Raw genomic sequence first — 57,671 nt, 5'->3', positions numbered from 1 at the left:
AGCCGATAACCCACTGCAGCCATGCAGAGCGATCATCTGTGCGGACAACGATGCCAAGACCAAGGGCAACCCGGGCAAGGCCAAGGCGGAGCAAGCAGCCGCTGCTATCGGCGCCCAAGTAGCCATTCCGCCAGAGGCCGGCGACTGGAACGACTATCACCAGGCTCATGGGCTGGATGCGACCAAGGCGGCGATCATAGGGGATCATCCAACCAAGACAACCGACAAACCCAAGGAAGCCAGCCAGAAGGAACCCGGACAGGTAGAGCTGGCCGCAGCGGAGCTAACTGGGGCAGCCAATGAGAAAATGAAAAAGCCCATCGTGCCGATCGAGAAGATGAGCGCAAGCCAACGTGCCAGCCTGCTGATCGAACGCCTGGGTGATGTGGCTATCAACATCGAGGCTGAGCGGGTGTACCGTTACGATGGCAGGCTGTGGGGGCCGCTGGCAGATATCGAGCTGCGCCGTGAAATGGCGGTCATTTTCACAGACCATGATGTGCCGTTCAGTGACTCCGCGGTATCGAAAGCGGTGGCCACCATGAAGCTGATGATCTCGCCGCTCGGCAATACCCCTGATGATCTGATCGGGTTTGCCAACGGGGTATACGACATGGCAACTCACCAGTTCAGGCCGCATGCAGCAGCTGATGGGCTACTCAACCATAACGGCATTGAATATGGGGCTCATCAACCAGGTGAGAACATCGAGCAACACGCCCCCAACTTCACCAAGTGGCTGACCCATGCAGCAGATAGTGATATCGCCAAGATGGAGCGGATCAAGGCGGCCTTGTTCATGGTGCTGGCCAATCGCTATGACTGGCAGTTATTCCTTGAGGTAACAGGGGAAGGTGGTAGCGGCAAGAGTGTGTTTGCCAACATTGCGACCCTACTGGCTGGCGGACTCCGGAACACAGGATCCGGCAACATGATCGCGCTCGATAACGCCAGGGGCCGCGCCCAGTTCGTAGACAAGCGCCTGATTGTGCTCCCTGACCAACCCAAGTACATCGGCGATGGCAGTGGTATCAAGGCGATTACTGGCGGTGACCTCGTTGAGGTGGATGGCAAATACGAGAAGCAATTTGCCACCGTGATCAGGGCTGTCGTTCTGGCGACCAATAATGAGCCCATGGTCATCACTGAACGCAATGGTGGTGTGGCACGTAGACGGGTCATCTTCACCTTTGACAGAGTGGTATCGGAGGAGGACAAAGATCCGCTGCTCGGCGACAAGATCGCGGCAGAACTGCCCATCGTCATCCGCCATCTGCTGGAGAGGTTCGCAGAACCAGAGCAGGCCCGGCGTTTGCTGCTGGAACAACGTAACTCAAGCGATGCTCTCACCATCAAGCGAGCAACGGATCCTGTCATCGACCTGTGCTCAACGTTGGCGTTTATGGATGAGCCGATGGGCCTGTTCATGGGGGGGAACTCGAGCATCAAGCAGGAGCCGAAACGCTACCTCTATCACCTCTATCTGGCCTACATGGAATACCACGGACTGGGGCGACCGCTATCAGTCCAGAAGTTTAGCCAGGCGGCAAAGAGCGCTGCTAGAGAGCTGGGAAGGGAGTACCGCACTCGCAAGATCAAGGGGTACACCCAAACCAACGCAGGGTTGACCGAGGCGGCGGAAGTCTTCATGCCACAGCCGCTCTTCGTTGAGAACTAATAAGGCCAGCCAGAAGGAATACCAGGGTCGCACGATGCGGCCCTTTTTTTCATCCCAACCCCATTGGATATGAGACTTTTTCAAATCCTTCTCCCCCTCTCTACCAAACACACAAAAACCCTTGATATATAAGGATTAAAGACAGGTAGATAATAACTTTTTACTGTCTACCCACTGTCTACCTTGTCTACCTCCTTAATGTAATTTTTTTGTTTCTGGTCTGATGAGTTCCAGCAGTACAAAAATTCCATAGGGGGAGAGTGGGAGGCTATTGGGTAGTGAGTGGGGTGAGAATGAAAAATCAATCCCACCCCTCTCAAAGCCTTTCAGCATAAGGGATTGAGCCATTGGGTAGAGAGGTAGACAGTAGTGCCCATAAAAGTTTTTCACCGCAGTTTTGAGCGGGCGAATGGCTCGAATTGATGCGCAGATGTAACAAATCCACCGGATCACCCTTTGGGGGAGAGAACCGCCCATCTGGCTGGCCGCCCTGAACGGATAACTACTGGGGAGGCGAAGGCACAAGCCAAAATCTGGCACTGAAATTATTCAGCACTCCATTGTGCTGATCGGTAACAACTTGGAATGTTTCCGGGATCGCTGCACCATCCCCCCCATCTTTCAGATATTGCTGCACTGACTGAAGTGCAAGCCTCTTGAGATGCTCCCATTCGCTAAACAACTGATCCTGCCGTTTCTGCTCCAATTTGGCGGCACTCGGCTTCCTGACTGGCCGTGCCATGGAGTAATCAGGTTGCAATTTAGCTCGGTGGGAAAAGGCTATGCAGCCATATACCCATTCATCATCAAGCGTTTTGCGCCAGTGATAATTGACTCGGATGGTCATGCGCTCACTGAAATTATGTGGAGGGATGATCATGTCATCAATACGGAAGAACTGCTCATCATGCTCTTCCATTTCTACTCGGTGCTTCATCTGCTGAACTGCAGCAGCCAAGTCTCCCCCTGCACGGCGAGCACGAGATTCCATATCAGAGCGCTTTTTGGCGGCCTTCGCGTTACGGTACTCAGCAAGAGCCTGCTCATACATTCTGAGACGTGAGGCAACATATAAACCACAGCGTCCGACTCCGATATCTCTCAAGGCATCTGGCCGTTCATCATAAAGACTCTGCTCGATAAGCTTATCCAGCATCTCAGTGTCAATTTCTTTGATAGCATCCCGCTCGTAGCGAGGAAGGTTAAGCTCACTCATATCTATCCCTAGGTCACTGATTAAGCAGCCATAATATAACCACCACAGCAAGCTCTCAATGAGACTCTCAACACTACCTGGCTGTATCAACACGTGACCATGCCCAGCTATCTACAGAAGCGCATGCCCTTGACTCATGCCAGTAGACAGACCCACGGACGCGCACACGTCACGGAATCCGCGCTCTTCCGCTCCCGCCTGCGCGGTGCATCAATATAATTTTTTGCAGAAATGGATTCGTGCAATTTGGTACTGCCAACCCGCATGAATACTGGGTTCTGCGCATGTTTTGAAAACTGAAAAGAGTGAAAGGAATTTCACTACTTTGCAGTTTTAGCAAGAAAATTGGCCGGATAAAAAATTTATAACTCCATGTTTTTTCATGGTATTTCATATTTTCCGTGGGTTTTCATGATGTTCGCCGAACGAACACAGACAGTGATGAGAACCAGAAAACACCAACAAAAACAAAACCTTACTGGAATTTCCTTGTTTTTATATTTTTGCAATTTTGAAAAAAATAAATGACCGACATTTTCACCTAAAAATTAACAAACATATTTCAGGTTGACCTGAGATATTAAATTCGCAACCATTGCATTAATACTGACCATTAGTAAATGTCAGATGGTATAAACAAGTATATATAGGTAATAAATATATGGCCTGGATGGAAAAGTTAATGATGCAGGTGGCTTTGGTAGATAAAGTCACCGGGCCGTTACGGCAGATCGAAAATACTCTTGGTGGTGTTGGTAAAAGCGTCCAGCAAAGCTGGGGGCAAATGGCAGGTGGTGCTGGAGCCATGATTTCTGGGGCATTAGGTATCCAAGCAACCCTACAGCCAGCTATCGAAATGGACCGGGCACTTGGTGAAGTTGCATCCCTTGGCGTCACAGACAAGGTACTTAATCAACTCGGTATCACAGCTCTGAAGTTCGGTATGGATTACGGAAAATCTGCCACAGACCTTGTCAGGGCGTCCTATCAGATTCAGTCTGCAATGGCGAATCTTGAAGGATATGAGCTTTCCACATTTACGAAAGCATCAGGGGTTCTTGCCGCAGCAACTAAAGCGGACACAGCTACCATCACCGACTATCTGGGCACCATGTACGGCATTTTTGAGCAACAGGCCAATGCCATCGGGCGATCCAAATGGGTTGAAGATCTGGCGGGGAAAACCGCCACTGCAGTACAGATTTTCAAGACAACTGGTAAAGGTATGGCTGACGCTTTCGAGGCTATTGGGGCAGCCGGTAACATCGCGGGCGTCTCAATGGATGAGCAGTTCGCCGTGCTTGGTATGCTGCAATCAACGATGGGAGGCGGAGAGGCCGGTACCAAACTCAATGCTTTCTTGTCAGGGATTGGAAACGCACAAAAAGTTTTGGGGATGAATTTCCAAAACAGCGCCGGGCTAGTGATGCCGATACTGGATATCCTCGATCAGCTCAAGGTTCGTTATGGAGATACATTGACTATTGCTCAGAGCGATGAGCTTAAAAAGGCGTTTGGTTCTGACGAGGCGGTAGCAATGATCAAGCTGCTCATGACCAACACCAACGCCCTTGGCAAAAATATCAACGCATTGGCCAACACGCATGGCATGGGGAAAGCCGAACAGATGGCGGCTTCAATGACTGACCAATGGATGCGCCTAGAGGGCGTATGGTTTGCATTACGAGCAAGCGCATTTGGCAAACTAACGCCAGCAATAAACGATGTGATATCCCATGTCGTAGATGCAGGCGGCGTGTTGCTGAGATGGACAAATATCTTTCCAAACCTGACAAAAGTTGTTTCAGCTACAGCATTGGCATTTGCCGGATTTGCTGTCCTTGGTGGTGCCGTGACCATTGTATCTGCTTTAGGTGGGGCCATCGCAGCCATAGCATGGCCAGTCATGCTTGTTGGCAGTGCCATTGGAGCTCTAGTGATGTGGTGGGATCCTATTAAAGCGTTCGCCCAGGGACTTCTTTCAACGTTAGGTCCTGCCGTATCGGCAGTGTTTCAACCTTGGGCGGAGATACTTCCTGTCATTGGAAGTGGTATTTCCAGCGTCATCTCGACGATTGCAGGTTTCTTTGGTGCAACGAACGAGGCCGCCGGCGCCTTCAGCAACATGACTGAAATGGGCATGTCTGCTGGCACAGTCCTTGGCTCCATATTCAAGGTGCTGTATTCCCCGATCTGGGCTATTGGCAAAGCTATTAAATGGGTGTTGGAGATGTTCGACAAATTGCCTGGTGTAAACCTAGATGTCGGATCTATACCGGATCTGAGTATGCCTATGGTGGAGAACATAAATGCCCCACTTACCCGTTATCGCCAGGGTGGCCAAAACAGCATCCCATCAGGTGGTCTCGGCCAGCAGTTGATCCAGGCAACTGTTGCAGCAACAGCCTCTAACCAGAAGCCACCCAAGGCCATGCACATCGGGGAAGTTCATAACCACTTCCAAAACCCGATGACACCGGAACAGATGGCCGAGAACGCTTGGCTTGAAACTCCGTGATAGACCATGACGCCAGTCTCTTGTGACTGGCGCCATGCCACAATGTGACCCCATGCGTGACCCTAATTATCTGGTTTAAATTAATTTTCCTTATAAAACAATGCATTTAGACCATTAAGACGATTCACATCAAGAACATGCAGGGCGAAGAGCAGAAGGTGGAGTCCAACTCCGCCGCTCTGCCACCTCCCGCGGAAGATGGCAAGCAGCCAGCCTGATAGCGAACTGCACTGATCTGATGACAACAGCCGCTCACCCAGGTGAGCGGCTTTTTTATGTTCCCGTTGCCACGACCGTCCACTCAGGCAACCGCCGGAGAGTGATAAATGAGTTTACCCGCTGCGGTCTCTCACCTAATGTAGGCTGACGAACGGGAGAGCAGGGAGCCGCGTTTTCGCCCATGGATGACCAACAACTAGAGCACATTCTGTTTCGCTCCTTTGATGTGATCCCGCTCCCAATCCTGGTGTCCGAGTCGACAGCCAGCCAGGGTCATATGTCACCCGACCGGATCCCCCTGCGTCGCCATCTCTTCCTCAACAGGGCCTTTCGCGAACAGCTGGGCTATGAGCTGCAGGATCTGCCGGACATGGAGAGCTGGTTTCACCTCGCCTATCCCGATGAGAGCTATCGCAACTCGGTAATTCAGGCCTGGCATAACCAGATAGAGCAGAGCCTGCACCATGGACTGGAGGTCGCCGAGATGCCGGCGCTGATCCGATGCAAGAGTGGCCACTCTCGCTGGTTTATCGTCACCGCCCAGCTGGGGGCAGATGCCATCCCGGATAGCCATATCGTCACCTTTCGCGATATCCACGACCTGCAATGCATGGTAGAAGAGGTGAGCCGCCTCTCCTGCACCGATCCCCTCACCGAACTGACCAACCGGCGTGGCGCCCAGCAACAGCTGCAGGCTCTCTGGTTGCAGGGCCAGCCCCTCTCGGTGGTGTTGGGAGATATCGACCATTTCAAGCAGGTCAACGACCGCTACGGCCATCCTGCGGGCGATGCCGCACTCTGCGCCGTCGCCCATGCCATGGCGGGCCAGTTGTTGCCCGGGGAAAGCCTGGCCCGTTGGGGTGGAGAGGAGTTTCTGTTGATCCTGCCAGACTGCAGCATTGAGCAGGCGGCACAACGTGCCGAGCAACTGCGCCAGCATGTCAGTACCACCCGCTTGCCATGGCAAGGAGAACAGATCGCGCTAACCATCAGTCTGGGGTGTGCCGGCATGAAGGGTCAGGAGAGCATCGACTATCTGCTGATGATGGCAGACCGAGCCCTTTATCAGGCGAAGGAGCAGGGACGTAACCGGGTGGTCATGTCGGCACAATAGCCTGATAGCCAGAAAGGGAAGCTCGCACGCAACCATAAAAAAACCGAAGCACCAGGCTTCGGTTTTTTACTGCGGCAACTGGCATAGGCCAGCCGACCATTACCTCTTGATGCGGATAACCGGAGTCTCGCCCACAGTCACGGCACCAGTCATCTTCACCAGCTCTTTGATCTCGTCCATGTTGGAGATGACCACCGGAGTCAGGGTAGATTTGGCTTTTGCTTCCAGAACGGCCAGATCGAATTCGATGATGGTGTCACCGCGCTTGACCTGCTGGCCTTCCTGAGCGATACGCTTGAAGCCTTCGCCTTTCAGTTCAACGGTGTCGATACCGAAGTGAACGAACAGCTCGATACCAGAGTCGGACTCCAGAGAGAACGCATGGTTGGTCTCGAAGATTTTGCCGATGGTGCCGTCGCACGGAGCAACCATCTTGTTGCCAGCCGGCTTGATGGCGATGCCGTCACCCACGATCTTCTCGGCGAAGACAACGTCAGGCACATCTTCGATCGGCACGATTTCGCCAGACAGCGGAGCAAAGATTTCGATGCCGCCGGTATCAGCGCTATCGTCGGACACCAGTTTCTTCAGTTTGTCGAACAGACCCATAGTAAAAGCTCCTAAAGATGATTTGTCGCTGTTTGCAGCCGATCTTAGCAGACTGCCTTCTGCTTGATAAAGTTATCTACGCACGCTTCGATTTCAGCAGCGGTGGCAAAGCTCAATGCCTGGTCAGCCATTGCCTTCACATCTTCGAAGCTGGTGTTGCGGATAAGCTTCTTGATACGCGGTACAGAGATGGCGCTCATGGAGAACTCATCCAGACCCATACCCAGCAGCAGCAGGGTGGCGCGCTCGTCACCAGCCAATTCACCACACATACCGGTCCACTTGCCTTCGGCGTGGGAAGCATCGATAACCATCTTGATCAGGGTCAGGACGGAGGGTGACAGCGGGTTGTACATAGCGGAGATCATCTCGTTACCGCGATCGACAGCCAGGGTGTACTGGGTCAGGTCGTTGGTACCGATACTGAAGAAATCCACTTCCTTGGCCAGATGATGAGCCATCACGGCAGCGGCCGGGGTCTCGATCATGATACCCACTTCGATGGATTCATCAAAGGCTTTGCCTTCAGCACGCAGTTCGGCTTTCAGCGTCTCCACGGTAGCTTTCAGGCTACGGAACTCTTCGACAGAGATGATCATCGGGAACATGATGCGCAGTTTGCCGAAGGCAGACGCACGCAGAATGGCCCGCAGCTGAGCGTGCATGATGTCTTCGCGGTCGAAGAAAATACGCACGGCACGCCAGCCCAGGAAGGGGTTCATCTCTTTCGGGAAATTCATGTACGGCAGCTCTTTGTCGCCGCCAATGTCCATGGTACGCACGATGATCGGCTGATCCGGCATCGCTTCGGCCACTTCTTTGTAGGCTTTGAACTGCTCGTCTTCGGTCGGCAGCGCGTCACGGTCCATGAACAGGAACTCGGTACGGTACAGACCCACGCCTTCGGCGCCATTACGGATGGCACCTTCGGTATCCTTGACGGTACCGATGTTGGCGCACACTTCGACCTGGTGACCATCCAGCGTGATGGCAGGCAGATCTTTCAGCTTGGCCAGCTCATCTTTCTCGGCCTGGAACTGAGCCTGGAACTTCTTGGCTTCGGTCAGCTGTTCAGCGGTCGGATTGATGATGATCTGGTTGTTGATCGCATCCAGCACCAGCATGTCACCGTTCTTGACGCGCTCGGTGATGTCGTTGGTGCCTACCACGGCCGGCAGCTCCAGGGAGCGGGCCATGATGGAGGTGTGAGAGGTACGGCCACCGATGTCGGTGACGAAACCCAGCACATATTTCAGGTTGATTTGAGCGGTTTCAGACGGGGTCAGGTCTTTGGCGACCAGGATCACCTCTTCGTCGATGGTGCTCAGGTTGACAACGGCGATGCCCAGTACGTTCTTGACCAGACGGGTACCGATGTCACGGAAGTCGGTAGCGCGTTCGCGCAGATAAGGGTCATCCAGCTCGGCCATCATCTTGGCGTACTGTTCGATCACCTCATAGATGGCTTTGTCAGCGGAAGCCTTGTTCTCTTTGATGAAGGATTTGATATCCCCTTCCAGCTCCTCATCTTCGAGCAGCATGATGTGGCCTTCGAAGATGGCCTCTTTTTCCTCACCGAAGGTGCGACCGGCCATCTCTTTGATGGCTTCCAGCTGGGTAGCTGACTTGGTACGAGCTTCGAGGAAACGGTTGATCTCGGCATCAATCTGGTCAGCAGAGATTTTGCCCTGATTGATAACGATTTCATCTTCTTTAAGAAGAAGCGCCTTACCGAATGCGATACCGGGGGACGCAAGAATGCCAGATATCATAATCCTTCCTATTAAAACGACTGTGGGGGAGGAATCTAAAGCTGGATTACTCCAGCTCGTCCATCAGGGCAACCAGCTTCTCAACAGCTTGCTGAGCATCCGGGCCATCAGCCTGGATAGTTACGTTGGTACCCTTGGTCAGGCCCAGGGTCTGCAGCTTGAACAGGCTCTTGGCGCTGGCGGACTTGCCACCGGAGACCACAGTGATCTCGCTTTGGAATTCTTTGGCTTCTTTCACGAACTGAGCTGCCGGACGGGTGTGCAGGCCGTTTTCAGCAGTAATAACAACAGACTTCTCGTACATGGTTTCACCCCATATTATTGATATTTTTTGGTGGATTGGTCGTTTTTGAAGCAACCTGACCCACCGTGTCAGTATGGATATGTTGTAAAGTAACGAAAGCAGACCCGCAATGGTTTAATCCAGGTCAAGTTTCTGTGCAGTAATCGGCGCGCTGGTTGGCAATTTTCAGTTATTGGGCTACAAGCCGCATCAGGACTGGCCTGAAATTATTTTATAACGAAAAATAACACTTTGTTACTTTGTGATACCCAGCCAGCAAACACCGCGTGACGCCGCACAGGATATGAGATTTAGAGCGGAATGTCTGCTTTTTTTCTCACTCCGGAACTTGTTATTTTACCCCAAAAAATAAGGATCAAGTGACACTAACAGGGGTTGAGTCTAGCCCATAAAGAAGCGGCGCTCCTGGGAGCGCCGCTGTTTTGAAAGATTCCGATCAGTTACTGCTGCAGTTCCTGCTCGCTGAACACCCCGGCAAACAGGGCGCTGGAGAGGTAACGCTCCGCCGCACTCGGCAGGATGACCACAATGGTTTTGCCCGCAAATTCCGGCAGCTCGGCAAGACGGCTGGCTGCCACCACCGCAGCACCGGAACTGATACCGGCCAGGATCCCCTCCTCCTCCATCAGGCGACGGGCCATCTCGATGGCTTCATCGCTGGTCACCTTCTCCACCCGATCGATAAGGGAGAGGTCCAGGTTGCCCGGGATAAAGCCGGCGCCGATCCCCTGGATCTTGTGGGGGCCCGGTTTGATCTCTTCCCCGGCCAGCTTCTGGCTGATGACCGGCGACTCCGCCGGTTCGACCGCAACAGAGACCACCGCCTTGCCTTTCGTCTGCTTCAGATAGCGGGAGACACCGGTAATGGTGCCGCCGGTACCGACCCCGGCCACGAACACATCTACCTCGCCGTCAGTGGCATCCCAAATCTCGGGGCCGGTAGTCTTTTCGTGGATCTCCGGGTTGGCCGGGTTTTCAAACTGTTGCAGCAACACATACTTGCCCGGCTCGGATTCGAGGATCTCGTTGGCCTTGGCAATGGCCCCCTTCATGCCAAGCGGCCCTTCGGTCAGCACCAGATTGGCACCGAGCGCCTTGAGCAACTTGCGGCGCTCCAGGCTCATGGTAGCCGGCATGGTCAGGGTGATAGGATAGCCGCGAGCTGCCGCGACAAAGGCCAGAGCAATACCCGTGTTGCCGCTGGTGGGCTCGATGATCTCCTTACCCTTGGTCAGGATGCCGCGCTTCTCGGCATCCCAGATCAGGTTGGCACCGATCCGGCACTTGACGCTGAAGCTGGGGTTGCGGCTCTCGATCTTGGCCAGCACGCGACCTTTGGTAACACGGTTGAGACGAACCAGCGGGGTGTGACCGATAGTCTGGCTGTTGTCCTCAAAAATTTTGCTCATGGCGCTATCCCTGTGTTTGTTACGACGATGAAACAAGATTACCCTGTGGTTTCTGAATGAGAAGTGACTATTCGTTATAACCATATGGTATTACAACATATAGAGCTTATTCTCTCTGGCCCCTGACTCCAGGCGCCAATCGTCAAAGGAACCGACGTTATGGGATTTTCAGGAAGCAGCCAGTATCTCGCCTCCGATGCATTGAAGATGGCGGTCAATGCCGCCATCACCCTCGAAAAACCGCTGCTGATCAAAGGGGAGCCGGGCACCGGCAAGACGGTGCTGGCGGAAGCGGTCGCCGACCATCTCGGCACAGACCTGATTGCCTGGCATATCAAGTCCACCACCAAGGCCCAACAGGGACTCTACGAATATGATGCGGTGGCCCGGCTGCGGGACTCCCAGCTCGGCGACCCCAGAGTGGCCGATATCAGCCACTACATTCGTAAAGGCAAACTGTGGCAGGCCTTCAGCGCCGAGCAGCGACCTGTGCTGCTGATCGACGAGATCGACAAGGCCGACATCGAATTCCCCAACGATCTGCTGCTGGAGCTGGATCGGATGGAGTTCGACGTCTACGAGACAGGCGAGCGAGTCAAGGCACGCCAGCGGCCTGTGGTCATCATCACCTCCAACAATGAGAAAGAGCTGCCGGACGCCTTCCTGCGCCGCTGTTTCTTCCACTACATCCGCTTCCCCGACAAGGTCGAGATGCAGGCCATCGTCAAACTCCACTACCCCGACCTCAAGGAGAGCCTGCTTGGCGAGGCAATGGATCTCTTCTTCGAGCTGCGCGAGGTAGAGGGGCTGCGCAAGAAACCCTCCACCTCGGAGCTGCTGGACTGGATCCGCCTGCTCTTGGCCGACGATATCGCCCCCGAGGCGATGCGCGCCCGCGAGCCCGGCAAGCTGGTGCCCACGCTATATGGCGCCCTGCTCAAGACCGAGCAGGATTTGCATCTCTTCGAGAAGCTCGCCTTTCTGGCCCGGCGCGGCAGCTGAACCATGCTGATCGACTTTTTTACCCATCTGCGCCGCCACAAGCTCCCCTGCAGCCTGCGTGAGCTGCTGGACTTGCACGCCGCACTGGCTGCCCGGCTGGTCGCTGTCGATATGGAGGAGTTCTACCAACTCTCCCGCTGCCTGCTGGTAAAAGACGAGGCCCACTACGATCGCTTCGATCGCGCCTTCGCCGAATACTATGAGGGGCTGGACGCCATCCCCCTGCTGCCGGAAAGCCTGCCCGAGGAGTGGCTGCGCAAGGAGTTCGAGCGACTGTTGAGCCCAGAGGAGAAGGCGCTGCTCAAATCCCTTGGCGGACTCGACAAGCTGCTTGAAACCCTTAACCAGCGCTTAAGCGAGCAGAAAGAGCGCCACGCCGGCGGCAACAAGTGGGTAGGGACCGGTGGCAGCAGCCCGTTTGGCCATGGCGGTTTTCACCCCGAGGGGGTGCGCATGGGTGGAGAGAAGCAGCACGGCAAGGCGGCCAAAGTGTGGGAGGCCCGTCACTATCGCAACTTCAGCGACGACTCACCGCTTGGCCAGCGCGCCATCCAGTTAGCACTGCGCAAACTCAGACGCTGGGTGCGCAAAGGCAATCCCGACGAGCTGGATCTCGACGACACCATAAAAAGTTCGGCCCGCCAGGGCTGGCTCGATGTGAAGCTGCGGCCCGAGCGCCACAACGGGGTGAAGCTGCTGGTTTTCTTCGATGTGGGGGGCTCCATGGATGCCCACGTGGCCGAGGTGCAGCGTCTCTTCTCTGCGTTGCGCCACGAGTTCAAGCATCTGGAGTACTTCTATTTTCACAACTGCCTCTACGACTTCGTCTGGAAGGATAACGCCCGCCGCTTTGAGGAGCGGTTCGATACCCTGCGGCTACTGCGCACCTATGGCAGCGACTACCGGGTGATCCTGGTGGGGGATGCCACCATGGGCCCCTACGAGATCACCTGGCCGGGCGGCAGTGTCGAGCAGTGGAACGAGGAGTCGGGTCAGGTGTGGCTCACCCGCTTGCAGCAGCACTTTCCCAAACTGGTGTGGATCAACCCCACCCCGCGGCGGGAGTGGCTCTGGCATCCCTCCATCAAACTGATGAATGACGTGGTTGGCGGACGGATGCATCCGCTGACTCTGGCGGGTCTCGCTGCGGCGATCGACCAGCTGTAACCCTCTCTACCCTATAAACCGACAAGCCGGGAACGCACCCGGCGAGGAGCAAAGATGACCTCTATCGTGATCAGTGGCTCAGGCCTCTATACCCCACCCTTTGCCGTCAGCAATGAAGAACTGGTGGCCGCCTTCAACCAGTATGTGGATCTCTACAACGAGGAGAACGCCTCCGCCATCGACGCCGGCCAGCTCCCCGCCAAGCAGCACTCCAGTTGCGAGTTCATCGAGAAGGCGTCCGGCATCAAAAGCCGTTATCTGGTGAGCCGCGAAGGGGTACTCAACCCCGACATCATGCAACCGCTGCTGGCGGAGCGGCCCGATGAGATGCCCTCCATCATGGTGGAGATGGCGGTGGCTGCCGCCGAGCAGGCGCTGATCGCCGCCGGCCGCGAGCCGGGTGAGATCGATCTGGTCATCGTCGCTGCCTCCAACATGCCACGCCCCTATCCGGCGCTGGCCATCGAGCTGCAGCACTATCTGGGAGCAAGCGGCATGGCCTTTGACATGAACGTGGCCTGCTCGTCCGCCACCTTCGGCATCAAGACTGCCGCCGACATGCTGGCGGCAGACACCGCCCGAGTGGCGCTGGTGGTTAATCCGGAGATCTGCTCGGGGCACCTCAATTTTCGCGATCGGGATAGTCACTTTATCTTCGGCGATGCCTGCACCGCGGTGCTGCTGGAGCGGGAAGCAGATTGCAAGGTGGCCAATCCGTGGCAACTGGTGGCCAGCAAGCTGGTGACCCAATACTCCAACAACATCCGCAACAACTTCGGCTTTTTGAACCGGCTGAGCCCGCGCACTCGCTACAGCGACGACAAGCTGTTCCGCCAGCAGGGGCGCAAGGTGTTCAAGGAGGTGTTACCGCTGGTGTGCGACCAGATTGCCAACCAGCTCGATGAGCAGGGCTGGCCCGCCGAGAGCCTGAACCGGCTCTGGCTCCATCAGGCCAACCTCACCATGAACCAGTTCATCGGCCGCAAACTGCTCGGCCACGATGCCAGCCAGCAGGAGGCGCCGGTCATTCTTGATAGCTATGGTAATACCAGCTCGGCGGGTTCCATCATCGCGTTTCATCTGTACAATCGCGACCTTCCTGCGGGGGCTCGCGGCGTACTGTGCTCCTTTGGCGCAGGCTACTCCATCGGTAGCCTGCTGCTACAACGACAGTAACAGAGTGCGCGGGGAGAGTGGCCCGCGCCCTGTACTCTGATTGGGGTTTGGCGCTGTTTCGCCGCTAGCCCCTCTCTCGGTTCACCCTTACGAGAGGAGAAAACGGGCATAAATAGTGGCCAGACCATGACTATTGATCCGAAAACACCGGACTACTGTGACAACGCATACCGACAAGCCATTGATGAAAAACTTATTTTTCAGATTGGTTGCAATTTTTGAGTACCATGGTGCAACGGGGCGATATCTGGATCACAAGATGACAGGAAAAGGCTGCAATTTGTCATCCTTTGCCAATGATGGCTTCCAATGAATTCGAGGTTTGCTATCATCCGGAGACATTTCTTATCTGTCGCCGGCTACAAAAGAATCCCCTCATGTACACACAGTTCTTCGGCCTATCGGAACCGCCTTTCTCCATCTCGCCCAATCCCAAGTACCTCTATATGAGTGAGCGCCACGGCGAAGCCCTTGCTCACCTCAACTACGGATTGCAGGATGGTGGCGGCTTTGTGCTGCTGACCGGCGAAGTGGGCACCGGCAAAACCACCGTCTCCCGTTGCCTGCTGCAGCAGTTGCCAGCAGATACCGAGATCGCCTACATCCTCAACCCCTCCCTGACCGAACGGGATCTGCTGGCAGCCATCTGCGACGAGTTTCAACTCCCCTACCCCGCCGAGGCCGGGATCAAGCAACTGTTCGACCTGATCCGCGACCACCTGCTGGCCAACCTGACCGCAGGCAAGCGCAGCGTGGTACTGGTGGATGAGGCCCAACATCTGTTGCCCGGGGTGTTGGAGCAGTTGCGTCTGCTCACCAACCTGGAAACCGACGAGAAAAAACTGCTGCAAATCGTGCTGATCGGCCAACCCGAACTGCAACAGATGCTGCGCCAGCCCCTGTTGCGCCAACTGGCCCAGCGCATCACCGCCCGCTACCACCTGCTGCCCCTCTCCGCCACCGATGTGGATGCCTACGTCCGCTTCCGGCTGCAAGTAGCCGGTTGTGTGCAGCCCATTTTTACCCCCAGAGCGATCCAGACGCTGCATCGGCTCTCCGGCGGCATTCCGCGCCTGATCAACCTCATCTGCGATCGCGCCCTGCTCGCCGCCTTCGCCCGTGGCAGCTACAAGATTGTTCATGGCGACATCAGCCAGGCAGCGTTCGAGGTGAGCGGCGTCCGTGATGAGGGGAGCTGGCTTTCCGGTCTGATGGTGACACTGGCTGGCGCCTTGCTGGTAGCTGCAGGCTGGTGGGGTTGGCAATTTTTCGGCGTATTCCCCGAACGGCCTGTGGTCAAGGTCGAGGTGCCTGTCACCGTTGACGAGACGGCCGAACAACAGGAACAGTTGACCGAGGCGATCAATCAGGCCCTCGACCCCGAGAGCGCCATGCAGAATCTCTATCGGGTCTGGGGCTATGAACCGGAACCGTTCGATGCCACCTGTGACAACGCCCCTCGCGCCGGTCTGCGCTGCCAGGAGGGAGAGGCAAGCCTCGAGGAGCTGCGCGCCCTGCAGCATCCCGCCATGATCACGCTCACTGACCAGAGTGGCGGTCTCTATTACGCCACCCTGGTCAATCTGGGGCCAAGCAAGGCCAGCCTGATGATCGGCAACCAAAGCTGGCAAGTGGATCGCCAGTGGCTCAGCGACAACTGGGGTGGCAGCTATACCCTGCTCTGGCGCATGCCGAAAGGGGGCGTCAGCCTGATCGCCAGCAATGCCGGACAGACCCAGATCCAGTGGCTCGACAACGCTCTGAGCCGAGCATTGCAACAACCCGAACGCAAGGTGCGCCGTTTCGATGGCGAGCTCAAGAACAAACTGCAGCAGTTCCAGCGGGATCAGGGGCTCACCCCTGACGGCATCGCTGGCAGCAACACCCTGCTGCGGCTCAACGCACTCTCCGGCGAACCCATGCCAAGACTGGAGGAGACCTCCTGATGTCTACCCTGCTCAATGCCCTGCGCCGTGCCCAGCAGCCTTCGCAACAGAGCCATATTCCCGCCATGGGGTTGGCGATAGCCCGCGAGGAGGCGCAACCCGCGCGTCGCGTCGGCTGGTTGCTGGCGCCCCTTGCCCTGCTGCTGGGGGCGGGTGCCAACTATGGCTGGCATCTAATCCACCTGCGTCCCATCGAGGAGAAGGTGGAGGTAAAAGAGGTGATTGCCTCCCCCTTCGTGCGGGTTGAGCCCAAGGCGATGGTGACCCGTCCGCTGCCCCCGCCCCTGCCGGAACCTGTAGTGCAGCAGCCCAGGGTCGCAGCGGCTGCCAGCAATCCGGCAGCCAGTCGACCGACCTTGGCCGAACAGCTGATGCGCGCCCTCAACGAAACACCGCTGCAACAGGAATCAGGTACAGTTTCCCAAAGCGTGCAGCCGGCCCAGTTGATGTCGCTGAATGCCGCTCCGCTTTCGGTTCGCCAGCAAGTGCCCGCATTCAGCTATGGCTCCCATGTGTTCTCATCCAATCCGGCCAAGCGGGCCGTGGTGCTCAATGGCCGCGAATACCGGGAAGGGAGCGAAATAGCCCCCGGGGTCGTGCTCGCCACCATCGACCAGCAGTACATTGTGCTGGATGTCGGAGGCCAGAGCGTAACCCTCAAGGCGTTGCAGGATTGGCAAGGGTGAGTACACACCTTCCCCTGATAATCGCTGGCAAGCAGGATGCACCTCGCCTGAGTGCCACTTTTATGAGCATTCAAAGGTTTACGGTGTGATGAAATATCCATTTTTACGGTTTGGTGCGCCCCGACCCGTTGTGTCACAGCACGCAGCCGTACACAATACGCAGCCGCCCCAGAGCCTGGAATTTGTTGATTAATATGACGCTACGATTCAGGGATGACATCTTGACCCTGCTGCTGGCCCGGTGCCGGCAGCTTCCTTTGACTCGCGTCACCGGAGTGTTCTTTCTGGCGCTGCTGCTGATGCTGGCCCAGCAGAGCGCAGCCCTCACCTGGCGCTTGCTCACTCTGGCAAACCCGCAATCCAGCCAGCCGTGGCAACCCTCCACCGTGGCGGTCAGCGGCCAGAGCAGTCCGCGCCTTGAATTGGGCGAGGTGAGCCGACTGGCGCTGTTTGGCAAGGCGATCCCCAAGGCGCAGGCAAAAACCGCCGTGGCCGCCAATGCGCCGCGCACCCAGCTCAATGCCCAGCTCAACGGGGTGTTGGCCAGCTCGGATCCGGCCAAATCCATCGCCATCATCGCCATGTCCGGCATCCAGAACTCCTACGGGGTTGGCGACATGATTGACGGCACCCAGGCGCGGATCCGGCAGGTCTATCCGGATCGGGTCATCATAGAGCGGGATGGCCGCGACGAGACCCTGATGCTGGATGGCGAGGAGTATGGCAAGCCGCTACCGCAAACAACAAATACCACTCTCCTTGGCTCTCTGCGCAGCGAGCTGATGGCCGATCCGGGCAAGATCACTGATTACCTCAATATTTCACCGGTTCAGATGGATGGCCGCATGGCCGGTTATCGCCTTAACCCGGGCAACAATCCGGAATTTTTCAACCAAAGCGGGCTGCAGGCCAATGATCTGGCCATCAGCATCAACGGACTGGATCTGCGTGACAACATGCAAGCCATGCAGGCGATGCAGCAGCTGGCTGGCGCAACGGAAATGACAGTAACCGTCGAGCGGCAGGGCGAACAGTTCGACATCTATGTGCGCTTGTCAGAATAATGATTTGGAGTCGTACCAATAATGACCACTAAAGGGAAAGGCTGGCGTCTGGCCACTATCGCAGCGGCTCTGATGATGGCGGGCTCAGCCTGGGCCACCGAGTACTCTGCCAGCTTCAAGAACGCCGACATCGAAGAGTTCATCAATACGGTGGGCAAAAACCTCAACAAGACCATCATCATAGAGCCCTCGGTGCGCGGCAAGATCAACGTGCGCAGCTACGACCTGCTCAACGAGGAGCAGTACTACCAGTTCTTCCTGAGTGTGCTCGATGTCTACGGCTTTGCCGTGGTGCCGATGAATAACGGCGTGCTCAAGGTGCTCCGCTCGCGGGATGCCAAAACCTCCGCCATTCCGGTGGTGGATGGCAATAACCCGGGAGTGGGCGACGAGATGGTGACCAGAGTCGTGCCGGTACGCAACGTCTCGGTGCGTGAACTGGCTCCCCTGCTGCGCCAGCTCAACGACAACGCCGGTGGGGGCAACGTGGTGCACTACGAGCCATCAAACGTGCTGCTCATCACCGGCCGCGCCGCCGTGGTCAACCGTCTGGTGGAAGTGGTGAACCGGGTCGACCGCGCAGGCGATCAGGATGTGGACATCATCAAGCTGAGATATGCCTCGGCCGGCGAGATGGTGCGGCTGGTGACCAACCTCAACAAGGATGGCAATCCACAAGGGGGCACCGCCTCTCTGTTGCTGTCGCCCAAGGTGGTGGCCGACGAGCGTACCAACTCTGTGGTGGTGAGCGGTGAGCCGAAAGCGCGCGCCCGCATCATCCAGATGGTTCGCCAGCTCGACCGCGACCTGCAGAGTCAGGGCAACACCCGGGTCTTCTATCTCAAATATGGCAAGGCCAAGGATATGGTCGATGTGCTCAAGGGGGTCAGCTCCAGCATCGAGGCTGACAAGAAGGGGGGCGGAGCAACCACAGGGGGCGCCAGCATCGGCGGTGGCAAGCTGGCCATCTCTGCCGACGAGGCAACCAATGCCCTGGTCATCACCGCCCAGCCGGATGTGATGGCGGAACTGGAGCAGGTGGTGGCCAAGCTCGATATCCGTCGCGCCCAGGTGCTGGTAGAAGCGATCATCGTCGAAATTGCCGACAGTGACGGCCTCAATCTGGGCGTGCAGTGGGCTAACACCAACGCTGGCGGCACCCAATTTACCAACACAACACTGCCCATTGGCGGAGCCATCGCAGCCGGTAAGGATTACCAGGATGGCAATACCGAGACAGCTACCAACTTGCTTGGGAGCTTTAACGGGATGGCCGCCGGTTTCTATCACGGCGATTGGGCCATGTTGGCGACGGCTCTCGCCTCCAATACCAAGAGCGATATTCTCTCAACCCCGAGTATCGTCACCATGGACAACAAGGAGGCCTCCTTCAATGTCGGACAGGAGGTGCCGGTGCAGAGCGGTTCACAAAGCTCCACCACCAGCGATCAGGTGTTCAACACCATAGAGCGCAAGACGGTGGGCACCAAGCTGACGGTTACGCCGCAGATTAACGAAGGGGACTCGGTACTGCTCAACATCGAGCAGGAGGTCTCCAGCGTCGCCAAGGTCGTATCAGACAGTACCAAGGGACTAGGTCCCACCTTCGATACCCGCACGGTGAAAAACGCCGTACTGGTGAAGAGTGGCGAGACAGTGGTACTGGGTGGCCTGATGGATGAGCAGACCAAGGAGGAAGTTTCCAAGGTGCCGTTACTCGGCGATATCCCGGTACTGGGTTACCTGTTCCGCTCCACCAGCACCAACACCAACAAGCGCAACCTGATGGTCTTTATCCGGCCCACCATCTTGCGTGATGCGGAGGTTTATACCGGCGTCTCCAGTAACAAGTACAGCCTGTTCCGCGCCGAACAGCTCAATGCTGCCGCCCAGGAGGGGTATCTCACCTCGCCCGCCCGTCAGGTTTTGCCCGTCTATGGCCAGGATGTGATGATGTCACCCGAAATCCGGCAGGAAGTGGAAAATCAGATGGAGCAGATAAAACGCCGCCAGCAGAACACAGCTGACAGCACCACCCCCTTTGTGCAGAGCCGTCCCTGATGAGTGCCTACCATCTTGATGGCGGCGAGTTGCCGCCCCCGCTGCCGGAGCTGCCCTTCGCCTTTGCCCGCAACTTCGGGGTGATCCTGATTGAGCGGGACGGCGCTCCCGTGCTGCAGTGCCGCCCCGGCGTCACCCCGCAGGCCCTGCTGGAAGTTCGGCGGGTAGCGGGTTGCAGCTTCGCGGTGGAGCAGCTCGACAACGAGGCCTTCGAAGAGCTGCTGATGGCCCACTATCAGCGCGACTCCTCCGAAGCGCGCCAGCTGATGGAAGATCTCGGCAACGAGATGGACTTCTTCGCCCTGGCCGAAGAGCTGCCGCAAAGCGAAGATCTGCTGGATGCCGATGACGACGCCCCCATCATTCGCCTCATCAACGCCATGTTGAGCGAGGCGATCAAGGAGGAGGCCTCCGATATCCATATCGAGACCTTCGAGCGGGCACTAGTGATCCGTTTTCGTATCGATGGGGTACTGCGGGAGATCCTGCGCCCCCATCGCAAGCTGGCATCACTGCTGGTCTCGCGGATCAAGGTGATGTCGCGGATGGATATTGCCGAGAAGCGGGTACCGCAGGATGGCCGTATCTCGTTGCGTATCGGCGGCCGCGCCGTCGACGTGCGGGTCTCCACCATGCCGTCCAGCTACGGCGAGCGGGTGGTATTGCGTCTGCTCGACAAGAACAACGTGCGCCTCGAGCTCAAGCAGCTGGGGATGACCGCGGCCAACCGCAGCATCATCAGCGAGCTTATTCGCAAGCCCCACGGCATTATTCTGGTCACCGGCCCGACCGGTTCCGGTAAATCCACCACCCTCTATGCGGCGCTGTCAGAAATCAACTCGCGGGATCGCAACATCCTGACGGTGGAAGACCCCATCGAGTATGACCTCGAAGGGGTGGGCCAGACCCAGGTCAACACCAAGGTGGACATGACCTTCGCCCGCGGCCTGCGCGCCATTCTGCGCCAGGATCCGGACGTAGTGATGGTGGGGGAAATTCGTGACCTTGAAACCGCCCAGATTGCGGTGCAGGCGTCACTGACCGGTCACCTGGTGATGTCGACCCTGCACACCAACACCGCCATCGGCGCCATCACCCGGATGCGGGACATGGGGATCGAGCCCTTCCTGCTTTCCTCGTCGCTCTTGGCGGTGCTGGCCCAGCGGCTGGTGCGTACCCTCTGCCCCGATTGCCGCGCCTCGCGTCCGCCCACCGAGCAGGAGCGACTTGCAATGGGTATCACACTGGAACCTGATCAGCCTATCTGGCATCCGGTGGGCTGCGAACAGTGCAACCACACCGGCTATCGTGGCCGGACCGGCATCCACGAACTGGTGGTGGTTGACGAGGCGGTGCGTGAAGCCATTCACGGCGCCAGCGGCGAGATGGCCATCGAGCGGCTGATCCGCGGCCACACCCCCAGCATCCGCCGCGACGGTATCGACAAGGTGCTCAAGGGGCAGACCAGCCTCGAAGAGGTACTGCGCGTGACCCGGGAAGATTGAGATGGCGGCATTCGAATATAAGGCCCTCGACAACAAGGGGCGCAGCAAGAGCGGCGTGATGGAGGGTGACTCGGCCCGTCAGGTGCGCCAACTGCTGCGCGAGCAGGGGCTCACCCCCCTCGAGGTGAACGAGACCACCGAGAAGGCAAAACGGGAGGCGACCCGCTTCGCCCTGTTCCGTCGTGGCGCCAGCACAGCCGAGCTGGCCCTGATCACTCGCCAGCTGGCCACTCTGGTGGGGGCCGGCCTCACCATCGAAGAGGCGCTCAAGGCGGTGGCCGAGCAGTGCGAAAAAGCTCACTTGCGCTCTCTGGTGGCGACCGTGCGCAGCAAGGTGGTGGAAGGCTATTCGCTGGCCGACTCGCTGGGGGCCTTTCCCCATGTATTCGACCAGCTGTTTCGCTCCATGGTGGCGGCCGGTGAAAAATCGGGCCATCTGGAGAAGGTGCTCAACCGTCTCGCTGACTACACAGAGCAGCGCCAGCATATGCGCACCAAGCTGCTGCAGGCGATGATCTACCCCATCGTGCTCACCTGTGTCGCCATCGGGGTTATTTCGATCCTGCTCACCGCCGTGGTACCCAAGGTAGTGGCCCAGTTTGAACACATGGGCCAGCAGCTGCCGGGCACCACCCGTTTTCTCATCGGCACCAGCGAACTGATGCAGGCCTACGGCCTCTGGTTCCTGCTGCTGATCTTCCTTGGCAGCTTTGTCTGGCGCTGGTGGCTCACCGATGAAAAGCGTCGCCGACGCTGGCATCAGGTGCTGCTCGGCCTGCCGGTGATTGGCCGGGTCAGCCGCGGTCTCAACACCGCCCGCTTCGCCCGTACGTTAAGCATCCTCAACGCCAGTGCGGTACCGCTGCTGGAGGGGATGAAGATCTCCGGCGAAGTGCTCTCCAACGACTTTGCCAGAATGCGCATTCTCGAGGCCGCCGAACGGGTGCGCGAGGGGACCAGTCTGCGCAAGTCGCTGACCGAGACCAAGATTTTCCCGCCCATGATGCTGCACATGATCGCCTCCGGCGAGCAGAGCGGCGAGCTCGACAGCATGCTGGAGCGGGCTGCAGACAACCAGGATCGGGAGTTTGAATCCCAGGTCAATATCGCCCTCGGGGTGTTCGAACCCATGCTGGTGGTCTCCATGGCCGGGGTGGTGCTGTTTATCGTGATGTCGATCCTGCAGCCGATCCTCGAGCTCAACAATATGGTGAATATGTAAGTTTCCGGTGTTCGGTGGCGCCGCTGGCGGCCCGTCGAACCCACCCAGTGATCACTCTCTGATGGGCCATCCCATCTCATTCGTTACGGAGCAACTCATGAACAAACGTCGTCAATCCGGTTTTACCCTGCTGGAAGTCATGGTGGTCATCGTGATCCTCGGCATTCTGGCCAGTCTGGTGGTGCCCAACCTGATGGGCAACAAGGAGAAAGCTGACCAGCAGAAAGCGGTCTCCGATATCGTGGCGCTGGAAAACGCCCTCGACATGTACAAGCTGGACAACAACCGCTACCCGACAACAGAACAGGGCCTGGACGCGCTGGTGACCAAGCCTTCCATCGATCCGGCACCGCGCAGCTACCGCGATGGCGGCTACATCAAGCGCCTGCCGCAAGATCCCTGGGGCAACCCGTACCAACTGCTGAGCCCGGGCCAGTTCGGCAAGATCGACATCTTCTCCATGGGTCTGGATGGTGAAGCCGGTACCGATGATGACATCGGCAACTGGAACCTGAAGGATTTCCAATAAGTGATATGTCGCCAGCGCATTCACTCCGCCTTGCTGGAGCAGCCTGAATGAGGGTTGTTCCATCTGCCCGTCGCCAATCAGGCTTTACTCTGCTGGAAGTGTTGCTGGTCGCCATGCTGATGGGACTAGTGGCCACCGCCGTCACTCTCAGCATGGGAGGCGCCAGAGGAGATCGGGAGCTGGACAAGCAGGCGCGTCGCCTGATGGCGACGCTGCAGCTGGCGCAGGAGTATGCGGTGATGGATGGTCGGCTGGTAGGCATTCGCATCGAGGATAACGGCTGGCAGTTTATGCAGCGTCAGGCCAAGGATCGCAAGTGGCTGGCCCTGACTGGCGACAAGCAGCTGGGGCCGGTGCAACTGGCCGAGAACATGACGCTGGCGCTGGAGCTGGAAGGCTTTGGCTGGCAGCCGGACTCCGACGAGAAAACCGAACAGAAGCGCGACGAGAAGGAGCGCACGCCGCAGCTACTGATCTTCCCGGGCGGCGAGCTGAGCCCGTTCGTGCTCACCTTCACCCAGCAGGATGACGATGCCCGCTACACCCGCATCGTCAAGGGGGACGAGTTCGGCCGCCTCACCCTGCTCACCGGTGATGAAGATGAAGAGGTGAGCGAATGAACGCTCGCGGCATGACGTTGTTTGAGAAAGGAGTCATGGTGGCGCTACTGCTGTGCCAACCACACCCTCAACAGGTGGCACGATGAACGCCCGGGGCATGACCTTACTCGAAGTGATGGTAGCGCTGGCAGTCTTTGCCATCGCGGGTCTCGCGGTAATGAAAACCGCCAGCGAACACCTCTCGGCCCTCAACTATCTGGAGCAGAAGACACTCGCCACCTGGGTGGTAGAGAACCAGCTGGTGCAACAGAAGCTCGAGAACAAGTGGCCCGGCGACAGCTGGGTGGAAGGGGATGAGCAGATGGCGGGCAGCACCTGGTACTGGCGCTATCGCGGCGTCGCCACCGCCGACAACAACTTCCGGGCGCTCGATATGGAAGTGCGTACCGAGGCCAAGGCCGAGAACCCGGTCGCCATGATGCGGACCTATATCAGCCGATGACCCTGCTATCCGCCCGCACGCCTCGCTCCGTCCGTCACGCCGGTTTTACCCTGCTCGAAATGCTGGTGGCGATCGCCATCTTCGCCACTCTCAGCATGGGCGCCTATCAGGTGCTGCAGGGGGTGCTCACCAGCGACGAGGTGGCCAAGCGCAAGGAGACCCGCCTCAACGAACTGCAACTCGCCTTCACCCTGCTGGAGCGAGACATCACCCAGATGGTGCCGCGCAGCGGTCGCATCGAGGGGGAGAACAACAAGGTGCTGCTGGCGGCTTCCCGGTTCGGCCAGCAGAGCGATGACTGGGGCATGGCCTTTATGCGCAGCGGCTGGCTCAACCCGGACGGCATGCTGCCCCGCTCCCATCTGCAGCGGGTCGGCTGGCGCCTCAAGGATCAGAAACTGGAGCGCCTGAGCTACCTCTATCCGGATCCGGTGATCGGCACCGAGCCGCGCATCCAGCCAGTGCTGACAGGGGTCACGGCGTTTCGCCTCTACTTCTTCGACAAGGGCAACTGGAAAGAGGAGTGGAGCCAGCGCAGCGTGCTGCCCCACGGGCTGGCAGTGGAGCTGGATCTGGAAGATTACGGCACCATTCGCCGTCAGTTCCTGATTGGCGCCGGTGGCCAGCGCGCCGAAGAGAACAGCCAGAGCAGCAACCCCGACCAAGGTGGCAACAACAACAACAACAACGGGAACAACGGCAATACCAATGGCGGTAATGGTGACAGCCAGAACGGAGGGGGCGCCAATGCGGGCTAATCTCGCCGCTCCCGGTCGCCAGCGCGGCATGGCGCTGCTGGTGGTGCTGCTGATCCTCTCGGTGATGGTGATCATCGCCAGCAATATGAGCGGCCGCCTGCAGCTTGAGCTGCGCCGCACCGCCAACATCACCACAGGCAAACAGGCATGGTGGTATGCCCTCTCGGCGGAAGCGCTGGTAAGCAAGGTGCTGACGCAGGATTTCAAGGACAACCCCGAGGTGGTTAACCTCAGCCAGAACTGGGCCCGCAAGAACACTGTGTTTCCAGTGGATGATGGCCAGCTCAAGGGCGAGGTGACCGACCTGCAATCCTGCTTCAACCTCAACAGCCTGAGCGTGGCCTCCAAGGCGGGAAGCGGCGAGGAGCTGGCGCAGCAGCCCTATCCGGTGCAGGTGTTTCGCGAACTGCTCAAGGAGCTGGCAATGGATGATTACGAGGCGGCCCAGCTCACCGATGCCATTCGTGACTGGACCGACAAGGATACGGTGCTGGTCTCCAGCCTTGGCGCAGAGGACGCCTATTACGAGGGGCTCAAGCCACCCTACCTGACCGCCAACCAGTGGATGTTGGGCAAGGATGAGCTGCGGGCGGTGCGCGGGGTGACGGCCAGGGTCTATGCCAGACTGGCCCCCTACGTCTGCACCCTGCCCAACGACAAGTTGAAGATCAATATCAATACCCTTGCCCCCCAGCGCCCCGAGCTGCTGGTTGCCCTCTATCTGGGCACTATCGGGCTGGATGATGCCAAGCGGGTACTGAATGAGCGGCCACAGAAGGGGTGGAAAGAGAGCAAGCTGATGACAGACATGCTCGCTCCGGTCGATTCGGTGAAAGGGCTGAAAGAGGCGCTGGTGGTCAAGAGCGACTTCTTCGAAGCCCGGGTCGTGGCCGAGGTCGGCGACAACCGGGCCTGGCTCGAAACCCTGTTCCAGCGGGGCAAGGACAATAAACTGGTGATACTGCGCCGCCTCAGTAGCGGCGCCGAATAAACAGCGCACCTGCAGGCCATCGCCTGCGGGTACGAGAGATGTTGGATGCAGCCTGCGGGCTGCGCACCGGTTGCCAGGGCGCACAACGCCCTTTGCAAACCGGTATCGCAGGAGAGAGATGCGTGAGCGAAAGTCTGGTCATCCGACTGGGGACCAATAAACAACAACCCGTGGCCTGGCTGGTCTGGTCCGGTCAGGAGCAGGAGATCATCGCCTCCGGCACCCTGCCCTCGGCCGATGCCCTGAGCGAGCTGCAGGATCGGGCCGGTGGCCGCCCAGTGGTCACGCTAGTGCCGGGCAGCGATCTGATCTTCCGGCGCGTCACCCTGCCGGGTCGCTACAACCGCCAGTCGGCAGCGGCCCTCCCCTACCTGCTGGAGGAGCAGATCGCCTCCGATGTGGACGAGCTCCATCTGGTGGTGCTGGCCCATGAGGGCCAGCAGGTGGATCTGATGGCGGTGGATCGGCAGAAGATGGCCCAGTGGCTCGGCTGGCTCGATGCCGCTGGCCTCAAGAGCCTGCAACTGCTGCCCGATGTGCTGGCGCTGCCACAGGCCGCTGATGGCTGGTCTGCGCTGCAACTCGGCAATGAGTGGCTGGTACGCCAGGGCCCCTGTCAGGGGATCGTCGCCGACGAACCGCTGCTGGCCATCTTGCTGGCAACCGAAGTCGAGCCGGTCACCATCCACAGCCACACCCCGGAGCCCGCCATTGCCGCCGCCAACTGGCAGGCGGCGGAGCCTGAACTCCCTATGCTGCTGCTGGCCAAGGGGGCCCTCACCTGCCGCGCCAACCTGCTGACCGGCCCCTATCGACCCCAGACCGAATATGCCCGCTACTGGTTGCAGTGGCGCAAGGTGGCCATCACCGCAGGCTTGTTGCTGCTGGTGGCCCTCGGCCAGCGCGGGGTACAGCTCTATCAGCTCACCGAGCAGGACAAGGCGCTGAAAGCGGAGATCCGTGCCGTCTATACCCGCATTTTCCCGGGGGAGAGCCGCATCGTGAACGTGCGCAGCCAGATGAACCAGCATCTGCAACAGATGGGACAGGCCCCGCAAAACGGTGTGCTGCTGATGCTCACCGAGCTGGCCCCCACCTTTGCCGAAGTCCCCGGCCTCAAGCCGCAGGTGATGCGCTTTGATGCCAGTCGCCGCGAGCTGCGGCTGCAGGTGACCGCCCCCGGCTTTGCCGAGATCGAGCGGTTCCGCGAGCTGGCGGGCAAGCAATTCGAAGTACAGCAAGGCGAGGTGCGCAGCACCGAGGGCAAGGTTGAAGGGGCGCTGGTGCTCAAGGGTAAATCATCATGATGGAAAAATTGCAGAGCTGGTGGCACGGCATCACAGCACGGGAACAGCGACTGGTGGTTGCTGGCAGCATACTGCTGCTGGTCGGCCTCTTCTACTGGAGTGTCTGGCATCCTCTCAACAACCGCATCGCCGAGCGCGAACGCCAAGTACAAAACCAGCAGCAGACCCTCGCCTGGCTCAAGGAGAAGGGTGAAGAGGTGCTGGCCATGCAGGGTGGAGCGGGTCGCCAGATCGATACCAGCGGCACCCTGGAAGGGGTGGTCAACCGCACCGCCTTCAACCACAAGATCAAGATTGCCCGGCTGCAACCCCAGGCGCAGGAGCTGCAAGTGTGGATCGACACGGTCCAGTTCGATGACTTGCTGCTCTGGCTCTCCACGCTGGTGGAGCAGCACGGCATTCAGGTTCAAATCATCGAGATCGCCCGCGAGGATCTGGCCCCGGGTCTGGTCAAGGTCAGACGTTTGCAGTTGAGTCGTCCACAATGAAAAAACGCATCCTGATTGCCAGCCTGTTTCTGACAGCCTATCTGCTCTTCCTGCTGGCCACCCTGCCCGCGGCGCTGGTGGCTCGCTATCTGCCGCTGCCTGCCAACGTTGCCAACCTGCTGAAACTGGAAGGGGTGAGCGGCACCCTCTGGAATGGCCAGATCGCCCGACTGCAATATGCCAGCGAATCGGTGAACCAGCTGCGCTGGGATCTCAACGGCTGGTCGCTGCTGCGCTTCGCACCCGAAGTGGCCATACGCTTTGGCGATCGCAACGGGCTGAACGGTCAGGGCATTGTCGGCTGGAATGGTGCCGCCTTCGGCCGGGATCTGACCCTCAACGCCCCCGCCCCCTGGTTGCTGAGCCGGGTGCCGATGCGCTTGCCGATCCCGATCACCGTCAGCGGCCAGCTGCAGCTCAAAGTGGAGCAATTTGTCCAGGGCAACCCCTGGTGTGACAACCTCTACGGCAACCTCGACTGGTACAATGCCAGCGCCGATACCCCGGCGGGCAAGCTGGATCTGGCCGACCCCGAGCTGAAACTCACCTGCCTCGACTCCAAACTGGTGGCCGAACTCAAGCAGGGCTCGGATGCGGTACAGACCATGGGTCGCCTCGAGCTGCAACCCAATGGCCAATACCTGTTCCAGGGCACCCTGAAGCCGGGCCCGGAACTGCCACCACAGATGCAGCAAGGGCTCCCCTTCCTCGGACAGCCCGACAGTCAGGGCCGCTTCCCCCTGCGCTATCAGGGGCGGGTCTAACCCCTATCCCGCCGACCCCGGAGCCACTCCGGGGTCAGCTTGTTTATCCCTTTGTGCCTTCTCCTCTCACTGCACTGACCCCCTCAGCTCTTACTCATTCAACTCTCACTTAGCGCAATAACCTCTGCAAGGTGCCTGTTCACCCTCTCCTTCAACCCGCTCAGTGTGGAAAAAGCCCGCCTCCCTCGCCAATCCACTTGCCGTCAATGGTCAATGAGCGAGCACCTTGTCGAAAAAGTGGCAGCTCATCCCCGCCCTTCTGAATGTCAATCAGGTTGCATTACTTGTGAAATGTGAGCTAGCACCCGTTATTGATCTTTTTCAGCCAACTTGCAGCAATCTTTAAGGCCACAAAAATAACCAACTGAAAAATAAAGATTAAACCAAGGAAAACATCCTCCTTGCGCCCCATCCCATCTCATTTCCGCTGCGCCTGCCCATCAAAAATGTGAGCGACGGCAAAAACCATGGTCAACCAAAGACTATTGATATAGGTATCGAAATACCAGATGAAACCCATGGGTAGATACAATGAGGTCAACTGGAGATGATTGATTTGTCTTGCTAGCACGACAGACACGCATCTCGACCGATCTGTTCATTTGGTTTTCAAGCGTTGAGGGAAGGGTTATGGAAAAGAAGCGTATCTACCTGTTTTGCTCTGCGGGCATGTCCACTTCACTGCTGGTTTCAAAGATGAAGGCGCAGGCGGAAAAATATGATGTGCCGGTGCTGATCGATGCCTATCCGGAGACCCTGGCAGGCGAGAAGGGACAGGATGCCGACCTGGTGCTGCTGGGCCCGCAAATCGCCTACATGCTGCCGGAGATCCAGCAGCAACTGCCGGGCAAGCCGGTCGAGGTGATCGACACCCTGCTCTACGGCAAGGTCGATGGCCTCGGCGTACTGAAGGCGGCAGTAGCCTCCATCAAGAAGAGCCTCGCATAGGTAAGGAGATCCCTGTGAGCAACATCATCGCATCGTTGGAGAAGGTCATACTGCCCATTGCCGTCAAGCTGGGCAAACAGCCTCATGTCAACGCCATCAAGAACGGCTTTATCAAGCTGATGCCCCTGACACTGGTCGGGGCCATGTTCGTACTGATCAACAACGTGTTCCTGAGCTTTGGCGAAGGCTCCTTCTTCTACTCCATCGGTGTGCGGCTCGATCCTGCCACCATCGCCACCCTAGACGGCCTCAAAAGCATCGGTGGCAACGTCTATAACGGCACTCTGGGGATCATGTCCCTGATGGCCCCCTTCTTTATCGGTCTGGCGCTGGCCGAAGAGCGCAAGAGCGATCCCCTGGCATCGGGCCTGCTCTCGGTAGCGGCCTTTATGACCGTCACGCCGTTCAGCGTGGGCGACGCCTATGCGGTGGGCGCCAACTGGCTGGGCGGAGCCAACATCATCTCCGGCATGCTGATCGGTATCGTCGTGGCCGAGATGTTCGCCTTTATCGTCCGTCGCAACTGGGTGCTCACCCTGCCTGACAGCGTGCCGGCCTCGGTCTCCCGCTCGTTCTCCGCGCTCATTCCGGGCTTTATCATCCTCTCCATCATGGGGGTCATCTCCTATCTGCTGAGCGATGCGGGCACCAACTTCCACCAGCTGATCATGGACAGCATCGCCAAGCCGCTGTCCAATATGAGCGGTCTGGTCGGCTGGGTCTATGTGGTGTTCTCCTCCTTCCTCTGGTTCTTCGGGGTACACGGCATGCTGGCGCTCACCGCGCTGGAATCCGGCATTCTGTTCCCCTTCGCCCTGGAAAACGTCGCCCTCTACAACCAGTACGGCTCGGTTGAAGCGGCCATCGCGGCAGGCAAACAGTTCCACTTCTGGGCCAAGCCGATCACCGACTCCTTCGTCTTCCTCGGCGGTACCGGTGCCACACTGGGCCTCATCCTGGCCATCTTTATGGTCTCCCGCCGCGATGACTACCGTCAGGTGGCCAAGCTGGGTCTGCCCTCCGGTCTGTTCCAGATCAACGAACCCATCCTGTTCGGCTTGCCGGTCATCATGAACCCCATCCTGCTGGTGCCCTTCATCCTGGTGCACCCGGTACTGATGGGGATCACCATGGCGGCCTACTACGCCGGGCTCATCCCGCCCATCACCAACATAGCGCCATGGACCATGCCGACCGGCCTGGGTGCCTTCTTCAACACCAACGGCAGCGTGGCCGCCTTCTGTCTGGCGATATTCAACCTGGGTGTCGCGACCATGATGTATATCCCCTTCGTGCTGATTGCCAACAAAGCGCAGAACGTCATCGATGAAGAAGAGGAGAGCGAAGAGGATATCGCTCTGGCTCTGAAGTTCTGATAACAGCCATTCCAATGACAGCAAGGGAGGAGCAAAACTCCTCCCCTAACAGCCTGGAGAAGTAACCCATGCAGTATCGTTTTCCGGATAACTTCTGGTGGGGCAGCGCCAGCTCGGCCCCGCAGATGGAAGGCGCCGCCAACCGCGGCGGCAAATCCACCAATATCTTTGACTACTGGTTCTCCATCGAACCGCAGCGTTTCCACAACGGGGTCGGCCCGACCGACACTTCCACCTTCTATGACAACTTCGAGAGCGACATCAAGCTGCTCAAGCAGCTGGGGCACAACAGTTTTCGCACCTCCATCTCCTGGTCACGGCTGATCCCGGACGGGGTGGGCGAAATCAACCAGGAGGCGGTCAGCTTCTACAACGCCGTCTTTGACCGGCTGCTGGCCGAGGGGATCACCCCGCTTATCAACCTCTACCACTTCGACATGCCGATGTGCATGCAGGAGCGTGGCGGCTGGGAGAGCCGGGAAGTGGTGGCCGCCTATGTGCGCTACGCCACCCGCTGCTTCGACCTGTTTGGCGGTCGCATCAAGCACTGGTTCACCTTCAACGAGCCGATTGTGCCGGTCGAGTGCGGCTACCTTGGCCACTACCACTACCCCTGCGTGGTCGATTTTGGTCGGGCGGCCACCGTCGCCTACCACACCGCGCTGGCCCATGCCGGTGCCGTGCAGGCCTATCGCGCCTGCCAGCATGATGGCGAGATCGGCATCATCCTCAACCTGAGCCCAACCTATCCCCGCTCGCAGGATCCGGCAGATCTCGCCGCCTCCCGCATCGCGGATCTGCTGCTCAACAAAAGCTTCCTCGATCCTGCCCTGAAGGGGAGCTACGACCCCGAGCTGATCGCGCTGCTAGAGCAGTACGACTTGCTGCCGCAGATCGAAGAGGGTGACAAGGCGCTGCTCGCCGCCGGCAAGGTGGATATCCTCGGCATCAACTACTACCAGCCGCGCCGGGTCAAGGCCAAAGAGGTGGCTTTGCCGGGTGTACCGCGTACGCCGGAAGATCTGTTCGACTACTACGAGATGCCGGGCCGCAAGATGAACCCCCACCGCGGCTGGGAGATTTACGAAAAAGGGATCTACGACATCCTCACTGACCTGCGAGTCAACTACGGCAACCTGCCCTGCTACATCTCGGAAAACGGCATGGGGGTCGAAGGGGAAGAGCGCTTTATCGGTCCCGAGGGACGGGTGGAGGATGACTACCGCATCCAGTTCATTCGCGAGCACCTCCAGTGGCTGCATCGCGCACTGGAAGAGGGCAGCGCCTGTCGCGGCTATCACCTGTGGACCTTTATCGACAACTGGTCGTGGCTCAACGCCTACAAGAACCGTTACGGCTTCGTCCGCCTCGATCTCAAGAGCCAGCAGCGCACCATCAAGAAAAGCGGCTACTGGTTTGCCGAGGTAGCGCGCAACCATGGTTTTAATTAACGGTTTCAATTAACGCATTTACGTAAGGAACGACACATGTTCGATCTGGACAACATCACTGAAGAGGCCACCACCAGCAACGATCTGGAAGAGGTGGTAATGGGGCTTATCATCAACTCCGGGCAGGCCCGCAGTCTCGCCTACACCGCGCTGAAAAAGGCCAAGGAGGGGGACCTGGCCGCCGCTCACCAGCTGATGGCCCAATCCCGCGAGGCGCTCAATGCCGCCCATCTGGTGCAGACCCAGCTGATCGAGGACGATCAGGGGGAAGGCAAGATCCCGGTCACCCTGGTGCTGGTCCATGCCCAGGATCACCTGATGACCTCCATGCTGGCCCGTGAGCTGATCAGCGAGCTGATCGAGCTGCACGAAAAGCTGCATAACCAATAACCTCCGGACGGGGCGAGAGGCCCCGTCATCGGCCCGCAGATCAGGAAGCGACTCATGAGCGTTAAAACAATCCGGGAAACCGAACTGTTTAACAACAAACCGTTCCACATGTTCATCTACAACAAACAGGTGAGCGGAACCGGTTTGCACCAGCATGACTACTACGAGTTCACCCTGGTACTGACCGGTCGTTACTATCAGGAGGTCAACGGCAAGCGGGTGCTGCTGGAGCGGGGGGACGTGGTGTTTATCCCGCTCGGCTCCCGCCATCAGAGCTTCTACGAGTTCGGCACCACCCGCATCTTTAACGTCGGGATCACCCGTACCTATTTTGACGAGCACTTCAAATACCTGTTGCCGGAACACTTCGTCGCCTCACAGGCCTATCCGCTCAAGAGCGAGTTCCTCAGCTACATCGAGTCGGTGCTGGTCTCGCCGGGGTTTAGGGAAGAGGCGCTGACCGAATTTCTCGAAGTGGTGACCTACGCGGTGATGAACCGGCTGCGTCACTACAAGGACACCTCCGCCAGCGATGATCTTCCGCTCTGGCTCCACGAAACCGTGGAGCGGATGCACGATCGCCCCCTCTTTGCCGAGGATGCGCTGGCCAACATGGTCTCCCTCTGTGGCAAGAGCCAGGAGTATCTGACCAGGGCCACCCGGCGTTACTACAACAAGACGCCGATGCAGATCATCAATGAGATCCGGATCAACTACGCCAAGATGCAGTTGGAGGTGACCAACAACTCGGTGGCCGATATCGCCTTCGAGACCGGCTACAACGACGTCAGCCTCTTTATCAAAAACTTCAAGAAGCTCACCTCGTTTACCCCGGGCAGTTACCGCAAATATCTCTATCCGAAATTCGAAAGTTCAGCCTGAGACCAGCGACTTGCTGACCTAAACAACCCGGTTCAAGAGAACCAATCCATTGTGACCAGCCCCTGCCACAGGCGGCTGCGGCCCCTCTCACCATGAAGACAGAGCGGCCACCATCAAACCTAGAAAGATCGATGAAGAGGGATTTATGAGCGAGAAGATCAAGGTAGTCACCATTGGCGGCGGCAGCAGCTACACCCCCGAGCTGGTCGATGGTTTCATCAAGCGCTATGCCGAGCTGCCCATCAGCGAGCTGTGGCTGGTGGATATTCCCGCTGGCGAAGAGAAACTGAACATCATCTTCGACCTGTGCCAACGGATGATCCGCCAGGCAGGCATCCCCATGACCCTGCACAAAACCCTGGATCGCCGCGAGGCACTGGTGGGTGCCAACTTCGTCACCACCCAGCTTCGCGTCGGCCAGCTGCAGGCGCGGGAGAAGGATGAGCGCATCCCGCTCAGTCACGGCATGCTGGGGCAGGAGACCAACGGCGCAGGCGGCCTGTTCAAGGGGCTGCGAACCATACCGGTCATCTTCGACATCATCCGCGACGTCGAAGAGCTTTGCCCGGATGCCTGGCTGATTAACTTCACCAATCCGGCCGGCATGGTGACCGAAGCGGTGCGCCGTCATACCAACTTCCGCCGCTTTATCGGGGTGTGCAACATTCCGGTCGGTATGCAGATGTTCGTGCGCGATGCCCTCAAACTGACCGAGCAGGATCACCTCTCCATGGATCTGTTCGGCCTCAATCATCTGGTTTTTATCGGCGATGTGCTGGTCAACGGTGAATCCCGCTTTGACGAGCTGCTGGAAGGGGTCGCCGATGGCAGCCTGACCCGCGCCAGCTCGGTCAAGAACATCTTCGATTTGCCGTTCGACCCCGGTTTTATCCGCGGCTTGCGCCTGCTCCCCTGCTCCTACCTGCGTTACTACTTCAAGGAGAAAGAGATGCTGGGGATCGAGATGGGCGAGTTCTACAAGGGCGGTGCCCGGGCTCAAGTGGTGCAGCAGGTCGAGAAGAAGCTGTTCGAGCTCTACCAGAACCCCGATCTGTGCGAAAAGCCCAAGGAGCTGGAGCTGCGTGGCGGCGCCTACTACTCCGATGCAGCCTGCGAAGTGATCAGCGCCATCTACAACGACAAGCAGAGCGAGCACTACGTCATCGTGCCCCATCAGGGCCATGTCACCAATATCCCGGCCGACTGGACGGTGGAGATGAGCTGCCTTATCGGGCGTGACGGTGCCATCCCCCACCCGCGCCTCACCCGCTTTGACGACAAAGTGAACGGGCTGGTGCACCTCATCAAGAGCTTCGAGATAGCCGCCGCCAAGGCTGCCATCAGTGGCGACTTCGATGACCTGCTGCTGGCGATGAACCTCAACCCGCTGATCCACTCCGACAACGATGCCCGCATCGTCGCCCGCGAGCTGTTGCTGGCCCACCGCGAACACCTGCCAAACTTCGCCGCCGCCATCGACGCCCTCGCCTGAGGCCAGCACGCCCCGCCCGAACCGGCGGGGCGCTTAACCGCAAGAGGACTGCCATGAGCAAGAGATTGATCATCAACGCCGACGATTTCGGCCTCTGCCGCGCCCAGAACTACGGCATCGTAGAGGCGTTCGAGCACGGGGTCGTCAGCTCCACCAGCGCCATCGTCACCTCCCCCGCTATCGCACACGCCGCCTGGCTGGCCGAACGCTTCCCCGAATTGCCAGTCGGGCTGCACTTTATGCTCAGCTGGGGGAAGCCGCTCACGCCGCTCACCTCGCTGGTGAACGAGCAGGGCGAGCTCAACAAGGGGATCTGGCACAAGAGCGAGGCGGGAGAGCTGGATCTGGCCGAGATATCCGGTGAGCTGGCGAGTCAGTATCAGCGCTTTGTCGCGATTTTCGGCAAGCAGCCGACCCATATCGACAGCCACCACCATGTTCATATGTTGCCGACACTCTACCCGCTGGTGGAGGCTTTCGCCAAGGCGCATGGCCTGCCCCTTCGCATCGACCGGGGCGAAATAGCCCGCCACGGCCTGACCGTCACCCACCCGCAGAGCTGCGATCGGTTCGACGACCGCTTCTACGGCGCGCAGCTGACCCAAGCCAGCCTGCTGCAACTGCTCGATGAGGCCAGTGAACTGGGGGCCCATTCGCTCGAGATCATGTGCCACCCTTCCTTTGTCGATCTTGAAATGCAGGGCAGCTCCTACTGCCAGCCCCGCCTCAACGAACTGGCGATCCTGACCGACCCGTCCCTGCCCGCCCTTATCGCCGAGCGCGGTTACCGCCTCGCCAGCTATCGGGAGTGACAATAGCCGCAGGCCATCAGGTGGACCGGTAAAAACCGCAGATGCAAAAAGCCCAAGCGGGTGACCGCTTGGGCTTTCTCTTTGAATATGGCGGAGGAGGTGGGATTTGAACCCACGGATGGTCGCCCATCGCCGGTTTTCAAGACCGGTGCATTCAGCCGCTCTGCCACCCCTCCGAACGGCGTGCATACTACGCTAAGCCCTTGTTCATATGCAATACATATTTCCTGTGGGATAGTGTGCGGGAGCAAAATGGCAGGTGGCTTGAAATTGTTCCTCGTCATCCCTATTTGTTCTACATACAATGCGTAAACATGCAGTAACAAACAGCGATCACGAGGCGGCTGCTCGCCGTCTCACCCGGACATCAAGAGGACACCCAAGATGGATACCCGTTCTATCTACACCGGCACCCAAAGTGCCGTACGCGATACCAACAAGGTGCTGCGTAACACCTATATGCTGCTCTCCCTCACTCTGGGCTTCTCTGCCGTGGTGGCGGGGGTCGCTACCGTGATGAACATGCCGCCGCTGCACTGGGCCGTGTTCCTGATCGGTGTCTACGGTCTGATGTTCCTGACCGAGAAGAATCGCAACAACGGCATGGGGCTGGTCTTCACCTTCGCCCTGACCGGTCTGCTGGGCTATAGCCTGGGCCCCATCATCAACATGTACATGAACAATGGTGGTGGCGAGATCGTGATGACCGCCCTTGGCGGCACAGCGCTCACCTTCTTCGGTCTGTCGGCCTATGCCCTGACTACCAAGCGTGACCTCTCTTTCATCGGCGGCATGCTGTTCGTCGGTTTCTGGGTACTGCTGGTGGCCATGATTGCCAACATCTTCCTGCAGATGAGCGCCCTGAGCCTGGCACTGTCCGCCATGTTCATGCTCTTCTCCTCCGGCGCCATCCTGCTGACTACCCAGCAGATCGTGCGCGGCGGCGAGACCAACTACATCTCCGCCACCGTCACTCTGTATGTCTCCATCTACAACATTTTCCTGAGCCTGCTGAGCCTGCTTGGCGGCAACCGCAACTAATCAAAAACCCCGCTTCGGCGGGGTTTTTATTGGCTCCTGTTTCTGTCAGGATAAGTTGCAAATCAAGGATATGATGCGAAGCGGCCCTGATCCAAATCAGGGCCGTTTCTCCTTTGGCGGGGTAACATCCTGCCCTCGTTTCGTTCAAGGGTTGTTCCTGTTTCATGCCGATGGATCTCTCTGGCCTGCTGCGCCGACTGCTGACCGATAGTCACATCTACTTCGCCCTCAAGGTGCTGCTGGCCATTCTCGGTCTGCTCGCCTTCACCCTGGCCACCGGCAATATCCAGCTCACCGTGCTGCTCTCCCTCGGGGTAGTGGCCGGCGCCATCGCCGAAACCGACGACAGCCTGTGGGGACGGCTCAAAAACCTCGCCATGACGCTGATTTGTTTCATGTTTGCGTCCCTGTGCGTGCAGTATCTCTACCCCACCCCCTGGCTGTTTGCCATTGGGCTGGCCAGCTCCACCTTTATCTTCGTGATGGTAGGGGCGCTCGGTGCCCGCTACGCCACCATCAGCTTCGGCTCACTGCTGATCGCCATCTACACCATGCTGGGGGCCGCCAAGGCGCCGGATCTCTTCTACCAGCCGCTGGCCCTCGGCGCTGGCGCCCTCTGGTACGGGCTGGTCTCGTTTATCTGGCTCTGGCTGCTGCCCTACAAGACCCTGCACGAGCAGCTGGCCCAGAGCTACTTCGCCCTTGGCCGCTACCTGCTGGAAAAGTCCCGCTTCTTCCCGGCGGACGAGCACGGCGCCCAGGCCATTCGCCACAATCTGGCCCAGCTCAACATCAATCTGGTGAGCGCGCTGACCCTCACCAAATCGGCCCTCAATGCCCGCCTGAGCCGCCGCCATCCGGCGAGCCCCGAGCTGGCCAGCCTGCTGCGCCTCTATCTGCTGGCGCTGGAAATTCACGAGCGTGCAACCTCCAGCCACTACCCCTACAGCCGACTGGAAGCGGAGCTCAAGCAGGGCATAGTACTGGAAGGATTTCAGGAGGTGTTTCTGCAACTCTCCGAGGCGTGCCAGCGGCTCGGTTACGCCATTCTGGTGCACAAGCCCTACGCCCATAACAAGCGCATTCACTGGACGCTGGAGGCCCTCGGCGATCAGCTGGAGTTCACCAATCTCAAGCAGCACTACCCGAAAACCCTGCTGACGCCGATGAAGTTCCTGCGCCGCAATCTGGCCAGCATCAACCAGCTGCTCGGCAGCGCCGAAGTGCTGCAAAACCCCGAGCAACCGGAGCAAGAGCTGCCCGCGCTGGCGCGGCCGCCCCGCCTGCCGCTGCTGACCCAGCTCAAGCAGCACCTCACCTTGCACTCCATGGTGTTTCGCCACGCGCTGCGCCTCTCCTTGGGGCTGGTGATCGGCTACGGCATACTGCAAGCCTTTGACCTGGAAAAGGGCTACTGGATTTTGCTGACCGTGCTGTTTGTCTGCCAGCCCAGCTACAGCGCCACCCGCCGCCGACTGGTGCAGCGGATGCTCGGCACCTTCGCCGGCATACTGGTGGGCATTCCGGTGCTCTGGCTCTTCCCCGAGCTGCACGTTCAGCTGGTGGTGATGGGGCTGGCCGCCTTCCTCTTCTTTACCCAGGTGCGCAACAACTACAGCGCCGCGGTCTGCTTTATCACCCTCTACGTGCTGATGGCGTTCAACCTGCTCGATGGCATCGGCTTTGCGATCCTCGGGCCGCGGCTGCTCGATACCCTGCTCGGCTGCCTGATCTCCTACGGGCTGGTGGCCTGGCTCTGGCCGGACTGGCAGTACAAGCGGCTGCCGACGCTTATCGCCAACTCGCTCTCGGCCAATGCCCGCTATCTCTCGGCGGTGCTGGCGAGCCTCAAGCAGCAGCGGGACGAGTCCATCGACTATCGGGTGGCGCGCAAGAGCGCTCATCTGGCGGACAGCGAACTGGCCACCGCCTGGCAGAGCATGCTGGTGGAGCCGCAAAAGCGCCGCCGCTTCCTCGATCTCTGCTTTACCCTCACCTGGCGCAACCACGCCCTGCTCTCCTACATCTCGGCGCTGGGGGCCCATCGCGACAAGCTGGAGGCCATCAGCGGGCTGGATGAGGTGCGCCACCATATCTGCCACACCCTGGAGCAGGCCGCCGGCCATCTGGCGGGCAATCCCTCCAGCTCCATCGGAGGTCAGTGCCCGGTGATAAGTCCGGACAGCAGCGAGGAGCAGCTGATGCTGACCCAGCAGCTCAACCTGATCAGCGAGCTGGCGGATCAGCTGCTGCATCTGGCCAACGAGAGCCGGTTGCTCACCGGGGATCAAGGCGCTACCATGCCCGCCCAATCCTGATAGCCCCATTAGCGAGGAGCCCCCATGTCTGCGTCCGAAAAACATCAGCTGGAATTCAACGGCCAACTCATCGAGACCGATGCCAAGGGCTACCTGCTCAACAGCAACGACTGGAGCGAGGAGCTGGCGCTGGTGCTGGCCGCGCAGGAGGGGATCACGCTGGAGGAGCCGCACTGGGAAGTGGTGCGCTTTGTGCGCGCCTTCTATCTGGAGTTCAACACCTCCCCCGCCATCCGCGCGCTGGTCAAGGCGATGGAGAAGCAGTACGGCCCCGAGAAGGGCAACAGTCGCTATCTCTACAAGCTGTTCCCGGAAGGGCCAGCCAAGCAGGCGACCAAGATTGGCGGCCTGCCCAAACCGGTGAAGTGCATCTGATCCCATGCATCTCATCCCATAACAACAGGGGCCGCAACTGCGGCCCCCGTTGTGTTTGGTGCGCTATCTTCGCGCACCTCCCATTCATATATCTCAGACTTCCAGCCAGCCTTATCCCCGCTGGTCAGCCAGCGCCACCAGCTGCTCCGCCAGCCGATGACCGTGCAGGTAGGAGGCGATCAGCTCGCTATCTGCCTTGCCGAACTCAATCTGCTGATACCAGTGCTCCAGCATGGCGGCAAAGCCACGCTGGGCCAGCACCGGCTGCCAGTCGCTGGGGCTAAGCATCTGCGCCTGCTTGTCGCGGGCGATGCTGCCGCGGGTGCAGTTCTCAAGGTGCAGGGAGAGGTTGTCGCCGTAGGCATCGATGCGCTCCTCGGTGCTCCCGGCGCTGCGGTTCATGCTGCCGCTGATGGCGCGATCGCCGCTCTGCCAGCTGACGCTTACCCCGGCCAACAGGCTGTGATCCTTCGTATCCGGTCGCAATACCGCATGAAAGTCGCCGCCCGGCACGTCGCCATAGAAACAGAGGCTGTCGAGCACATGGATAAAGTCATCGAACATAAAATCCCGCGCCTTGCCCGGCAGGGCAAAGCGGTGCTTTTGCCAGTTGAGCTCGGTGAGCGGCTGGGCCCGCGCCTCGGCCATGGCGGGCAGATAGCGGCGGTTAAAGCCGGTAAAGAGGGCGCAATCTTGCGTGATAGCAAGGTTGGCCAGCGCTTCTGCCTCGGCCAGATTGTCGCACAGGGGCTTGTCGACAAAGGTGGGGATCCCTGCCCGCAGGCACTGCTCGGCCAGCTCGCGGTGAACGGCGGTAGCGGCGTGGATCATCACGGCATCGGGGCGGCTGGCCAGCATGGCCGCTACGTCGGTAAAGCACTCGGCGACCCGATACTGGCGGGCCAGCTTTTCCAGCACCGCCGGATTGCGGGTGCAGAGCAGCGGGGTGACCCGCTCATCGCTGGCAAGCAGCGGCAGATAGGCTTTTTGGGCGATATCCCCCAGACCAATCATGGCAATGCGCATCTCAACTCCTTTTCACTCGATAACGGGACAAGCGGATAACTGCCCGCACCATCGCAGGATTTGTCCCGCAGATCCAGCCTGCCGTTAGCGCGCTGGCTGGCGTGCGCAGCTCTGTGCAAACGGCGACGTTATTTAGGCATGGCAAGATCGCAGACCAACTTGATCACCTCGGCCAGCCACTCGATGGCGAGATTGCCCTGGCTTTTGCGATGTCTGCCAACCACCACCTCGAACGGCTGCGGCGTTCCGGTCAGTTCCACGTTGCGAAAATCGCCGAGGGCGGCGATGGCCGACGGAAGGAATCAAATTGGGACACCCACCTTTTGGAGCGGGAGAAATTGGGACACCCATCTTTGGAGCAAGCCACTACTAGGCTACTTGCAGGCCCAATAAGAGGAGGTATCCGAACTGATGCCTGCAAAAGTTGGCTGGTGGGAGAGATTGCCAGGTTTAGAAAGCAACAGCCCCTGCACAGCCATTTATTGGACTATGTGCAATACCCGGAGCTATCAGCAGGGTGGATGCAAATCTATCACAGCCTTGGTTGATGGCATCGTCGCTGGCCACAGTGGCGGGCAAACTGCTGACATTGATCTCTGTCTCCCACCACTCTGATCCCTTGTCGCCTGAACAGCGTCACCTGCTTCAACCAGCGAACAGCATCGAGTCCCAATCGTTCCAGAATGGGTCCAAATTGGGCCGGAATATGACCCCGCTTGTCGGGCCGAATAGCACGACCAGTCCAATCAACCAGCATCAGGTAGTCGCTGAAGGCATAAGGCAGCTCTTCAGGCTTACCCTGGCGGGCAAACGGCAGCAAAAGTGGTGGCAAAACCTCAGTAGTAGCAGGCGCGTCAAGGCGCTGTTTGATACTGGTGTATTCACTCTGCTCTGGCCGATCGGTCAACGCAGCTCGTATCGGATTGAGGTCAACATACGCCATACAGGCCAACAAGGCGGATTCGGTGAGCAAAGCCTGACTCTTGAAGCGCCCCTCCCAGAAATGGCCCTTGCAACCATCTTCCTGATTGGCCTGACGGGCCAGATTTTCATTGAGTAGCCGAATAAACCAACTTATGGAGTGAAGCCGCTCCCGCCATTGGGCCAGCAATTGCTGCACGACAGCCAGTTCAGGCTCGATCAACGTCTCCCCCTGATACCAGCGCCTGACCAAATGCGGCCACTGGAAAAGCGTCGCCCAGCGCTCAGCCACCTCCCGCTCACTCCAGTTGGCTGCGGTATCGGGCTCCACCTTGAGCACCAGATGATAGTGATTGCTCATCACCGCATAAGCACAAATGCCGATTGCAAACAGCCGCGATAGTTGCCCCAACTTGTCGACCACCCACTGACGCCGATGCTCGTAACTCTGGCCAGAATGGGCATCGTCACCACACAGAAAGGCTCGCCGCACACAGCGGCTGACCACATGGTAGTAAGGCGTATCCTGCAAGCTGATTTGACGTGAACGGGCAATGGTCATGGCACATCCCTCAACGGTGACCTCTTAAGTCAAGAACAGCCCTACGCCACTGTCAAAAAGGTGGGTGTCCCGAAAAAATGTGACCGGCGCAGTGGTTGGTTGAGCCTCTATTGCCCTCCCTGTAGCCATCCTCTATCCCCTCCCCTTGCTTACTGCTTTATCAGAAGTCATCAGCCTGTCATCTGGCTGACATCCCGCGGTCATTTTCAAGCCATAGAGTTTTTCACTTATTTTTCATATGGATAGATAAGGAACATCATGACTTTCCCGCGCTCTTCTTATGTGGCTTTGGCCGTCTCGCTGGTCTTGCTTGGCGGCTGCCAGTCAGAGAACGAATCATCTGCCGACAGCCAGGGCAAAACCGCCTACCAATACAGCACCAAAGCGGTCTACAGCCCGCAGCAGGCGGAGAGCTACGAACCAGCGCCCCAGGGGTTCAGCCCGGTCTTTACCGAGATGGTGGCGCGCCACGGCTCGCGCTCCCTCTCCAGCCCGAAATATGACGTGCTGACCAAACTGGTCTGGGAAGAGGCGCAGCGCCAGGGGGCGCTCACTACCCTCGGGCAGGGGCTGGGAGGCAAGGTCGATCTGGTGACGGCCGCCAACCAGAAACTGGGCTATGGCCTGCTCTCGGCGCTGGGCAAGGAGGAGCACGCCAATCTCGCAACCCGACTGGCGGCGCGACTGCCGACCCTGCTCAACAGCAGCGAACCCCACTGCATCAAGGTGGTCACCTCGGGCAAGGACAGGGCCAACGAAAGCGCCTTCTACTTTATGGAGAGCCTCAAGCGCGACGTGAACTATGTCAGCGACTCGGCGCAGTGCTACCTCACGCAGGATGACCCCTCGAAGATCGACAAAAAGCTGGTCAACAAGTTCGAGCTCTACTTCCACAAGACCACGCCCGAGGGGGATTACGCCCGCTACCTGCCCGCCTATGAGAGCTACCAGCGCTTTATCGGCGACGAAGATGCCGCAATCGCCCCGGCCCCCGAGCTGGCCAGGGCGCTGGATCAGCTTAAAAACCTGAGCAAGACCAAGGAGATGGCCCGCAGCATGCTGGAGCGTATCTACAGCAAGGGCTTTGTCGACTATCTGGCGGGCGGCGTCGAGTTTGTCGCCGTCAACCCGGAAGATGGCGGCATGACCTATGTGCGCGACGAGGTGGATGCCGCCCTGATGCTCTACAACCTCTTTATCATCGGCCCCGGCATGATCCGCGAAGCGCAGGCACAGGGCAGCGAACCCTGGGCGCTGGAGCAGTTCCTCACCCCGGAAGAGTCTGCCTGGTTCTCCTACCTCTCCGATGCGGAAGATTTCTACGAGAAGGGGCCGAGCTTTGCCAACCAGAGCGCCCCCTACGCCATTGCCCAGCCGCTGCTCGACGGCCTGTTTGACGAGGTGCAGCGTCAGGTGGTGGAGGGCGAGCAGAGCCGACTGGCCACCCTGCGCTTTGCCCATGCCGAAGCCATTATCCCCCTCGCCGCCCTGATGAAGCTGGAAGGGAGCCGTCAGGGAGCCAGCGCGGATCAGCTGTTCAGCCAGCAGAACAACGAGTGGCGCGGCGGCTGGGTCTCCCCCTATACCGCCAATATTCAGTGGGATATCTATCAGAACGGGAAGCGGCAAGTGCTGGTCAAGATGCTCTATAACGAAAAGGAGATCGCCTTTAAAGCGGGCTGCCAGCCCTACCAGAGCGGCAGCCACTACTACGACTTCGAGGAGCTCAAGCGCTGCTACGGCTATAACGGCTAACCCCTAGCGCACCGGATATGGCAATCACCAGGGGCGATCAGCAGGTCGCCCCAATTCACTCCCCTTCCCTGCTGGCCAAAGCGGGATATGGCTATCAAGCCGCCTTCCGGCTCCATTTGCTGATCAAGCTCAAAAAATGATTAATTTCTGATAGTTGAGTCACTTTAAGGCTCGCATCGGCAGTTTCGTTTGGCTTACAGTGGCTATCTGGAACCTGTTGAACTGCGATGGGTTGCTGCCAGCGCAGGTCTAGGGAGCATATTGGAAGCTGTAATCCACGGGCGGTAGCATTTGTCTGGCTTAATATTCAGCCGCAAATATGCAAAACAATCAATATTTGGCTCCAATTCAAGCAGATTAAATTACTGCTAAAGCTGCTCTAATAATAATTAAATATGCTTCTCGATATAAATTTTATTTTACACCGCTCAATATAAAATATCATTTTCGAAATTGCTCTCAGAGAGCAATTTTATCAATTTAAAAAGAGGCCAAAAAAATGAAAGCAAGTGAGTTACTCAGAGACAAAGGTGAACTTTCACACAAATTGAGAACCATCAATGATATAGTGAGACATATTGGTACTCGAGAGGATAAGACTGCTAACTATAGTGTCCTATTGGGTGCAGGAGCCTCTGTCACCTCGGGTATATCATCTGCTGTCGAATTAATTGACACATGGCTAATTGAGCTATATGAACGTTTTAATTCTCGTCAAGAAACAGACATAACCAAAGCGAGACAATACTTTGAGAAGGAACATGCTAGTTGGTATAATCCAGCCAACCCTTACTCGTCACTATTTGAGAAAAAATATGATCTTCCATCTCAACGCCGGAGATTTGTTGAGAGCCAAGTAGATAAAAAACTACCATCTATAGGCTATGCATATCTAACTTCGTTAGTAGATGACCTATATTTCAATTCCATATTTACCACAAACTTTGATGATTTAATTAACGAAGCATTCTATCAATTTTCAAATCAAAGGCCAATTTTGTGTGCTCACGACTCATCAATACATTCAGTGTCCATTGCATCTAAAAGACCTAAAATTATTAAACTCCATGGTGACTATTTATTTGATGATATTAAAAGCACCTTGAGAGAAACTGAATCATTAGAACAAAATACAAAAGAAAAATTAATAGAGTTTTGCAAAGAGTATGGTCTTATAGTCGTTGGTTACTCAGGGCGAGACCGCTCAATCATGGATGTTTTAGACTTTATATCAAAGCAAGAAAATTATCTTAAAAATGGCGTGTACTGGTGCTTAAGGCCTGATGATGAAGTTCCACACGCACTAAGAAACCTACTATGGAAAGAAAAAATCTACCCGGTTATTATTGATGGCTTTGATTCTCTCTTTGCTGAATTACATGAAAAGCTATCTAGCAAGCCTCTAGGAATAGAGGTAAATATTAAGCACTCCAAGCTTCAAAACACTATAAATAGTATCATAGAAGACAAACACAACTTATCGTCAAACCAGATAATTTTATCGCAAATAAATAAACTTAAATCAAGTCGAGAGTCTCATGACTTTTCTTCATTTTTCAACTCAATAATAAAAGATGGTGAAGATGCACTAAAAATAAGCCCCGCAGAACTAAAGAACATACTTCAAATTGAGGCTCTAATATCAAGCAAAGAGTATAATGTTGCATATGAACTTTGCTTTGACTTTTACCAAAAAACTCTCAGTAAAAAAAGCAAGTCCCATTATATAACAAAATTAATAAATATATCTGAATTAATGGAGCAACCGACACAAAAACTATTCTGGGCTGATAAGTTAATTGAACTTGATACGAATAACATTGGCTATCACTTGGCTAAAGTAGATGCATTATCATCAGCAAAAGAAAAAGCAAAATATCTCTCAGAACTATTAATTCAGCATGAATGCAGTTGTGATATATATAATTCACTAGTAAAGTCTAGAGTTGAGATGTTCAAAACTGAACCAAACTCGCATAAATTTGACTACACAACATTACTTGGTTATACAGATAAAAGCCTTTCATTAGACCCGAGTCTTTCAAATGAAGCATGGAATCTGAAAATAACCGTATACTTGTTAGCAAAAGAAATGATTGACTTGTCCATTGAATGTATACGAGAAATTGATGAAAAACTGGATAAGCATCTAGAAAAAGCTAAATCAACCAATCCTGAGCACACCAATTATTTTAGGCTTAAAAATCGAGTAATTACAACAGATTATAACCCTGAATCACTTAGGCTGTTCACTTCTGAACTATACAACACATTTAAGAAATCATCATTTCCAAAGAGATCATCAATAAACAACATCATAGATAACTGTCTACAAAACAGTATGAGAAATGATAGCTTCAATATGAAAGATGTCATTGATATTTACGACGAGTTTTATAACAATCACATAGGCGAAGATGATTACAAAGAACATCCAAATATAGCTTTATCCAAATTAAGATTAGAACTTTGCAATAAATACTTTGATAAAGATTCTATAAAAACAAGGTTCGATGATATTTTATCCTGCACCGACGCCTTCAAAAATATTGATGATGCCATATCAATTTCAGCAAGTCTTGACAATTTCATGCTTGATCGTATTGAGGACATTGCAAAAAACAATAAAGAACGGCTAAGCGATGCTTACTACTATGAATCAATGTCAGAAATTCATACAGCAAGAAAAGAATTTTCTTTAGCGATTAAAGCTCTCGATGAAGCTTATAAAAATGGTATGTCCGTTGACTCATATCTGACCCATTATTCATATTTATTATTGTGTAGCCAACAATACGAGGATGTTATTTCATTAAACAACAACTATCCAAACATATTAAAAGCAAAAGGGTTTGAGGGATTTTCAATAAATTATTATTTTGCAGCGAAGCAATTAAAAACAAAATCTGTAGACAAGGTTTATCTAAGAAATTTAACCACAACATCTCAAAGCAGAGATATTAGAATTTGCGCGTTTTGCATACTTGATAATGATCGGGATGCTCAGAGATTAATATGCGAAGCTATAGACAGGAATTATCTAACAATATACTCATATCTACGATGGCCAATTATCCCGAATAAATTTATAACTCAGAATATATTTCATAAAGAGGATCAAGAGTTATGTTTAGCTTGATTTTAAAATCATAAATACAATTAGAGCCCACTTCATATAAGATTGCTTTATCCCTATTAATTGTAAAAAGGCGACCATCTGGTCGCCTTTTTATTTATATATCTTTCCAATCAGAAAAACTTACCGCGCTGGTCGCTTGGCACCATTCCCTTTGGCCGCAGGCTTGCCGCCCTGAGCGGCGGGTTTGGCACCCGGCTTGGCAGAGCCAGCGCGGGTCGGGGTTTTCCCCTTGTGGGCGGGTTTACCGGTCGGTTTGCTCTTGCCCGCATTCTTGCCTTCGCCCTGTGCGGCCGGTTTGCCATTAGCCGCGCCTTTGTGCAGCTGGGAACCCACTGGCTTGCCGCCGGTCGGCTTGTTGCCTGCGCCATTGCCGCGCTGGTGACTGATGTTGCTGTGGCGAGTCAGGGCCGGTTTCAGCCCCTTGCCGCTGGCGGCGCGCTCGTTGCGCCGCTCATTCCTACCTTCCGGCGGCACCAGACAACCGGGGCCATTGCCAATCAGGTGGCCCTTGCCCATGGCGAGCAGGGCTTCGCGGATCATCGGCCAGCCAGCGGGGTCGTGATAGCGCAGCAGCGCCTTGTGCAGGCGGCGACGGCGCTCGCCCTTGGCGACAAACACATCGCCACCGGTGCGGCTCACCTTGTTTAACGGGTTTTTCTCCGTGTAATACATGGTGGTGGCGTTGGCGAGCGGCGACGGGTAGAAGTTCTGCACCTGATCGAGCTTGAAGCGGTTCTCTTTGACCCAGAGCGCCAGATTGATCATGTCTTCATCTGTGGTGCCCGGGTGGGCGGAGATAAAGTAGGGGATCAGGTACTGCTGCTTACCCGCTTCTTTGGAGTATTTGTCGAACAGCTCCTTGAACTGGTAGTAGCTGCCCATGCCCGGCTTCATCATCTTGGAGAGCGGCCCCTCCTCGGTGTGTTCCGGCGCGATCTTGAGGTAGCCGCCGACGTGGTACTTGGCCAACTCCTTGATATAGCGGGGATCTTCCACCGCGATGTCGTAACGCACGCCGGAGGCGATGAGGATCTTCTTGATCCCCTTGAGGTCGCGCGCCTTGCGATAGAGGTTGATGGTCGGGCTGTGGTCGGTGTCCATGTGCGGGCAGATGGTGGGCCAGACACAGGAGGCGCGACGGCAGGTCTGCTCGGCCTTGGGGCTCTTGCAGCGCAGCTTGTACATGTTGGCGGTGGGGCCACCGAGATCCGAGATGACGCCGGTAAAGCCCGGCACCTTGTCGCGGATATCTTCGATTTCCTTGAGGATCGACTCTTCCGAGCGGCTCTGGATGATGCGCCCTTCGTGCTCGGTGATGGAGCAGAAGGAGCAGCCGCCAAAGCAGCCGCGCATGATGTTGACCGAGGTCTTGATCATCTCGAACGCCGGGATCTTCTCGTTGCCATAGGCCGGGTGCGGCACCCGCTGGTAGGGCAGGCCGAATACGCCGTCCATCTCCTCGGTTTCAAGCGGGAAGGCGGGCGGGTTGACCCAGACGATGCGATCGCCGTGAGCCTGCGACAGGGCGCGGGCACAGCCGGGGTTGGTCTCGTGGTGCAGAATGCGCGAGGCGTGGGCGTAGAGCACCTTGTCCTCTTTCACCCGCTCGAACGCCGGCAGCTTCACATAGGTTTTTTCCCACGGCTTGGGTTTGGCCGGCTGCACCAGCACGGGTTTGGCCTCTTGCGCGGCGGGGGCCGCGTCGCTGGCATCGTCCGCGCAGGGCGCCCCTTCCATATAGGGATTGGGGATGGGATCGATGCGGCCAATCTGGTCGAGCTTGCTCGAATCCACCCCTTTCCAACCCGGCAGCGGCTCCTTGCGGATCACGGCGGTGCCGCGAATATCCTGCATGGTCTCGATGCTCTCCCCCGCTGCGATGCGGTGGGCCACCTCCACCAGCGGCCGCTCGGCGTTGCCGTAAATCAGGATATCGGCCTTGGCATCGAGCAGGATGGAGCGGCGGATGGTCTCGGACCAGTAGTCGTAGTGGGCGATACGGCGCAGCGACGCCTCGATGCCGCCGATAACCACCGGCACCTCTTTGAAGGCTTCTTTACAGCGCTGGGTATAGACCAGAGTGGCGCGATCCGGCCGCTTGCCCCCCACATCCCCCGGAGTGTAGGCGTCGTCGTGGCGCAGCTTCTTGTCGGAGGTGTAGCGGTTGATCATGGAGTCCATGTTGCCCGCGGTCACCCCGAAGAAGAGGTTCGGTTTGCCCAGACGCATAAAGTCATCCTTCGATGACCAGTCCGGCTGGGCGATGATGCCGACCCGAAAGCCCTGCGCTTCGAGCATGCGGCCGATGACCGCCATGCCGAAGCTCGGGTGATCCACATAGGCATCCCCCGTCACCAGAATGACGTCGCAGCTGTCCCAACCCAGCTTGTCCATCTCTTTGCGGGACATGGGCAGGAAGGGCGCAGTGCCGTAGCACTCGGCCCAATAGCGGGGATAGGAGAAAAGGTTGGTAACCGGCTGCATTTTAACCACCTGGAACAATTCGGGTCGCGCATTATACCGGTTGCGGTCAAGGGGAGCGATGGCTTTTTGTCCCCAGCATTCGCACGGGAAAAGGCGCTTTGCCATCCAACACCCGCATCACGCCACCACAAACAAGCACGCCCGCAGGATGAGTGCGGGCGATCTTTGACTGCAACTGCCGCACGGTGAGCCGGGCAAATGCCGAGGGCTCACCGCCTGAATGGTTACTGACTCAAATCCTTGTCGATCCAGTATTTGGAGCCGGAGATGTTGGCATCGAACAGCAATCCCTTCTCGCCGATCTGGTAGATGGCCATGCCGCCGTTGTATTTGGCGGTCAGCTCGGCGCTCTCCTTGCCAGCTACCACGCCCACTTCTGAGGTGGCCTCCCAACCCTGGGTCACGAAGGCATCGAATCTGGCTTTGTCTTCAAACAGGATCACCTGCTGATAGAACTTGCCACCGATACCGGCCGCCAGCCCCGCGCCAAACATCTTCATATAGGTGTGTTTGCCACTCTTGCGATTGATGGCCACCCCGGCGCCCTGATTGGTATGCAGCATCAGGGAGAACTTGCGCGAATCGAATACTGCGTAGCCATACGCCTTGTCAAACAGCAACTTGGCTGAAGGCTGTTCATTGAACAGCCGCACCAGTGCCGTGTCGGCCATGGTGTTGAGCGCCACCCGCGCCTCCTGCGGGGTTTTGGGCTCCAGCATTTCGTCGAGCTTCTTGTCGGCTACCTTCAGCCACTCCTTGCCAGTGGCGATGCTCTTGTCGGTCCAGACCCCGGCGGTATTGAACGCCTCTTCACCCCAGGCAGAGATGGAGGCCCAGCTCTTTTTGGAGAAGTCGCTGACATCCTGCCATACCTCCTTGCTAGTCTCACTCACGGCGGTGCCGAGATCGGCGGCGGCAGCCTTCAGTTTCTCCCAGTCGGCATGGCTGGGTGACACCACCAACGTCAGTGACAGGGCCAGCAACCAGTTACGTTTGTTCATTTTTTCACTCCCGTATTGTCGAGTGTCTGGGTTACCCGGTGCGATCCCCTACAACAGGCTACCCGGTGAAAATCACTCCCGCATTATCGGAAGGGGAATCGGGTTAAGCAATCATTGAGTCCTGTTTATCCCGCCAAAGCGCGACAGCCGTTAATAAAAAGGCTGCTCATCAGAGAGGAGCAGCCTTGTTGAACACTGTGAAACCGGACGGGCTTATTCGACCATCATCACCTTGCAGGTGTTGGTACTGCCGACGGTTTCCATCTTGTCACCGTGGGTCAGCAGTACCATATCGCCGCTTTGCAGCAGCCCCTTCTCCTTGAGCACGGCCAGCGCGTCGCGGCACACTTCGTAGACCGGTTTGGTCTCGTCACCGTCGAACAGCACCGGGGTCACACCACGGTAGAGGTTGGCCCAGGCCAGGGTCTTGTTGTGGGGGGACATGGCGAAGATCGGCAGACCGGAGCTGATACGGGACATCAGCAGCGGAGTAGTGCCCGATTCGGTCAGCGCCACGATCGCCTTGACCCCTTCCAGGTGGTTGGCTGCGTACATGGTGGACATGGCGACCGCCTCTTCAACCGAGGTGAAGGTGTAGCTCATGCGGTGGTTGGAGACGTTCAGGCTCGGGTGCTTTTCGGCACCGACACAGACGCTCGCCATGGAGGTGACCGTTTCGATGGGGAACTGACCGGCAGCGGTTTCGGCAGAGAGCATCACCGCATCGGTACCATCCAGCACGGCGTTGGCGACGTCCATCACTTCGGCACGAGTCGGCAGCGGCGCATTGATCATCGATTCCATCATCTGGGTAGCGGTGATCACCACACGGTTGAGACGACGGGAGTGACGGATCAGCTTCTTCTGTACACCAACCAGCTCGGGGTCACCGATCTCGACGCCCAGATCGCCACGGGCAACCATAACGGCATCGGAACCGAGGATGATATCTTCCATCGCTTCGTCAGTGGCGACGGTCTCGGCGCGCTCGACCTTGGCCACGATCTTGGCATTGGAGCCAGCTTCGCGAGCCAGTTCGCGGGCGTAACGCAGATCATCACCGCAGCGCGGGAAGGAGACGGCCAGATAATCCACGTTCATCAGCGCGGCTGTCTTGATATCTTCCTTGTCTTTCTCGGTCAGGGCTGGCGCGGAGAGACCGCCCCCTTTCTTGTTGATGCCCTTGTTATTGGAGAGCGGGCCAGCCACGGTGACAGTGGTCAGAATACGTGTGCCTTCGACGCTCTCTACTTTCAGCTGCACACGGCCATCATCCAGCAACAGGATATCGCCCGGCACTACATCGTTTGGCAGGCTCTTGTAGTCGATACCAACCTGCTCCTGACAGCCTTCACCCTTGCCCAGGGCTGCATCCAGCACGAACTTGTCACCGATGGCGAGATAGATCTTGCCATCCTTGAAGGTGGATACACGGATTTTCGGGCCTTGCAGGTCACCCATGATGGCAACGTGGCGGCCGAGCTTGGCAGCAATGTCACGCACCTGATTGGCGCGCTGGATATGATCTTCAGGAGTGCCGTGAGAGAAGTTCATCCGCACCATGTCGGCACCAGCGCGGATAATCCCTTCGAGGATCCCTTCGCGGTCGGTGGCCGGACCAAGTGTGGTTACAATCTTTGTACGTCTAGGCATGAAAGACTCCAATATGAAGTTGAGATAACTTGAGATTCTGCCCCATCAAACCGATGGCTCGATGCACCCGCTTGCAAACCATCCGGGTGGTTTTTGTTATTAAGTTACAATACCACATCAAGACTACACCAAGGAGGGTGGCATAGACAGTCGGGGGCCAAAGCCCCCGACGATTCAGGAAGAGTGTGGTGTTTCAAAGCGGGATTCGCGCAATCCCTCTTTTACCTTCTTCAGGTTTTCACGAAATTTCATCCCCCGGCGCAGGGTAAATCCGGTTGCCAGCACATCCACCAGCGCCAGCTGCGCGATGCGGGAAGCCATCGGCATGTAGACATCGGTATCTTCCGGCACATCCATGGAGAGCACCAGGTTGCACTCGCGCGCCAGTGGGGAATCCTTGGCGGTCATGCCGATGACGGTGGCGTCGTTCTCGCGCGCCAGCGCGGCGATCTCGACCAGCGCCTTGGTGCGGCCGGTATGGGAGATCAGCACCACCACGTCCCCTTCGCTGCTGTTGATGCAGCTCATGCGCATCATGACGATATCGTCAAAGCTCACCACCGGGATATTGAAGCGGAAGAACTTGTTCTGGGCATCGCGGGCAACGGCTGAGGAGGCACCAAGACCAAAGAAGCTTATCTTCTTGGACTGGGTCAGGATATCGACACAGCGGTTGATGGCCGAGATATCCAGGCTGTTCTTGGCTGCATCCAGACAAGCCATGGTGGATTCGAAGATTTTGGCCGTGTAGGTATCGGGGCCGTCTTCTGCTTCCACATGACGATTGACGTAAGGAGTGCCATTGGCCAGGCTCTGGGCCAGATGGAGTTTGAAATCGGGGAAGCCTTTGGTATCGAGGCGACGGCAAAAACGGTTGACGGTCGGTTCACTGACGTCGGCCATTTTGGCCAGGGCGGCGATGCTGGAGTGGATGGCGGTCTGGGGAGACGCCAGGATCACCTCGGCAACCTTGCGTTCTGATTTACTGAAACTTTCCAGGTTGTTCGTAATTTTATCAAGGGTATTCATCATCACCACCAGACGTTTTTGTAATTTAGCTTCAGTGTCTTTGCACTAAATCTACGGCTAAGCAGGTTTCCAATCAAGCTGATGACTATACAAGACAAGCGGTTATCGCAACTAACGCCTGCCGTACAAAGTATGACTCATCTCTAATTATTTCGTACTTTTCGTTACAAAACGTCACCTCGCTGTGAAACCGCTTACAAATGTTGCAAAGCAACAACACTGTGAGCAGGCGCACGTTTGTATCGATCCGGCGGGTGAGTGAGCCTGAGCTCGGATAGAATGGGCCGTCATAATCCAACAATAATGTCGGGACACCACAGTCGTCCCCATCCTGTAACGAAGGAGTTGTTATGCAGCATACCCATGCGCTGGTCGGCGATGTCGGCGGTACCAATGCGCGTCTGGCCCTGTGTGAGCTGGCCACCGGTACTATCTCTCAGGCAAAGACCTACTCAGGTCTGGCCCATCCCAGCCTTGAAGCCGTGGTTCACCTCTATCTGGAGGAACACAAGGTCGAGGTGGCTGAAGCCTGCATCGCCATCGCCTGCCCCATCAATGGTGACTGGGTCGCCATGACCAACCACAGCTGGGAGTTCTCCATCAGCGAGATGCAGAGCAATCTCGGGCTGGCGCGCCTGCAAGTAATCAACGACTTTACCGCGGTCTCGATGGCGGTACCGGTATTGGCCGAATCGGATCGCATCCGGCTGGGCGGCGCCGCACCGGTGGCTGGCAAACCCATCGCCATCTATGGAGCGGGCACCGGCCTTGGGGTTGCGCATCTGGTCAAGGCGGGCGATCAGTGGTTGAGCCTGCCGGGCGAAGGGGGTCATGTGGATTTTGCCGCCAACACCGAAGAGGAAGATGCGGTGCTGCAGGTGATGCGTGGCGAACTGGGCCATGTCTCGGCCGAGCGTTTCTTATCCGGCCCGGGCCTGGTCAATCTCTATCGCGGGCTGGTGAAATCCGATGGTCGTGAGCCGGAGCCGTTCGCTCCCAAAGACATCACCGAACGGGCGCTGGCGGGCGAGTGTCTGGATTGCCGCCGCACCCTGAGCCTGTTCTGCGTGCTGATGGGCCGCTTTGCCGGCAACCTGGCGCTCAATATGGGCACCTTTGGTGGCGTCTATATCGCAGGGGGCATAGTGCCGCGCTTCCAGGAGTTCTTCACCAGTTCCGGTTTCCGGGTTGCCTTTGAAGACAAGGGCCGTTTCAAATCCTACCTCAAGGATATTCCGGTATTCCTGATCACCCATGAAGGACCTGGCCTGCTCGGCGCTGGCGCTTACCTGCGCCAGTCGATGGGGATTACCATCTGATTGTAAGGTGGAGTGAAACTGAAACATCCGTGGTTCAGCATCGATTCAGTGTGGATGGCATATAGTAATGGCACGTAACCAAGAGGGTTGTACTTCACAAGGAGTGGAAAGCGACTCTCATCCGCTGGATACGTTTGTCACCTGACAAGCCTGAACTGTTTCAACCGGCCTTTTGGCCGGTTTTTTTTATCTCTGTGCCCCGAAACTACTGGGACAACGCCTTCAGCTGTGCCTTGTCGGGCGGGTTGTTCCAGTCGATGGGGCCGTGGGTAAAGCGGTACTGCAACCGTGGCAAGCTGGTCTCCAGCCACTCTTCCCTAAAGTAGGCATACCCCTGATTCCAGTCAGGATCATTGGCCCAACCGGTTTGCAGGAAGTAGAGGCGAGTGCCCTGCCCTTCCGGCACAAAGCGCAGACAAACCTGAGTCTTCTGCTGACGAATATGGGGCAGACTGGGCGGAAAATTCCAGCTAAAGCTGAGCAAATCATAGGGCATGACGGCCATGACCCTGCACCCTTCACTGCCCCGTTCACCCAGTGGAGCATCCGGCCTGAAGTAGATTTCGAAGGGGCCATTCGGTTCGGCTACCATCAAACACTCGGGAGCCAGAAAACTGCGCAGACCACTCTCTGTCGTCCAGGCGTGCCACACGTCATCGATATGAGCCGGAACAAAAATGTTGCCTTCAATCTGTTTATTGTCCATAAATCAACAATCCTCACGCCATCCATACAGGGGACTTCGGCAGTATAGCCCCATGACAAATGTATTGGACAGCCCTTAATCACACCCTTGTCATTTGCCCCAGATAACCTTGCCCGCGTGCAACAGGGAACAGTGACCGCCCTTGGGAGAGCATGATGATCAGGCGCATGGAAGAACGTGATATCACCCCGCTGGCCAAGCTGTTTTTACAAGGCCGCAGACAAACCTTTCACTGGGTAGACCCCTCCCTGTTTCACCTGGATGACTTTATCGAGCAGACCCGGGGAGAAGAGATATGGGTGGCTGAGCGAGGGGGGACGCTCTGCGGATTTATCGCCGTATGGCAACCCGATCACTTTGTGCATCATTTGTACGTTGCGAGCGACTGGCATGGTCAGGGGATTGGGCGAGCGCTGCTCGAACATGGTCTGGCAAATAATCCCCGCACGGCATCACTCAAGGTGGCAACCCGCAATACGGCGGCCGTGGCCTTCTATCATCGGCTTGGCTGGCAGCATGGCGACGAGGCCGGGTACTGCGAGCTCACCGGTCCCTGGTGCAAGCTGTGTCGTGAGTAGACAACAGCTCTCCAGACTGTCATGCATGGGCCCGTAAAGGGAAAATATCGATCCGGGATTGCATGGCAGAATATGAGAACACCACGACCCCCGTTGCGCGCGTGATCGCGACCACCGCTCGCACCGAGGATCCCCCGCAGGGCGTATGTGCTTTCTAGACCCGAAACAGCTTGAGCAGGGTATCGAGCTGACCGGAGAGCTGGCGCAAATCGCTGCTGGCTTCAGCCACTTGCACCACCCTGGCCGCGCTCTCGCTATTAAGGGTGGCAATCCGGTTCACGCTATGGCTCACCGCCTCTGCTACCGAGTGTTGCTCTTCCGAGGCTTGGGCAATATACATGTTCATCTCGCGGATCAGACTGACCTGGTTTTTAATTTTCTCCACCGATACCTGTACATCGGCGGCTTCGGCTCCCGCACGAGAGGCCTGCTCCTGGCTCAACTGCATCCCGGCACCGACATTCTGGGTCGCCTGTTGCAGCCGTTTGATGCTGGCACTGATCTCTTCGGTCGACTGACGAGTGCGCCCCGAGAGGGTTCGCACTTCATCGGCCACCACCGCAAAACCGCGCCCCTGATCCCCAGCCCTCGCCGCCTCGATGGCGGCATTGAGCGCCAGCAGATTGGTCTGCTCGGCAATACCATTGATCACTTCGATAATATTGCCGATGCTGCTGCTCTCGGTAGAGAGGGAGCGCATCAGCCCCGCCACCCGTTCCACCTCTCCCACCAGCTGGTGAATCGCCTGATTGGCATGACCGGCCAGATTGTAGCCCTGTTCGACATAAAGGTTGGCCTCATCGGTCGCCGTAGCAGTCTTCACTGCATTACCTGCCACCTCCTGCACCGCCTGGCTCATCTCGGTAATGGCAGTCGCGACCTGATCCAGCTCCAGTTGCTGGGCATCACTGGCGCCCCGAGTATCCGCCGCAAGGGTGTCACAACGTTCCGCTGTCTGCAGCACGCCAGCAGAGAGCTCGTTGATTTCGGCCACCATCTCCTGCAACTTGGCAATAAAGTGATTGATGTTGGTGGCCAGCGCGCCCATCTCATCCTGACGGAGGATCTTGAGACGCCGGGTCAGATCCCCCTCTCCCCTGGCCAAATCGAACACCGCCAGATTCATCTGATGAAGTGGTCTCAGCACATTGCGATGAATGAGTACCATCAACAAGGCAATGATACAGATATCAAGTACCAGGATCTGCCAGACAGTGGTGATCAACTGCTGGCGCAAGTTGGCCTGAATGGCCGCATCACTGGTTTCGACCAGCAATCTGGCCACGGTATTTTTCTGGCCGCTGTCGTCGTAGACCAGATCATACCCCCCATAGGCCGCCGTATCGGCGGGTATGGCCGCTACAGGGGAAATAGTGCCCGCTGCATCGCGGGCAAACCCGGCCACCAGCTTCTCCTTGTTGACCACCAGCAGTGTGCTGAGCATATCGGCCGCCAGCTCGGATTTGAGCGATGCCTCGATAAAGGCCGACTCATAATTCCACAAAGGGCCAGGCAAGGAGAGCTGCAGTCGCTTGATCGCCTGCTCGACCAGCTGAGCCTGTTTGCTGTAGCTCTCTTCCCTCACCGAGCTGTAGTTATAACCACCAAACAGTACCAATAGCAGACTCACCGAGAGGGAAGTCAGTACGGCAATCCTGAACTTCAGACTTTTCCAATCCATGACTTCCTCCCGGTATTAACGGCAGCAGGAACAGTACAACTTACTGGTACTTGGCGTTGATTTTCTCGATGGTGCCGTCGGCTTTCATGGCTGCCAGAACCTCGTTGAGCTTGTTGATGAGTTCATCGGGCGTATCCTTGTTAAACGCCAAACTCATCTGGGTTT

The 57,671-nt window shown here is 57.3% G+C and carries 47 protein-coding genes, 1 tRNA gene and 2 pseudogenes (2 of these 50 cut by a window edge); 34 read left to right on the top strand and 16 right to left on the bottom strand.

Annotated elements, in window-relative coordinates:
* Positions 1-1,678, top strand: partial view of a toprim domain-containing protein gene (locus G5253_RS07690; RefSeq protein WP_205422048.1) — the 3' portion only. The gene continues 632 nt to the left of window position 1, outside the view; only the last 1,678 of its 2,310 coding nucleotides appear in the window; its start codon lies beyond the left edge, outside the window; the stop codon is at positions 1,676-1,678.
* Positions 1,679-2,180: 502 nt separating this feature from the next.
* Here the strand turns inward: G5253_RS07690 and G5253_RS07685 are convergent.
* On the bottom strand, positions 2,181-2,894 hold the full coding sequence (locus tag G5253_RS07685) for a hypothetical protein (protein ID WP_118854144.1): 714 nt from the start codon (positions 2,892-2,894) through the stop codon (positions 2,181-2,183).
* 661 nt (positions 2,895-3,555) lie between these two features.
* On the opposite strand from G5253_RS07685, the gene G5253_RS07680 reads away from it, so the two are divergent.
* Together G5253_RS07680 and G5253_RS07675 are read left to right on the top strand one after the other, a co-directional pair.
* On the top strand, positions 3,556-5,412 hold the full coding sequence (locus G5253_RS07680) for a phage tail tape measure protein (protein WP_118854145.1): 1,857 nt from the start codon (positions 3,556-3,558) through the stop codon (positions 5,410-5,412).
* 400 nt (positions 5,413-5,812) lie between these two features.
* The gene (locus G5253_RS07675; protein ID WP_266134234.1) at positions 5,813-6,745 is read left to right on the top strand and encodes a GGDEF domain-containing protein; all 933 of its coding nucleotides are present in this window, start codon (positions 5,813-5,815) and stop codon (positions 6,743-6,745) included.
* Between the two features lie 99 nt (positions 6,746-6,844).
* Here the strand turns inward: G5253_RS07675 and crr are convergent, their stop codons facing one another.
* The 4 genes from crr to cysK all read right to left on the bottom strand — a co-directional run bounded on the left by crr (position 6,845) and on the right by cysK (position 10,839).
* Complete coding sequence (gene crr / locus G5253_RS07670) at positions 6,845-7,354, bottom strand: PTS glucose transporter subunit IIA (protein ID WP_421203086.1); 510 nt, start codon at positions 7,352-7,354, stop codon at positions 6,845-6,847.
* A 44-nt stretch (positions 7,355-7,398) separates the two neighbouring features.
* On the bottom strand, positions 7,399-9,126 hold the full coding sequence (ptsI, locus tag G5253_RS07665; protein WP_216978328.1) for a phosphoenolpyruvate-protein phosphotransferase PtsI: 1,728 nt from the start codon (positions 9,124-9,126) through the stop codon (positions 7,399-7,401).
* 46 nt (positions 9,127-9,172) lie between these two features.
* Positions 9,173-9,430, bottom strand: coding sequence for an HPr family phosphocarrier protein (locus G5253_RS07660; protein ID WP_005338266.1), 258 nt, complete (start codon positions 9,428-9,430; stop codon positions 9,173-9,175).
* A 440-nt stretch (positions 9,431-9,870) separates the two neighbouring features.
* Positions 9,871-10,839: a cysteine synthase A gene (gene cysK / locus G5253_RS07655; protein ID WP_005338267.1), complete on the bottom strand. Its 969-nt coding sequence runs from the start codon at positions 10,837-10,839 to the stop codon at positions 9,871-9,873.
* Between the two features lie 159 nt (positions 10,840-10,998).
* Here cysK and G5253_RS07650 point away from each other — a divergent pair, with 159 nt between their 5' ends.
* The 24 genes and pseudogenes from G5253_RS07650 (at position 10,999) to chbG (ending at position 35,918) form a co-directional block, all read left to right on the top strand.
* The gene (locus G5253_RS07650; protein WP_216978327.1) at positions 10,999-11,841 is read left to right on the top strand and encodes an AAA family ATPase; all 843 of its coding nucleotides are present in this window, start codon (positions 10,999-11,001) and stop codon (positions 11,839-11,841) included.
* A 3-nt stretch (positions 11,842-11,844) separates the two neighbouring features.
* Positions 11,845-13,008: a vWA domain-containing protein gene (locus tag G5253_RS07645; protein ID WP_421203083.1), complete on the top strand. Its 1,164-nt coding sequence runs from the start codon at positions 11,845-11,847 to the stop codon at positions 13,006-13,008.
* Between the two features lie 54 nt (positions 13,009-13,062).
* Positions 13,063-14,184, top strand: coding sequence for a beta-ketoacyl-ACP synthase III (locus tag G5253_RS07640; RefSeq protein WP_216978325.1), 1,122 nt, complete (start codon positions 13,063-13,065; stop codon positions 14,182-14,184).
* Positions 14,185-14,561: 377 nt separating this feature from the next.
* Positions 14,562-16,130 carry an ExeA family protein gene (locus G5253_RS07635; protein ID WP_216978324.1) on the top strand — a complete coding sequence of 523 codons (1,569 nt, stop codon included), beginning with the start codon at positions 14,562-14,564 and terminating at the stop codon, positions 16,128-16,130.
* On the top strand, positions 16,130-16,816 hold the full coding sequence (gene exeB, locus G5253_RS07630) for a GspB family T2SS assembly factor variant ExeB (protein WP_216978323.1): 687 nt from the start codon (positions 16,130-16,132) through the stop codon (positions 16,814-16,816). The genes G5253_RS07635 and exeB overlap by 1 nt, the downstream gene beginning before the upstream one ends.
* A 221-nt stretch (positions 16,817-17,037) precedes the next feature.
* A complete protein-coding gene (gene exeC, locus G5253_RS07625) occupies positions 17,038-17,880 on the top strand; it encodes a GspC family type II secretion system variant ExeC (RefSeq protein ID WP_421203080.1) in 843 nt (280 codons plus the stop codon).
* A gap of 21 nt (positions 17,881-17,901) precedes the next feature.
* Positions 17,902-19,941: a GspD family T2SS secretin variant ExeD gene (gene exeD, locus G5253_RS07620; protein ID WP_227342243.1), complete on the top strand. Its 2,040-nt coding sequence runs from the start codon at positions 17,902-17,904 to the stop codon at positions 19,939-19,941.
* Complete coding sequence (gene gspE / locus G5253_RS07615) at positions 19,941-21,446, top strand: type II secretion system ATPase GspE (protein WP_421203079.1); 1,506 nt, start codon at positions 19,941-19,943, stop codon at positions 21,444-21,446. The genes exeD and gspE overlap by 1 nt, the downstream gene beginning before the upstream one ends.
* A 1-nt stretch (position 21,447) precedes the next feature.
* Complete coding sequence (gene exeF, locus G5253_RS07610; RefSeq protein WP_005338296.1) at positions 21,448-22,668, top strand: GspF family T2SS innner membrane protein variant ExeF; 1,221 nt, start codon at positions 21,448-21,450, stop codon at positions 22,666-22,668.
* A 97-nt stretch (positions 22,669-22,765) separates the two neighbouring features.
* Positions 22,766-23,197 (top strand): GspG family T2SS major pseudopilin variant ExeG, encoded by a 432-nt coding sequence (gene exeG / locus G5253_RS07605; protein ID WP_005338297.1) that lies wholly within the window; start codon positions 22,766-22,768, stop codon positions 23,195-23,197.
* A 47-nt stretch (positions 23,198-23,244) separates the two neighbouring features.
* Positions 23,245-23,817, top strand: a complete 573-nt coding sequence (gene exeH / locus G5253_RS07600) for a GspH family T2SS minor pseudopilin variant ExeH (protein ID WP_421203077.1) — start codon at positions 23,245-23,247, stop codon at positions 23,815-23,817.
* 82 nt (positions 23,818-23,899) lie between these two features.
* On the top strand, positions 23,900-24,259 hold the full coding sequence (gene exeI, locus G5253_RS07595) for a GspI family T2SS minor pseudopilin variant ExeI (protein WP_005338301.1): 360 nt from the start codon (positions 23,900-23,902) through the stop codon (positions 24,257-24,259).
* A pseudogene (gene gspJ, locus G5253_RS07590) lies at positions 24,256-24,903 on the top strand (type II secretion system minor pseudopilin GspJ); the annotation flags it as partial. The gene exeI and the pseudogene gspJ, both read left to right, overlap by 4 nt.
* Before the next feature lie 103 nt (positions 24,904-25,006).
* Positions 25,007-26,008 carry a GspK family T2SS minor pseudopilin variant ExeK gene (exeK, locus tag G5253_RS07585; RefSeq protein ID WP_266134240.1) on the top strand — a complete coding sequence of 334 codons (1,002 nt, stop codon included), beginning with the start codon at positions 25,007-25,009 and terminating at the stop codon, positions 26,006-26,008.
* A 122-nt stretch (positions 26,009-26,130) separates the two neighbouring features.
* Entirely contained in the window at positions 26,131-27,315 is a 1,185-nt protein-coding gene (exeL, locus tag G5253_RS07580) for a GspL family type II secretion system protein ExeL (protein ID WP_319919441.1), read from the top strand.
* Positions 27,312-27,803, top strand: coding sequence for a GspM family type II secretion system protein ExeM (gene exeM / locus G5253_RS07575; protein ID WP_319919440.1), 492 nt, complete (start codon positions 27,312-27,314; stop codon positions 27,801-27,803). The genes exeL and exeM overlap by 4 nt, the downstream gene beginning before the upstream one ends.
* Positions 27,800-28,567, top strand: a complete 768-nt coding sequence (exeN, locus tag G5253_RS07570; protein WP_421203074.1) for a GspN family type II secretion system protein ExeN — start codon at positions 27,800-27,802, stop codon at positions 28,565-28,567. The genes exeM and exeN overlap by 4 nt, the downstream gene beginning before the upstream one ends.
* A 630-nt stretch (positions 28,568-29,197) precedes the next feature.
* The gene (locus tag G5253_RS07565; RefSeq protein ID WP_033135185.1) at positions 29,198-29,515 is read left to right on the top strand and encodes a PTS sugar transporter subunit IIB; all 318 of its coding nucleotides are present in this window, start codon (positions 29,198-29,200) and stop codon (positions 29,513-29,515) included.
* A gap of 14 nt (positions 29,516-29,529) precedes the next feature.
* Positions 29,530-30,891: a PTS N,N'-diacetylchitobiose transporter subunit IIC gene (gene chbC / locus G5253_RS07560; protein WP_421203072.1), complete on the top strand. Its 1,362-nt coding sequence runs from the start codon at positions 29,530-29,532 to the stop codon at positions 30,889-30,891.
* A 68-nt stretch (positions 30,892-30,959) separates the two neighbouring features.
* Positions 30,960-32,342 (top strand): glycoside hydrolase family 1 protein, encoded by a 1,383-nt coding sequence (locus tag G5253_RS07555; protein ID WP_421171703.1) that lies wholly within the window; start codon positions 30,960-30,962, stop codon positions 32,340-32,342.
* Between the two features lie 36 nt (positions 32,343-32,378).
* Positions 32,379-32,732 carry a PTS N,N'-diacetylchitobiose transporter subunit IIA gene (chbA, locus tag G5253_RS07550; RefSeq protein ID WP_421171701.1) on the top strand — a complete coding sequence of 118 codons (354 nt, stop codon included), beginning with the start codon at positions 32,379-32,381 and terminating at the stop codon, positions 32,730-32,732.
* A 54-nt stretch (positions 32,733-32,786) separates the two neighbouring features.
* Positions 32,787-33,614: a transcriptional regulator ChbR gene (gene chbR, locus G5253_RS07545; protein ID WP_069554568.1), complete on the top strand. Its 828-nt coding sequence runs from the start codon at positions 32,787-32,789 to the stop codon at positions 33,612-33,614.
* A gap of 145 nt (positions 33,615-33,759) precedes the next feature.
* Positions 33,760-35,106 carry a 6-phospho-beta-glucosidase gene (locus G5253_RS07540; protein ID WP_421203070.1) on the top strand — a complete coding sequence of 449 codons (1,347 nt, stop codon included), beginning with the start codon at positions 33,760-33,762 and terminating at the stop codon, positions 35,104-35,106.
* Between the two features lie 53 nt (positions 35,107-35,159).
* The gene (gene chbG / locus G5253_RS07535) at positions 35,160-35,918 is read left to right on the top strand and encodes a chitin disaccharide deacetylase (protein WP_421203068.1); all 759 of its coding nucleotides are present in this window, start codon (positions 35,160-35,162) and stop codon (positions 35,916-35,918) included.
* An 88-nt stretch (positions 35,919-36,006) separates the two neighbouring features.
* Here chbG and G5253_RS07530 read toward each other — a convergent pair.
* Positions 36,007-36,094, bottom strand: a tRNA-Ser gene (locus G5253_RS07530).
* Between the two features lie 208 nt (positions 36,095-36,302).
* On the opposite strand from G5253_RS07530, the gene G5253_RS07525 reads away from it, so the two are divergent.
* From G5253_RS07525 to G5253_RS07515, 3 genes are all read left to right on the top strand, one after another.
* Positions 36,303-36,959: a Bax inhibitor-1/YccA family protein gene (locus G5253_RS07525; RefSeq protein ID WP_005338308.1), complete on the top strand. Its 657-nt coding sequence runs from the start codon at positions 36,303-36,305 to the stop codon at positions 36,957-36,959.
* A 164-nt stretch (positions 36,960-37,123) separates the two neighbouring features.
* The gene (yccS, locus tag G5253_RS07520) at positions 37,124-39,277 is read left to right on the top strand and encodes a YccS family putative transporter (protein ID WP_108571638.1); all 2,154 of its coding nucleotides are present in this window, start codon (positions 37,124-37,126) and stop codon (positions 39,275-39,277) included.
* Between the two features lie 24 nt (positions 39,278-39,301).
* The gene (locus G5253_RS07515; protein WP_019446869.1) at positions 39,302-39,652 is read left to right on the top strand and encodes a TusE/DsrC/DsvC family sulfur relay protein; all 351 of its coding nucleotides are present in this window, start codon (positions 39,302-39,304) and stop codon (positions 39,650-39,652) included.
* Positions 39,653-39,763: 111 nt separating this feature from the next.
* Here G5253_RS07515 and G5253_RS07510 read toward each other — a convergent pair whose 3' ends face one another.
* The 3 genes from G5253_RS07510 to G5253_RS07500 all read right to left on the bottom strand — a co-directional run bounded on the left by G5253_RS07510 (position 39,764) and on the right by G5253_RS07500 (position 42,161).
* Positions 39,764-40,678, bottom strand: coding sequence for a Gfo/Idh/MocA family protein (locus tag G5253_RS07510; RefSeq protein ID WP_421203065.1), 915 nt, complete (start codon positions 40,676-40,678; stop codon positions 39,764-39,766).
* A gap of 128 nt (positions 40,679-40,806) precedes the next feature.
* On the bottom strand, positions 40,807-40,938 hold the full coding sequence (locus G5253_RS07505) for a hypothetical protein (RefSeq protein ID WP_421203063.1): 132 nt from the start codon (positions 40,936-40,938) through the stop codon (positions 40,807-40,809).
* Positions 40,939-41,210: 272 nt separating this feature from the next.
* Entirely contained in the window at positions 41,211-42,161 is a 951-nt protein-coding gene (locus G5253_RS07500; protein ID WP_421203062.1) for a transposase, read from the bottom strand.
* A 258-nt stretch (positions 42,162-42,419) separates the two neighbouring features.
* Between G5253_RS07500 and G5253_RS07495 the strand changes: the two genes are divergently transcribed.
* Both G5253_RS07495 and G5253_RS07490 read left to right on the top strand, forming a co-directional pair.
* Complete coding sequence (locus G5253_RS07495; protein WP_421203060.1) at positions 42,420-43,916, top strand: histidine-type phosphatase; 1,497 nt, start codon at positions 42,420-42,422, stop codon at positions 43,914-43,916.
* Between the two features lie 499 nt (positions 43,917-44,415).
* Positions 44,416-47,055 (top strand): SIR2 family protein, encoded by a 2,640-nt coding sequence (locus G5253_RS07490; RefSeq protein WP_421171691.1) that lies wholly within the window; start codon positions 44,416-44,418, stop codon positions 47,053-47,055.
* 120 nt (positions 47,056-47,175) lie between these two features.
* Here the strand turns inward: G5253_RS07490 and G5253_RS07485 are convergent, their stop codons facing one another.
* The 4 genes from G5253_RS07485 to G5253_RS07470 form a co-directional block, all read right to left on the bottom strand.
* Positions 47,176-49,539 carry a YgiQ family radical SAM protein gene (locus G5253_RS07485; protein ID WP_421203058.1) on the bottom strand — a complete coding sequence of 788 codons (2,364 nt, stop codon included), beginning with the start codon at positions 49,537-49,539 and terminating at the stop codon, positions 47,176-47,178.
* A gap of 224 nt (positions 49,540-49,763) precedes the next feature.
* Positions 49,764-50,540: a beta cell expansion factor BefA gene (gene befA, locus G5253_RS07480; protein ID WP_323912847.1), complete on the bottom strand. Its 777-nt coding sequence runs from the start codon at positions 50,538-50,540 to the stop codon at positions 49,764-49,766.
* A gap of 213 nt (positions 50,541-50,753) precedes the next feature.
* Positions 50,754-52,193: a pyruvate kinase gene (pyk, locus tag G5253_RS07475; RefSeq protein ID WP_216953140.1), complete on the bottom strand. Its 1,440-nt coding sequence runs from the start codon at positions 52,191-52,193 to the stop codon at positions 50,754-50,756.
* Positions 52,194-52,367: 174 nt separating this feature from the next.
* Entirely contained in the window at positions 52,368-53,225 is an 858-nt protein-coding gene (locus G5253_RS07470) for a MurR/RpiR family transcriptional regulator (protein ID WP_005347620.1), read from the bottom strand.
* 344 nt (positions 53,226-53,569) lie between these two features.
* Between G5253_RS07470 and glk the strand changes: the two are divergent.
* Positions 53,570-54,541 (top strand): annotated as a pseudogene (gene glk, locus G5253_RS07465) (glucokinase); the annotation flags it as partial.
* 205 nt (positions 54,542-54,746) lie between these two features.
* On the opposite strand, the gene G5253_RS07460 reads toward glk, so the two are convergent.
* Complete coding sequence (locus tag G5253_RS07460; protein ID WP_216953138.1) at positions 54,747-55,247, bottom strand: SRPBCC family protein; 501 nt, start codon at positions 55,245-55,247, stop codon at positions 54,747-54,749.
* Between the two features lie 155 nt (positions 55,248-55,402).
* Here G5253_RS07460 and G5253_RS07455 point away from each other — a divergent pair, with 155 nt between their 5' ends.
* Complete coding sequence (locus tag G5253_RS07455; protein ID WP_216954319.1) at positions 55,403-55,825, top strand: GNAT family N-acetyltransferase; 423 nt, start codon at positions 55,403-55,405, stop codon at positions 55,823-55,825.
* Between the two features lie 154 nt (positions 55,826-55,979).
* Here the strand turns inward: G5253_RS07455 and G5253_RS07450 are convergent, their stop codons facing one another.
* Together G5253_RS07450 and G5253_RS07445 are read right to left on the bottom strand one after the other, a co-directional pair.
* Complete coding sequence (locus G5253_RS07450) at positions 55,980-57,506, bottom strand: methyl-accepting chemotaxis protein (RefSeq protein WP_421203055.1); 1,527 nt, start codon at positions 57,504-57,506, stop codon at positions 55,980-55,982.
* 40 nt (positions 57,507-57,546) lie between these two features.
* Positions 57,547-57,671, bottom strand: the final stretch of a protein-coding gene (locus G5253_RS07445) for a substrate-binding periplasmic protein (protein ID WP_216953136.1). 607 nt of this gene lie beyond the right edge of the window; only the last 125 of its 732 coding nucleotides appear in the window; the start codon falls outside the window, past its right edge — the gene reads right to left on this strand; the stop codon is at positions 57,547-57,549.

It is taken from the genome of Aeromonas sp. 602658 (genome assembly GCF_049173005.1).
In the GTDB taxonomy this organism is placed as follows: Bacteria; Pseudomonadota; Gammaproteobacteria; order Enterobacterales; family Aeromonadaceae; genus Aeromonas; species Aeromonas veronii_A.
This window is presented reverse-complemented; position numbering and strand designations above follow the sequence as displayed.

Excerpts from the sequence above, each read along its gene's own strand:
- G5253_RS07685 (WP_118854144.1), bottom strand. The coding sequence starts at position 2,894 with ATGAGTGAGCTTAACCTTCCTCGCTACGAGCGGGATGCTATCAAAGAA.
- G5253_RS07680 (WP_118854145.1), top strand. The coding sequence starts at position 3,556 with ATGGCCTGGATGGAAAAGTTAATGATGCAGGTGGCTTTGGTAGATAAA.
- G5253_RS07675 (WP_266134234.1), top strand. The coding sequence starts at position 5,813 with ATGGATGACCAACAACTAGAGCACATTCTGTTTCGCTCCTTTGATGTG.
- crr (WP_421203086.1), bottom strand. The coding sequence starts at position 7,354 with ATGGGTCTGTTCGACAAACTGAAGAAACTGGTGTCCGACGATAGCGCT.
- ptsI (WP_216978328.1), bottom strand. The coding sequence starts at position 9,126 with ATGATATCTGGCATTCTTGCGTCCCCCGGTATCGCATTCGGTAAGGCG.
- G5253_RS07660 (WP_005338266.1), bottom strand. The coding sequence starts at position 9,430 with ATGTACGAGAAGTCTGTTGTTATTACTGCTGAAAACGGCCTGCACACC.
- cysK (WP_005338267.1), bottom strand. The coding sequence starts at position 10,839 with ATGAGCAAAATTTTTGAGGACAACAGCCAGACTATCGGTCACACCCCG.
- G5253_RS07650 (WP_216978327.1), top strand. The coding sequence starts at position 10,999 with ATGGGATTTTCAGGAAGCAGCCAGTATCTCGCCTCCGATGCATTGAAG.
- G5253_RS07645 (WP_421203083.1), top strand. The coding sequence starts at position 11,845 with ATGCTGATCGACTTTTTTACCCATCTGCGCCGCCACAAGCTCCCCTGC.
- G5253_RS07640 (WP_216978325.1), top strand. The coding sequence starts at position 13,063 with ATGACCTCTATCGTGATCAGTGGCTCAGGCCTCTATACCCCACCCTTT.
- G5253_RS07635 (WP_216978324.1), top strand. The coding sequence starts at position 14,562 with ATGTACACACAGTTCTTCGGCCTATCGGAACCGCCTTTCTCCATCTCG.
- exeB (WP_216978323.1), top strand. The coding sequence starts at position 16,130 with ATGTCTACCCTGCTCAATGCCCTGCGCCGTGCCCAGCAGCCTTCGCAA.
- exeD (WP_227342243.1), top strand. The coding sequence starts at position 17,902 with ATGACCACTAAAGGGAAAGGCTGGCGTCTGGCCACTATCGCAGCGGCT.
- gspE (WP_421203079.1), top strand. The coding sequence starts at position 19,941 with ATGAGTGCCTACCATCTTGATGGCGGCGAGTTGCCGCCCCCGCTGCCG.
- exeF (WP_005338296.1), top strand. The coding sequence starts at position 21,448 with ATGGCGGCATTCGAATATAAGGCCCTCGACAACAAGGGGCGCAGCAAG.
- exeG (WP_005338297.1), top strand. The coding sequence starts at position 22,766 with ATGAACAAACGTCGTCAATCCGGTTTTACCCTGCTGGAAGTCATGGTG.
- exeH (WP_421203077.1), top strand. The coding sequence starts at position 23,245 with ATGAGGGTTGTTCCATCTGCCCGTCGCCAATCAGGCTTTACTCTGCTG.
- exeI (WP_005338301.1), top strand. The coding sequence starts at position 23,900 with ATGAACGCCCGGGGCATGACCTTACTCGAAGTGATGGTAGCGCTGGCA.
- exeK (WP_266134240.1), top strand. The coding sequence starts at position 25,007 with ATGCGGGCTAATCTCGCCGCTCCCGGTCGCCAGCGCGGCATGGCGCTG.
- exeM (WP_319919440.1), top strand. The coding sequence starts at position 27,312 with ATGATGGAAAAATTGCAGAGCTGGTGGCACGGCATCACAGCACGGGAA.
- exeN (WP_421203074.1), top strand. The coding sequence starts at position 27,800 with ATGAAAAAACGCATCCTGATTGCCAGCCTGTTTCTGACAGCCTATCTG.
- G5253_RS07565 (WP_033135185.1), top strand. The coding sequence starts at position 29,198 with ATGGAAAAGAAGCGTATCTACCTGTTTTGCTCTGCGGGCATGTCCACT.
- G5253_RS07555 (WP_421171703.1), top strand. The coding sequence starts at position 30,960 with ATGCAGTATCGTTTTCCGGATAACTTCTGGTGGGGCAGCGCCAGCTCG.
- chbA (WP_421171701.1), top strand. The coding sequence starts at position 32,379 with ATGTTCGATCTGGACAACATCACTGAAGAGGCCACCACCAGCAACGAT.
- chbR (WP_069554568.1), top strand. The coding sequence starts at position 32,787 with ATGAGCGTTAAAACAATCCGGGAAACCGAACTGTTTAACAACAAACCG.
- G5253_RS07540 (WP_421203070.1), top strand. The coding sequence starts at position 33,760 with ATGAGCGAGAAGATCAAGGTAGTCACCATTGGCGGCGGCAGCAGCTAC.
- chbG (WP_421203068.1), top strand. The coding sequence starts at position 35,160 with ATGAGCAAGAGATTGATCATCAACGCCGACGATTTCGGCCTCTGCCGC.
- G5253_RS07525 (WP_005338308.1), top strand. The coding sequence starts at position 36,303 with ATGGATACCCGTTCTATCTACACCGGCACCCAAAGTGCCGTACGCGAT.
- yccS (WP_108571638.1), top strand. The coding sequence starts at position 37,124 with ATGCCGATGGATCTCTCTGGCCTGCTGCGCCGACTGCTGACCGATAGT.
- G5253_RS07515 (WP_019446869.1), top strand. The coding sequence starts at position 39,302 with ATGTCTGCGTCCGAAAAACATCAGCTGGAATTCAACGGCCAACTCATC.
- G5253_RS07510 (WP_421203065.1), bottom strand. The coding sequence starts at position 40,678 with ATGCGCATTGCCATGATTGGTCTGGGGGATATCGCCCAAAAAGCCTAT.
- G5253_RS07500 (WP_421203062.1), bottom strand. The coding sequence starts at position 42,161 with ATGACCATTGCCCGTTCACGTCAAATCAGCTTGCAGGATACGCCTTAC.
- G5253_RS07495 (WP_421203060.1), top strand. The coding sequence starts at position 42,420 with ATGACTTTCCCGCGCTCTTCTTATGTGGCTTTGGCCGTCTCGCTGGTC.
- G5253_RS07490 (WP_421171691.1), top strand. The coding sequence starts at position 44,416 with ATGAAAGCAAGTGAGTTACTCAGAGACAAAGGTGAACTTTCACACAAA.
- G5253_RS07485 (WP_421203058.1), bottom strand. The coding sequence starts at position 49,539 with ATGCAGCCGGTTACCAACCTTTTCTCCTATCCCCGCTATTGGGCCGAG.
- befA (WP_323912847.1), bottom strand. The coding sequence starts at position 50,540 with ATGAACAAACGTAACTGGTTGCTGGCCCTGTCACTGACGTTGGTGGTG.
- pyk (WP_216953140.1), bottom strand. The coding sequence starts at position 52,193 with ATGCCTAGACGTACAAAGATTGTAACCACACTTGGTCCGGCCACCGAC.
- G5253_RS07470 (WP_005347620.1), bottom strand. The coding sequence starts at position 53,225 with ATGATGAATACCCTTGATAAAATTACGAACAACCTGGAAAGTTTCAGT.
- G5253_RS07460 (WP_216953138.1), bottom strand. The coding sequence starts at position 55,247 with ATGGACAATAAACAGATTGAAGGCAACATTTTTGTTCCGGCTCATATC.
- G5253_RS07455 (WP_216954319.1), top strand. The coding sequence starts at position 55,403 with ATGATCAGGCGCATGGAAGAACGTGATATCACCCCGCTGGCCAAGCTG.
- G5253_RS07450 (WP_421203055.1), bottom strand. The coding sequence starts at position 57,506 with ATGGATTGGAAAAGTCTGAAGTTCAGGATTGCCGTACTGACTTCCCTC.